Below are 47,730 nucleotides of genomic sequence, written 5' to 3'. Positions count from 1 at the left end.
GCGCCGAAAGCACCAGGCCACAGCCCGTCGCAGCCACTACCGACGACGATCCGCCGATGAACCCACGGGATAGATCACGAAACCGTACTGGAGTATTAGGAGCCCCTCATTCGGCGTTCACTTGTGTGCTGTGACCGAGAAGGTTCACCGATTTTTCCCGGCCGCCAGTAGCCTCCCGCCCATGGGAGAAGCCGAGGTCCGGGTCGTGGTCCGTAAGTTCGATGGCAGCCTGCACCGGCACCACTCGATGGTGTGGTTGGGCGAGGATGAGTTCGGGGTCTGGCTCGGTGCTCCGATCGGGACGATCTACAGCAAGGGCGGGGAGGGCGATGCCTACGCAACCGAAGAGCGACGAGTCATGCTCTTTCCTCGCGGCGCCTGGTGGACGGCCCTGTTCCAGGCAGCTCCAGCCCACCTGGACGTCTACTGCGACGTAACCACTCCCTCCGATTGGCCGCATAAGGGGGAAGTGACCACGGTTGACCTGGATCTGGATGTCTGCCGGATACGGCAAGACGGATCCGTCTTTGTGGACGACGAGGATGAGTTCGCCAGTCATCAGAGGCAGTACGGCTATCCGCAAGACATCATCACGCGCGCGCAGAGTGCCGCCGAGTGGCTGTCAGCCGCGCTGCGCGACGGTGCGGAACCTTTCGGAAGCCGCTACCGCACATGGCTGGACCAGGTCGGTTGAGCTTGGCTCTGGTGTTGGTCAGGCTGCGGTAGCGAAGGGGCGTCCGCCCCAGCGGATGCCCTTCTCGCAGCGGATACGAGCTCGTTCGCGGCGCTCGGCGGTCAGGACGTCCCGGTGGCGGGCGTTGGCGTTGCGCCGGCGCAGGTAGGCGTGCAGGGCCCGGGCTGCTCCGGGGTGGTTGGGGTGGTTCGAGTTGGCGATGGTGAACTGTCGCAGAGGCCCGAAGTGGGCCTCGATCGGGTTGGCCCAGGACGCGTACGTCGGGGTGAATCACAGCTCGACCCGATTCTTCTTCGCCCAGCGACGGATCTTCTCGCCCTTGTGGGCGGACAGGTTGTCCATGATCACGTAGATCGGGGCACCGTCGGGACTGGCGGCGCGGATCGGCTTCAGCGCGGCCAGGGTGTTCGCGGCACCCTTCCTGCGCCGGTTGACGCCCCACAAGGTGTCGTCGCCGATCGAGTAGCAGCCCGGTGGAAGTACCTCACGCCGTGGGTGCGGTGGTGGGTCGCGGGGTGCCGCTCGGGATGACCGGAGGCGGCCCAGCCCTGGGCCGATTCCTTTCTGATCGTTGGTCTGGTGTGTCGTTGACTGACGCCCAGTGGGCACGCATCGAGCCGTTGCTGCCGGACCGGACGCCGAAGCAGGGTGGACGCTGGCGTGATCACCGGCAGGTAATCGACGCGATCGCGTTCAAGTACCGCAAGGGGACGCCATGGATGGACCTGCCCGAGCACTTCGGGTCATGGAAAGGTGCCCACAACCGACTGCGGAAGTGGGCCGCCGACGGCACCTGGGAGAAGGTCTTCACCGCTCTGCTCGCCCGGGCCGATACCGAAGGCGATCTCGACTGGGTCGTTGCGGTCGACCCCACCGTCGTCCGCGCTCACCAGCACGCCGCCGGGCCCCGTCAAAAGGGACCCCGGCCGGCGAGCCGGACGACCATGCCCTCGGCCGGTCCCGCGGCGGGCCGACCACCAAGATCCACCTTGCCGCGAACAGCCGCTGCCGCCCACTGGCGTTCACCATCACGCCCGGCCAGGCCGGCGACGCACCAGCGTTCACCGAGGTCATGGCCCGCTCGCGGGTGCCCCGGCCCATCGGCCGGCCCAGGACCACACCGGACATGATCCTGGCCAACAAGGCCTACTCGTCCCGCGCGATCCGTTCCCATCTCCGTCGGCGCGGAATCCGGGCCGTGATCCCACAGCCCGCCGACCAGGCCGCCAACCGCAAACGCCTTGGCAGCCGCGGCGGCAAGCCACCGGTCTTCGACCGCGACGCCTACAAACAACGCAACACGGTCGAGCGCTGCATCAATAAACTCAAGCAGTGGCGCGGCCTGGCCACCCGCTACGACAAGACCGCCACCATCTACCTCGCCGGACTCCACCTCGCCTCCATATTCATCTGGTCAGCGAGATGATCCGAAAGAAGTGTCCTAGGCCTCAGGGTCGACAGAAGTGCGTTTGTAGTGACATGGGTAAGGATAGGGGTCCCCCCCGTCCGCGTGGACAGTCCCATCCATCTGCAGCTCTCCATGCTCCAGAAAGAAATGCAGAATCTGGATGTCGTTGTGATTCTTGAAACTAAGTACCAGATAGGGTGACAGGCCAGGGTCTTTGTTGACCCCATGCCATTTCCCGTCGGATGAACGACGTGTCACCTGCGCGTCCGGCACGGGGCCGTCCCACTCGACTGGAAAGTCTTTGCTGGAAAAAGTGTAATCGTCACGTAGTCGAACTGTCGGCGATCCGCATTTCCGCTCCCCGTCCCATCGGCCGACCAATTCGGAATGAGTTACGGCCTCTGGAGTGACGACGGGTTTGCCTGCCCCGCAAGAGGACGGGGCGATTGCCGTCACGGTGGCAGCTGCAAGGCTTACACTGATGCGAAGTATGTCGGATTTCATGCTATCTGCTTCCGGCCGTATTTTGGATGGCGCCCAGTATGCCGGTCGATGATCCGAAAGAGACGGCCTAGCCCCCGGTGGGCCGGATCCCAAGCGGGCCGAACTCGTCGAACGCGAAAATTCGGTCAGGGAAGCACTCAAGGACGTGCTCGACTCGGTCGAGCTTGGCGTCGCGCTCGGGGTCTGGGGACCGTTCGTCCTTGGTCTTCGCCAGGGCATCCCTCAACGCGGTGTTGTCCTCGGCCATGCGCTGGACGACCTGAGGGGTGGCAGAGCAGCTGCGACATCTGCCGCACTCTTCCCGTGCGGCAGACCGCACCGCCGGTCACTTCACACGCGTCGGCCCTGACGACATCGCCTGGAAGTGGATGCTTAAAGGATCCGTCATCGCCGTTTTGTTGATCTTCGCGGAGCCGGAAGACGAGTGACGTTTCCTGCATGTTCGAGGCTGTCCTGAGCAAGACCATTGAAGTCGAATCCGCGCAGACCGATGTTCCGCCACTGCTCCAGTGCAGCCCGCAACAGCCACTTCACCTGGCGCCGCCTCGAGCCTGCCGGCCGCAGCGGATCCCGGCGCTGCTGCGCGTAGTTCGGCCCTGGCCTCCAGCGAGCTTCGTCCGAGTCGTCCGCCTGGACGGTCGGCACCGGGTTGAACACTCCGTAGCGCGAACTCGCCCAGATATAGAAGGAGTTCAAGGCGGCGCGATCCGTATCGAACGAAGTCGGCCGGATTCGTTCATCATTGCGCAGGTCCGTGATTCGCCAGTCCTTGAACGCTTCGACATCGCGTACGCTCGCGCAGTCCCACGAACTGCTGATGGCATCCAGGAAGTCCAGCCACACGATCAGCGCGTACGGATACCGACGCCAGGTGCTTGCTTCGTGTGCCGCCATTCGCCCCGTACGGAAGAACAGGTTGATGCGTGGGTCCGGCCGGCCTGACGGAGAGATGATCACAGGAGTTCCGTGGCGTGCGCCGTTGCGGGCCGCTCTGGCGAGCAGATCGCCGAACCTCAGAATGTCGGATCGTCGGTGGGTGGGGGTGGGACGGTGAAGTCATAAAAGTCCACACTCCAGTTCTCCAGTACATTCACGAGCCCCTCCTGAGAGCGCCTGAACCGAAAACCCTGAGGAGCCCAGAGAATGGCCGGTCATGTGGAGAGGGAGAGCGTTCGCGCGTGCCTGGCCAGAGAGGCGTATGAGGAAGCCGGGGTCGTCATCGAGCCCGCAGACCTCACCCTGGTGCACACCGTGCACCTGCTCGACGATCACGAGAACGCCGAACCCCGGATTCAGCTGTTCTTCCGGGCGATTCAGTGGTCCGGAGAGCCGGAGGTCCGCGAGCCCGACAAGTGAACGGCCTGGCAGTGGTGGCCGCTGGACGGTCTGCCGGACCCGATGGTCGGCTACACCCGTGCCCCGATCGTGGGAATCCTCACCGGCACCGCGTACACCGAGCTCGGCTGGGCACCCCCAGTGCCTGCCACCGGTGGCGGGTGAACTGCGGTGAATGCCGAATCCGGCACGGCCGACTCGGTGACCGAGGGCCTCACCGACGTGGCATCGGCGCGTCTGGCGCTGGTCGAACGCCTGCAAGAAGATGGGGTGTTGACCCATCCACGCCTGCGGGATGCGCTGTCTCTCCTGGACCGCGAAACCCTGGACGGCTTCGACCGGCCGACCCTGCTGGATCTCGGTTCGGGCACCGGCCAGGTCCCGGCCGCCCTACTGCCCGCCGTTCCCAGGGTCACCCGCCTCGACCTCGTCGACCGGGACAGCGACATGCTCCGCACTGCCGCCGAGCAGCTCCGGCCACTGCACGGACAAGCGGCGGTGGCCTTCCACGCTGTCCCCGCGGAGGCGTCCTCCGCGCCGGTCGACGGATACAAAGCTGATCTGGTCACCTGTGCCCGTGCCTTCCACTGGCTGGACCGCCCCGCCGTCTTGAGGACGGTCGACCGGGTCACTGGCCCCACGGCCGCGGTGGCGGTCATGGGTGACGGAAGCCTCTGGACGTACGGGGCGCACTGGATCGCAGCCCTGAAGGCGCTGATCCAGTCCTACCTCGGTGACGGGCGGCGGGCCGGCACGACCGGGACATACACCGAACCGAGCAGCCACTACGAGGACGACCTCGCCGAGTCCGCTTTCAGCAAGGTCACCGAGTACCGCTTCCCTGTCCGCCGCACATGGACACCCGACCAGGTCGTCGGCTGCCTGCGCAGCACCAGCTTCGCCCACCCCGCCTCGTTCGATGAACCCGACACTCCACCCGAGCAGGCCGGCCGGCATGCCCGGTTCGAACGGGAAGCGCACGCACTCCTGGAGGAGTACGTACACGGCGAAGGGCTCGTCGAGGACGCCGTGTTCACCGTGCTGCTCGCCCGCCGCGGTGGTGCGGTGTGAGCGCGGGGCGGCACACCGAGCCGTTGGATGTCCACCTGATCCTGCGCCGTGATGGTAACGACGGGCCGGAGGTGCTGCTCTCCCGCCGGGCCGGTTCCGTCTACGCCTCTGGCCTGTGGCACCTCGTTTCCGGGCACCTGGACGGCCCGCACGAGGACGTCGTCGCGGCTCTGGTGCGGGAGGCCTGGGAGGAGACCGGTGTCGTCATCGACCCGGCGGATGTGCGGGCGGCCGTCACCGTGCATCACCGTGCACCGGCCGGATCCGCCCGTACCGGTTTCTTCTTCGAAGTCACGCGGTGGCGGGGGGAACCGCGGATTGCCGAGCCGGATGTCTGTGATGCCATGGAGTGGGTGCGCCTCGGCGCTCTGCCTGAGGGAATGGTGGCGTACTGCCGTGCCGGGCTGGACGCCTACGCGGCCGGTGCACGGCTCGCGGTCCATTTTCAGTTGCCCGGAGATGCGATCGCTTACGACGCCGGAGCTGACCGTCTGCGTCTCGTGCCGGAGATGGACAGTCCGGCGACCGCCGGCCGTCCCGACGCCGCCATCGTGGAGTTCGCACAGAGCGCGGTTGGGCAGCTTGCCGAGTGGGAGGACGTCTCCTGGGTACGCGAAGGCAGCCGTGTGTGGCGGGTCCGAGGCGCCGGGGGCGGCACCTGGTACGTGAAGATCCACCAGTCCGAGAAGTTCCACGCCCGGGAAGTGCGGGCGTACCGGACGTGGGCCCTGCCGCTGGGCGCGGCAGCGCCCCGGCTGGTGGCCTGCGACGAGCAGCTGAGGACGGTGGTCCTCACAGCGGTACGGGGTCGGGCGCTGCACGGTGCTGTCCTCTCCCGCAGGCAGGAGTGCGATGTCTTCCGCCGGATCGGCGCGCTGGCGCGCCGCATTCACCAAGCCGCTCCCGCGCGGGCCGCTCCCGTCGGCAGCGGCCTGGCCGTCCAGAAGGCCGAACGGCACCTAGCGGCTGCACGGCCGCATCTTGCCCCCGGTGATGAGGAGTTCGTCCGCGAACTCCTCCGGCAGGCCGAGACCCTGCCGGCGCTGGAGTGGGTCGAGACTCACGGGGACTTCCAGCTCCGCAACATTCTGCGCTCCGACGACGCCGATGATTCCTTGGCGGTGATCGACCTTGAGAGAAGCGAGCCCGGCCCCGCCATCCGGGACCTGGTGCGCCTGTCCGACGCCTGGGCCGGTCGCCCGGACCTGTGCCAGGCGTTCCTGACCGGGTACGGGCGGCACCTCACCGATGCCGAGAAAGCACACCTTGTCATCGATACGGCCCTCGATGCGGTGAGCGGAGTTGCCTTCGGCGTCGCGCATGGTGATCCCGAGCTGGCCGAGCGCGGCCGGCGGACCCTCGCCCGGCTGCGCACCGAACAGGTCACGCTGCTCGAGCTCCACGCCCGCGAGGAAGCAGCACCGCTCTACCGCGAGCCGGGGTTCGCGGGCAGTCCGGCACTGATGCGGATGACGGACACCGCTGCGCAGACGACCGTCCCGAGCAGACGGCCGAGCAGCGAGGCCTCCAAGTCGTCGCCGACGCATTATGCCGAAACAGTCCCCAAGGCAACCATGTGGGCATGTCTCTACTTCACCGACGAGGACGACCAGCCGCTCCAGGTTCACTCCGTCTACTCTCCCGCGTACCCGTGGCAGCTGGTGGGCGGCACGACGGACCCCGGCGAGGCTCCCTGGCAGACGGCCGTGCGGGAGTGCAGGGAGGAGACCGGGATCACGCCCGCCGGGCCGTCCCGGCTCCTGGCCACGGTATACAGCCCGCTCGGCGGCGGATGGCCCTACAGCACGATCGGCTGTGTCTTCGACGGCGGCCGGCTCACTGCCGCGCAGATCCGTGGCATCACCCTCGACCCGGAGGAGCACGACGAGGTCCGCGTCCTGCCGCTGACCGGGTGGAAAGGGCTGATGCCACCCGGCGACTTCGCCCGCCTGTGTGCTGTGGAGGAGGCGCGTCGTACCGGCGTGGCCGCGTACTTCGACACCTGGGGCTGGGGGCCCGAGTGACCGGCAGCATCGTGTTGATGTCCGGGACGACGGTGGCCGCGAGCCGGCGTGCCCTGGCAGCACGAGCACTATGCCGGCGGGAAGGGCTTCCGGCCGCTGGCTGACACCGAGCGGGCGCTGCTCGCTGAACACAGTCCCACCGGCCATGCACTGACCGGTGCGCTCGCGGTCGTCACCGACGGGGCCGGCCGGGTCCTGCTCGGCCGGTTGACCCGGGGCATGTGGGAGTTGCCGGGCGGCAAGACAGCATCGACAGGATCTCGGACGAGGCCCGGGCGACCGCTGACCCAGTTCGTGCCGCTGGCCGGCATCGCAGCGGTTCGTGACAGCGTCGGTGAGGCCGGGCAGTTCTACTCCTTGCCACCCTCGGCCGTTCGTACAGCGGGCATGGTGTGACGAGCGGCTCTCGGCGCCGCACCATACCGCCGGACAAGGCTGCCACGTCGCCTGCGTAGTGTCCTCAGCAAATACGACGGGCGTGCCGCGCGCGGTCGTGTACTCGCCCGTCACCGGTTCCGGTCCCGAGGACCGATAGCCCACTCACACGTTCCGTGCGGGGTCATCGCCATTCTGGGAGATGGTCAGGAGCACTGGTTCTGTCACGCCGACATCGCGTACTGCGGTGGCTGTGACCTCGGCCGCCCAGATTGCGCTGTCGAGCGACCAGGCCGGCAAGGAGCAATGGATCGACGCCACGTTCTGCATTCCCTCGGTCTGTACCTCACCTACGAGGGAGGGAGCCAGCCCCCCTGTGGGTGCAGAGGGTCTGCCGGGATGGATGGCCAGGCGACCATAGGAGCGTTCGAGAATCAGCACGTTCACGTCTTGCGCTCGGTTCGACAGACCGGCGGATTCCCGGGCCGCGATGGTGATGACACAGTCAGCCGCCGGTCCCGGCCCCGCAGTGGCCACCCAGTCCGCGGCCTGCGACAAGTAGACGAGACCGTCGTCCGTGGACAGCTGCAGGGGCACGACCGTGTGCAAGCCGGTGAGCGTGTACGTGCCCATGTGATGCAGTACATCGCTGAGGACGGTGGCCACCGGCAGAAGGGGCAGCCGTTGGCCGTGCAGCTGTTCCTCCACGGCGACCTGGAGCCAGGCCAGTTGGCGGACACGGTCGTCTTCGGTCCAGTCTTCACCGGCGTCGTTGTGTCCCCATCGGCAGCCGTCCAGCGGACCGCGGCCCAGGTGAGTGCTGCTCCAGCCGTAGGCTTCCGCCCTGGCCACGGCGAGACTGAACACGTCCTCGTCCTCCAGGTCGTTCTCGGCAAGGACGCGAGCGATCCACGGGTGCCGGTGGAAGACCCCGTGCAGGCCCATGATGAGGGTCGGATCGCTCACGTCCATGTCGCTGCACTCCTTCTACTTCTACGCTCCGCACGACAGGGTGACGGTCTTGGTGACCGCCTTCTCAGGGGAGTCCGCGATGCCGATCAGGTCGACATCGATGACGCTGCGCCACTGGGTCTTGTTCCGGTTCTCGCATGTCTTGCGGGCGTTGGCGCGGCGGGAGCTGGCGCCTTTGCCACCGGCCTTCACGTTCTTGGACCCCTCTGCGACAGTCTTCCAGGTGTGTCCATGCTTGATCTGAAGCCAGATGGTGACCTTTGCCTTCACGTTCTTGTGCTTGCCGAGCGGGTCCAGCCACCATCCATGTGCTGATAGCTGTTGCGGGCGGAGTGCTGGACACGTGGACGTGGTCTCCGTCGGTGACGAACCCGCCGACGTCTGAGGCCGTCATCCCGGAGGCGGCGTAGGCCGGTGGTGCGGCAAGGCTGACAGAGATCGCCGAAGCGAAGACCGCAGACAGAAGGGGTGTACGCACGGGACTCCCTGGAGCTGGAGAGGTAACTGGCAGCTGAAGTCCTGCTGATCATTTACAGCCGTCCAGGCAGTAACCCTTCCCATTCGGTCACATCACCCGATCGAATGGGAAGGCCTGGCCCGCTGACGCACTGCCGGGCCGGGTTGCTGCGCTTGCGAGTTGGGCCTGGGCCGGTCGACGGTGCGAGGAGTCGCCTCACCGCTGTTGGCCAACGTCTGTCTCTCCGTCCTGGACCGGTATTTCTCGCGGGTCTGGGGCACTGAGATGACCCCGGCCTGGCATCGGCAGAATCGGCGTCGAAAGGGGCTGCCGAACTTCCGGCTGGTGCGTTATGCCGATGACTTCGTGGTGCTTGTGCACGGCACGAGGGAAGAGGCTGAAGCACTGAAGGCGGAGATCGGTGGGCTGCTGGCCAGAAGGCCGAGGATGACTCTTTCGGACGAAAAGACCCACATCACACACATCGACGACGGGTTCGTCTTCCTGGGCTTCCACATCCAGCGCAGGCTCTGGGGCGGCGGTCGTCGTGTTGTGCTCACCATTCCTTCCAAGCAGGCTTTGGATTCGGTGATGCACAAGATCAAGAAGTTGACGGGGCGCGGCATGACCTCGCTCTCGTTGGAGGAGGTGCTGCGGGCGGTCAACCCGGTCCTTCGGGGCTGGGCGGCCTATTTCCGCTACGGCGTCTCGAAGAAGACGTTCTCGTACCTCGGCTGGACGCGTGGCGGAGGATGAATCTCTGGATTCGCCGCAAGCACCCCCGCATGACCTGGAAACAGATGCGGCGCCGATATTTCGCAGCGGACAGCATCGCAGAGGGCGGGATCGCCCTTTACAACCCGGCAAAGATGAAGGTCGAACGCTACCGCTTCCGCGGAGCGCAGATCAGCACGCCTTACAACATCGACGAGGTCGATCAACGCGGGGCCCGCTTCCGCCGGACCAGCCACGACGATGTGGCCTTCGTCGGACAGGTCAGTGAATACCTCGCCTGATCCATCGGATCGTGTGGAGAGCCGGATGCTCGGCCAACGGGCACGTCCTGACCGGCGCCCCGGCCGATGCCTGGGAGCGGATCTCCTGCGGGGATGGCGCGAAGGGGCCGCGGGTCTACGACTGGGCAGCAGCCAAGCTGTCCACCATCGACGGCGCGGATCCCACCCACAACCGCTGGGTGCTGGCCCGCCGCAGCCTGGCGCGTCCCGAGGAGGTCGCCTACTACCTCGCCTTCGCCCCGGCGCAAGCCACCGTCTCCGAGCTGGTGAGGGTGGCCGGTGCGCCGGCTCCACTGGTCCCACTGCCGCCGACGCCACCAGGCCGTCGCCCGCCACTGCCACTACCAGCGCCGCACCGACCCCGATCGGGTGAGTCACGAACCACCACCCTCCTGACGGAGTGTCAGCTCGATAGACTCCAAAAGGGCCCGGTGACCAGGACAAATGAAGAAGCACGACTGGAGTACTAGGAGCGGGTGGCGGTCGCGCAGCTGTTGCCCGCGGTTGTCGTGCCGTTGCTCGTGTCGATCGGCTTGCTGCGGTCGTACGGATCGACCTGGTGGGCCTCGCCGGCGGGCTGCTCGTCGGCCGCGCCGAAAGGTGGCACGAAGTAGCTAGTCGGGGCGGAGCAGCCGCCGTTGGTCATGTCGAGCGCGTACGAGATGAGGGACATCGTGCCCGGTTCGGTGATGACCTTGGCCGGGTCGTCCCAGCTCATCACCACCTGGCGCCGCACGATCGTACGGACGACCTCGGCGTCCCGCCCGCCGTCGCCCGCCGGGGTGACCGGGTACACGAAGGTGACGTCCGCCGTCACCTCGACCGCCCCCTGTTTCCCCTCCCGGTACGTGAGCCGACCGCGTGTCTTGACCACGTCACCGACCAGCCGGGACTGCTCCGGCCTGAAGCGGCTGAACAACAGCAGCGGGTCGGTCTTGTCAGTGGGCGCCGTCGACGACAGGGCGGTACGGAGATACTCCTGGATGTCCTTCTGGTACGGGTTCAGCAGCGCGATCGTCTTCGTGGGCCGCTCGCCGCGCAGCACGCGGGAGTTGAGCCCTGCGGCGACCAGGAAGTCCCGGCTCTGCCGCAGTGCCCGCTCGACCTGGGCTGCGTCCATCCAGCCGGTCGCCTTGGCCGGTGGCACCGTGATCCCTGCCGCTCCGTCGGCCCAGCGGGCGGCGGGCGAACCCCGGAAGGGTTCGGCGAGGGTAGGGGGCAGATCCCGCTCGGCGCCCGGAGCTTCCCGCGGGCTTTCCGACTCGGCAGCCAGCGGCGCCCCGTCCTGCCCGCCGTCGTTGCCACCGAACCAGCCGACGACCTGCTGCGGGAAGAGCCCCACGACCAGGAGGGCCACGACCGCCACCAGCCCGGTCACGTACCAGCCTGTCCTGCGCCGGGGCCGGCGCGGTGAGTACGTACGCCAGCCTTCCGGCTGCCCGGAGCGCTCCCGCAGCCGCCGCTCCACCTCACGGGCGCGCGCCGACGGCTCCACGGGGGCCCCGGCCGCACCCGTCACCGATTCACGGAGGAACCGCTCCCACCCCTCGTCGGACACGGACGCCCCGTCCTGCCCCCCAGCCCCGCTCACACCGCACTCCCGTTCTCGCTCGATTGCTCGATGCCCGATGGCTCGATCGCTCGACCGTCTGATCAGTTGACTGTGCACCGGTCCATCGAGAGCCGCCCCGTATGATCGCATGAGCAGGCCGCCAGCCTGCCGGGGCGGTGAGTGAAGTGTCAGGTCGCCACGCTGTCCGCTGGCACGGGCGTGACATTTGACGACAGAACCGAGTAGTACTTTGACCGCATAGGTTCGCCGGGTTGAGCGATCAAGGCCATGATGAGCAATCGCCCCCCATCAATTGCCTTGCTCACTACGGACCTTGGCGTGTTCGCATCGTCGGCACGGCACTGCAGTGAGACGGTGACCTCTCTGTCGGCAGACCCGCCGTCGCTGATCGGCGAAGACGACCGCGACACGGCCATGCAGACCTGCAGGAGGCGTACGCCGAAGGGCACATCTCGCACGAGGAGTTGGACGAACGCCTCCACCAGGTGCTCACCGCCAAGACACGCAGCGAGCTCGTGTCGGCATCGCCCGGTGACGACATGACCTCCCTCCTGATCGCCACCCGCGACGAGGAGGGCGACGGCAGTGCCGTCAGCGACGCCGAATTGCGCGGCACCCTCGTGCTGATGATCAGTGCCGGCTACGAGACGACCGTCAACGTCATCGACCAGGCGATCACATCCCTGCTGACCGACCGGGAGCAGCTGGCCCACGTCCGCGCCGGCCGGTGCGACTGGAATGACGTCGTCGAAAAGACGCTGCGCCACGAGCCGGCTCTCAAGCACCTGCCTCTGCGCTACGCGCTCGAGGACATCCCACTGCCCGGCGGGCAGACCATCCGGACCGGGGAGGCGATCCTCGCCCCCTACGCAGCCGCCAACCGCCACCCGGACCGGCACGGTGACAACGCCGACCTCTTCGACGCCACCCGAACCACCAAGGATCACCTGGCTTTCGGGCACGGCGTCCACTTCTGCCTCGGCGCCCCCTCGCCCGCCTCGAAGTCGCCGCCGCCCTGCGTCAGCTGTTCGCGCGCTTTCCGACGCCCGACTCGCTTCACCCGCCGGGGAACTGCAGCCTCTGCCGACCTTGATCAGCAACGGGCACGTGACCCTTCCCGTTCGCCTGCGGCCGGTCGCCCAGTAATGGCTCCACCGACGAGAAGGACGACCACGACCTCGCCTGCCCCGACTGCACTGCTCACTCCGCCGAGCGGCGCATCGCCCGGCACCTCGTACGCGGGCTCACGGCTCGCGAGATCGCCGCCGTCGCACCAGCTGTCGCTCAACGCGGCGTACGTCTGTCTCCACACCATGCGAGGGCTCACGGCGACGAGGAGCATCGCGGCCGTGATCCGGCCCTGGGCCCGTTTCACGTACGCGAGGGTCGGAATGACCACCTTCTCTCGGACGTACTCCGGTTCCTGCACGCCCTTCACCGGGTCATCCGCTATGGCTCCCTTGTCATAGGCGTCGCGCAGGATCGTCTTCAGGACGCGGAATATGTTGACCTGGTGACCCCGGCCGACCCGGTCGGCTTCCAACTCGTCCAGGAAACGCTCGACCACGAGCGGCGTGAATGTATTGAGCCCGGGTGCCCTGCCTCCTCCCCGCAGTCCTGGTTCTGCTGACCGCCCTTTCCCGGCGGGGTCGGCCGGGCGTTCCGGGGCGGCTGCTGCCGCTGCCCTGAGGCTGTGACCTGGAGAAACACACCGTATTCTTCCGTCGAGGGAGAACAGGGAGAGGTTGTGTCCGGAGAGAAGTCGTTCGGGGTTGTTCTGCGTGGTCTGCGGCAGCGGGGCCGTTTGACGATGGAGGAGTTGGCTGAGGCGTCGGGTGTGAGTGTCCGGGCGATCGGCGATATGGAGCGGGGGCGTAGTCGGGTTCCGCAGCGGCGTACGGTGGTGGCGCTGGCGGAGGGGCTGGGGCTTGCGGACGCGGAGCGGGAGGCGCTGCTGGCCGCGGCGCGGGCGGCGCGTCCGACGCGCGCGGTTGCGGTGGCGGGGACGGTTGTGCCGCCGCGATCGGTGGGGGACTTCACGGGGCGCGAACCGGAGCTGGCGCTACTGCGGGAGGCGGCGGAACGGGCCCGTGCCGGCGGGGAGGTGTCGGTGTGGGTCGTCTCGGGTCCTCCGGGGTGCGGGAAGACGACGCTGGCGCTGAAGGCGGCAGCGGATCTGGCGGAGGAGTTCCCCGACGGGCTTTTCGTGGTGGACCTGCACGGGGTGGATGACCCCGTGGACACGGGCGAGGCGCTGCTGAAGCTGCTGAAGGCCCTTGGCGTGTCGGACCGCCGGCTGGCGCAGGAGGATGCGGGGGGCCGCGCGGGGCTGCTGCGGGCACTGCTGCGCGAGCACCGGTGCCTGGTGGTGTTGGACAACGCCCGCGACGAGGGGCAGGTCCGTGCGCTGCTGCCTGCGGGCGGGCGGAGTCTGGTGCTGGTCACCAGTCGGCGGCCCTTGACCGGGCTGGAGGATGTCGACCGCCTGGCGCTGTCGGAGATGACGCAGGACGAGGCGGTCGATCTGCTGCGCCGGATCCTGGGCGAGGAGCGGGCGGACGCGGAAGCCGAGGCTGTGGCGCAAGTGGCGGAGCTGTGCGGGCGACTGCCGTTGGCCTTGCGGGTGGCGGGAAACTGGCTGACGGTCCGTTCTGGATGGACCGTTGACCACCTGGTCCGGCGCCTGGCCGACGAAGAACGCCGACTGGGCGCGCTCGCCGCCGGCGACGTGCGGGTGGAGGCGGCATTCGAACTGTCCTACCGTCAGCTGACCGGCCAAGCCGCGCGGATGCTGCGGCTGCTGAGTCTGGTTCCGGGGCCGGACATGACCGCCGCCTACGGCGCTGCTCTGACCGCGACCGGCGTCTTCGAGGCCGAGGACGTGATGGAGGAGCTGGTCGAGGCCGGGCTGCTGCAGGCCACCTTCACCGGCCGCTACCAGCTGCACGACCTGCTGCGGCTGTTCGCCCGCGCCCGGCTGTCCCGCGAGGAGGAACCCGGCGAGCAGGAAGCAGCCGACGACCGGCTGCGCACCTGGCTGCTGGAGACGGCTGTGGTCGCCGGACGCTGGTACAAGCCCAAGTACGGTGCGCCGCCGTCCTCCTGGCAGGGCCTGGTCCCGCTGGAGAGTGCCGAGCAGGCCCGTGCCTGGCTCCAGAGCGAAGCCCCCGCCTGGCTCGCCGCGCTGCGCAGCGCCGCTCACAGGGGTGAGCACACCCAGGTCGTGGAGACCACCTATGCCATGGAATGGTTCTGCGACCTGTGGGTCCACTGGGGACACTGGCCCGAAGCCTTCCGCTTGGCCGGCGAGGCCGCTACCGCACTTGACGACCCGTACATGCAGGCCTTCCACCTCAACATGTACTCCTGGGCCCTCTCCTGCGAATCCCGGTACCGGGAGGCCATCGAACGGGCCCACGAAGCGCTGGACTGCGCCCGCCGCGCCCAGGACGCTTCCCAGCAAGCCTCGGCGCTGGCACAGGCGGCATGGGCCCAGGCAGAGCTCGGCGAGGTCCAGGAGGCTGCCGACAAGTCGCTCGCCTCCATATGCCTCTACGAAGAGGCCGACGACCGCGAGGGCTGGCTGGGTGCCATGTTCACCTACGGATCCTCCCTGCGCATGCTCGGCCGTGCCGAGGAATCCCTGATCCAGCACAAGCGCATCATCACCTTCCTGGATGCGCCCGGCTGTCCGGTGAGCGGGCACCTCGCCGACATCTACCGTGCCAACACGACCCGCGCGCTTGGTCGTGGCTACGCCGTCCTGCGGCGATGGCGCGAGGCCGCCGACCACTATCGCGATGCTGTGGTCCAGTCCAACCGCATCGGCATTCCCCACATAGAGAGCAGCACGCTACTGCATCTGGGAGAGGCCCTGATCGAACTGGGAGAAGCCGAGGAAGCCCGCTCGTGCCTCCGTCAGGCCCTCGCCTTCGGCGACGCGGCCGACAGCAAAGACCTGAAGACCGCACAGAAGCTCCTGGACTCGCTCTCCGCCGAGTGAGTAGCGCCTGCCGCCGCGATGTGCCCTGGGCCCGCCATCCCGCGGGGCTGCCGTCGGCCCTGATGATCACGGCCCGACGTGCGGGTGCGCCAGTCCCGGGGCGGAGGGCTCAGCCGCGGTGCCGGTGCAGGGCGACGTGCACGGTGTCGAGGGCCTGGATGAGGGCGGCGCGGGCGGCGTCCGTGTCGCGCAGCGGATCGAGCACCATGAAGTCGTGGATCGTCCCGTGGTAGCGCATGGAGACCACCGCAACGCCGGCCGCACGGAGCTTCGCCGCGTAGGCCTCACCCTCGTCGCGTACCACGTCTGCCTCGCTGGTGACCACCAGTGCCGGGGGGAGTCCGGTGAGCTGTTCCAGGGATGCCCGCAGCGGTGATGCGGTGGCCTGGCTCCGCTGCCGCACGTCGGGCAGGTACTGGTCCCAGAACCAGCGCATGGTCTCGCGGCCGAGGAGGTAGCCGTTGGCGAACTCCTGGTACGAGGGAGTGTCGAAGCCGGCGTCGGTGACCGGGCAGAGCAGCACCTGCTGCAGCAGCCGTACCCCTCCGCGCTCCTTGGCGAGCAGGGTCAGTGCCGCCACCAGGTTGCCGCCCGCCGAGTCGCCCACGGCGGCCATCCGGCTTCCGTCCAGGCCGATTTCGCCGCCTCGCTCGCAGATCCACTTCGCGACCGCGTAGCACTGCTCGACGGCGATCGGATACTGCGCCTCGGGGGCGCGCTCGTACTCGACGAAGACCACGGCCGCGTCCGTGCCGAGGGCGAACGCGCGCACCAGGCGCTCATGGGTGCCGGCATCACCCAGGACCCAGCCCAGCCCGTGCAGGAACAGCACGACGGGGATCTTGCCGACGCTGTCGACGGGCCTGACCACCTGCACCCGTACGTGACCGGTCGGCCCGCCCGGCAGTGCGAACCACTGCGTGGAGGTGGCCTCCTCGTCGAGGGGGTCGTCCTCACCCTGCAGCCGGGCCAGACCCAGCCGGGCCTGTTCCGGGTCCGGGCCGTGCGTCGACCGTGGGCAGGTGTGCCTGTCCACGAAGGCTCGGGTGGTGTGGTCCAGGACCGGGTGCCGAACGGACGGAGGGGCGAAGTCGGTCACACGATCTCCTGCCGAGAGGGCCAAGGGGGCATGAAGCGAAAGGGTTGTTCGGTGCACCGGGTGCCTGGTCGAGAGGCGGAAAGCGATGCGGCGACTGCCGGGCCGGGGCACTGCAGCCGCGCGCACAGGGCAGCCCGCACGGCTCCGAGCGGGCACCCTACCCCCTGGATCGTGGGAGGTCGGCCCCCGGTCGGTCGGCCACCGTGGACGACGGCGCCGGCGCGCCCGCCGGAGACCGCCCGACGTCGCCCTGGGCGGTGCGCAGGTCGCGCCATTCACGGGGGGAGACGCCGTAGGTGGCGCGGAAGACCCGGCTGAAGTGGGCGGGGTTGACGAAGCCCCACCGCTGGCCCACGGCGGACACGGTGGGGGCTGTCCTGCCGCGGCTGGCCAGTTCCCGGCCGCACTCCTCCAGGCGCCGTTGCTGGATGAGCCGACCGACGGTGGTCCCCTCGCCTTCGAACAGCCGGTGCAGGTACCGGACGGAGATCCGGTGCGTCCGGGCGATGCTCTCCGGCGACAGGTCCGGGTCGCCCAGGTTCCGGTTGATGTGGTCGCGGACGCGCAGCAGCAGGTGGCTGCGGGCGGTGTCCGCGACCGTGCCGCCCGGGTGGGCCCGCTCGGCGATCAGGGTGGCGAACAGGTCGACGACGTTGCCGGCCAGCCGGTTCGCGACAGCCGGCGGGTAGCCGTCGACCGAGGAGGCCAGGGTGGCCAGGAAAGGGAGCAGCATCGCGCCGAAGCCGTCCCCGGTGCCGATGGCATTGCCCGTGACCTGCCGGATGTCGCTGTCCGGCACGCCCAGCGTGCGGCGGGGCAGTTGGAAGACGTGCGTGGCGAACCGCTGCGGATAGTCGAAGGAATACGGCCGGGTCGTGTCGTACACCACCAGGTCTCCCTCGCCCACCTCGGCCCGCCGGCCGTCCTGGATAAAGGTGGCCGTGCCAGATATCTGGACACCGACTGCCACCAGCGCCTCGGACGATCGGGCGATCAGTGCCGGGGTGCGGCTGACCCGCTCCGCGTCGGCCTCCATGGTGGAGACCTGGAGATACCCGAGGCGGTCGGTGGCGATCCGGCCGTCGAACGGGCCGTCGCCCCGCGGGGCGACCGTCATCGGCACCAGCGTCCTGCTCACCGCATCGTTCCAGTACGCGACCTTGTCCCGGTCCGGCACGGAGGCGGTCGTCAACACCAAGCTCAAGTTGCTCTCCGCTCAGGGGAAGTGACTTTGGGGCTGCAACGGACGGGAACAGACGGACAGCCGCACCTCCCCGGAAGGCGGCGGCCGGTGCCCGGCAGGGCCGGACGGCTCGTCGTACGGTCAGCGACCTCGCTGGAGCACAACCGGACCGCTTCGGCGAGGCCCGGGTTCCCGCCCGCAACGAACAGCCAAGCAGCAGACCATTTCTATCTCCAGGCAGAAACACTGGCAGAAATCGCGGGAGCGGACGAGCACGTCCGGTGCTGTGCTGCGCGCGGACTCCCAGTTCTACAACGCCGGATTGATCGCCGCCTGCCGCCGGGCCCGCGCCCACTTCTCCATCACCACCGGCATGAACCCCTCCATCAAACGGGCCATCACCACCCTCCCCCGACCAGGCTTGGCAGCAGATCGCCTACCCCCACGGCAGTGCCCGGCCCCGACACCGGCGAGCTCTTCTCGGGCGCCTGAGTCACCGAATCGAGGCTTTGATCGGGCCCGACCGGTCTGCGTCAGGCGGACGAGTCCGGCGAGGTCCTCTCTGTCGAGGCCGGCTGCGGTTGGCGTTCAACGGCCCAGTAGGCAAGAGCGGCCAGCGGGAGAGCGGCGCCCAAGCCGGTCAGGCCGGCCCAGCCGGCAGCGTGGTAGACGATCGCCCCGAGCTGGGAGCCGATCGCGCCGCCGACGAAGAACATGGCGATGAAGGCGCTGTTGAGGCGGGCGCGGGCGGTTGGGTCGAGCTGGTAAACGGTGTGCTGCCCCAGGATGAGTGTCGTCTGCACAGCCATGTCGATCAGGATCGCAGCCAGGGCGATCAGGACGATACTGCGCCCGCCCAGACCCGCGACAGCAAAGGCCAGCGCGGTCACAAGGAACGCAGCCCCGGTCATGGGACGTACGAGCCCTCGGTCGGCCCAGTGCCCGGCGAACGGAGCGATGGCTGCTCCGGCTGCGCCCACGAGGGCGAAGACGCCGACTCCGACCGGTGAGTAGTGGAAGCGGGGACCGGTCAGAACAAACGAGACAGTGGTCCAGAACGCACTGAACGCGCCGAACATCGCCGCCTGGTACAGCCCTCGGCGCAGCAGCGCGGGATGCGTGCGCACCAGCTGGACGGTGGAGCGCAGCACGTGGTGGTACGGGATGGATGTGGTGGGTGCGTGCTGTGGCAGGGCCGCGCGCAGGGCCACCGTGAGCACGGCCATCAGAGCGGCGGAGCCGAGGAAGACGACGCGCCAGCCTGCGATGTCGGAGACCAGGCTGCTCAGGGTTCGGGAGAGCAGAATGCCGGCGAGTAGACCGCTCATGACCCGTCCGACGATGCGGCCCCTGGCATGGTCCGGGGCCAGGTTCGCCGCGAAGGGCACCAGGATCTGAGCCACGACGGAGGTGGCACCGCTGATCAGCGACGCGATCAGCAGCATGGGGAAGCTCGTGGCGAGGCCGGCTGCCACGAGGGCGAGGGCCGTGATCATCAGGAGGACGGTGACCAGATTGCGCTTCTCCAGCCGGTCGCCGAGCGGCACCAGGAAGATCATGCCGAAGACGTAGCCGACCTGGGTGAGCGTGATCAGTATCCCGGCCGTGGCTGTGCTGATGTGGAAGACACCGCTCAGCGAGGACAGCAGAGGCTGGGCGTAGTAGAGGTTGGCGACCGTCGTCCCGGACGCGACGGCCAGGAGCGCGACCAGCCAGCCTGGCACGCCTTGTGAGGCCCCGATGGACCGGGCCGAAGTACGGAGGTTAGACCTTGTGGACATGTGCACCTTCTTTCGTCACGCAGGCACAACCACGGGAACGCCGCTTTCCCTTCCTCACCAGGAGCGATGATCAGGGATATCAGTCATCTCGATCAGAGATGACCGGCAGGGTCGCCCGGTACCTGTTGGGCATGCAATGGCGGAAACGATCAACGTGACAGCACGGCTGCCAGCCACTGCCGGACCTCAGGCGTCACGGGGTCGGTGATGTCGTCGAACTCGTCATGCTTTTTGAGGAACTTCGCGACGTAGGGGCAGACAGGCACGATGCGCCGCCCCGAGGCGCGGACGTCGGTCAGCGCCCGCTGCACGAGCTGTGAGGCCAGGCCCAGCCCGGCGTAGGAGTCGTCGATTTCGGTGTGGTAGAAGACGCGCTGGTCGGCGCTGTCGCGGTAGGCGGTGAAGCCGGCGACCTCGCCGTCCACCAGGATCTCGTAACGATGCTTGTCGGCCACTCGCTGAACGGTCGGAGCGTCGGCGGGTCGTGTCATTGCGTGCCTCTCAGGCGTATCGGGATTGTGCGTGGAGTGAGGTTTGCGTGGGGCAGAGCGTGCGACGCTGTCATGGCGGCGGTCGACTGTCTCCACCTGTGAAGGAGTCCGGACCGAGTGGAGGCGGGCCTCAATGGGCAGCCTCGAAGTACTGCTGGAAACGCCGCGCGAGGTGGCTGTTACCGGGTCACGTCGCCCCATGGCGAGCATCGTCAGCTGCTGAGCAGCGCGCTCAGGATGGCGTCCCAGTTGATCCGCGCATTTTCCTCGCCCGGAGGGACGGCCTCCCACGTGCGCACCAGCCATTCACGCAGGGGCTCGCTGGGTACGTCCAGGAGAGCCGAGCCGCTGGTTCCTCGCAGGAGCATCCGCACTTCGGGTCTGTTGCTGCAGCGACACGGCGGCCAGATGCGGACGTCGCCGTCCCCGGAGGGCTTGTTCAGGCCCGTCTGAAGAAGGTCTCGCGCAAAGCTCCACCGGGCGTTCTCCCGGTCGTCGTGGCTGGACACTTCAAGGAGCGCGGTGAAGGGACTTTGCGGGTCATAGACGAGGCGTGCCGACAACGGCACCGCCTCGGTGGAAGTAATCACCAAGTCGACCGCGAGATCCACGGTGATGACGCCGTTCGGTGGTCGTCCCCCTTCGTCGCGGAGCGGTTGTGTGCTCATGATGGTTCTGCCTTTCGACGTTCAACGGACGCTGGAAGCAGCCCATCAGGGCTGCCAATGAACCTCTGCCCCTTCCCCTTGGGCTGTGTGCCGGGCCGACGAATGACGTCGGTCCCGGAGCGGCGCTCGGCCTCGGTTCGTCCGCCCCAGACGCCGAAGTTCTGTTCGGATGTCATGGCGAAGAGGCCGCAGGGATCACTTACGGGGCACCGAGTGCAGATGGCGCGTGCCGCCTCCTCGCGTCGACGGCGCGTATGGCCCCGCTCGCCGGTCGGCGAGAAGAAGACTGAGCTGTCCATACCGCGGCATGCGGCGTCGGCCTGCCATTCCCATACCCGCAGGAGCGGCTTGGTCTGTTGCTTGGTCCGTGTCTTCATCGAATTCTCCTTCCATGTACCTGCGGAGCTGTTGAGGGAGGAACAGTTCCACGGCCTGACGGGGAAAGCGCTGGCCGGGTCCATGGCTTCAGCGCGGCGAGCTGCTCCTCGAAGGGCACCACGGCGGGGCTCTCGCCGGCCGCCTTCCTGACCGTGGACAATCCGGTCATCAGTGCCGCCAATTCGCCCGCGGCCCGTTCGATCCGGCCGTCGAGCCCTTCAGCGCCCCAGTCCTCGGAGGCGGCCTACACCCCGGGGGCGTCCGTCAGGGTGCGACGGGGGCGGTCCGTCAGCCTCTTCTGCCTGTGAGCCCGCTGATGGCGCGGTCGAGGTCCATGTGGAGGCTTTCCGCTCCTTCTGGCACCAGTGCGAAGGTCCACCGAAGGAATGCAGACACCTCCGAAACCGCCATTTCGACCAATGCTGTGCCGGCGAGATTCCTCAAGACGACACGCAGGGAGTGCGGATGGCAGCGATGCCGAGGAATGACCAGCACGTCACCGGAACCGGTCGGCCGGCGCAGCCCCTCAGTCACCAGCTTGCGAGCGAACACCCAGTCGACGGGGCTCTTCATCGGCGCGCCGAGGGAAAGGCGGATGGCATAGGGGTCCGCCATGTCGTAGTACAGCTCCGCGGACAACGGAACGGGCATGCCCTTCGGGACGCTGACGTGCGCCGTCACTGTGCACGTGACCGTGCTGAGACGCTGATCCATGGTTGCCCCAAAGAATGATTGCAGAAGCGGTTTTCTACGCCCGACCCTAAATTCGGGTGGCCGGCACAGGTTGTCGAAGAACGCACGGAGCATTGCCCGTGAAAGAACTATGTTCCGGCGAGCGTCTCCATGAATGCCGCCGCCCCAACGGCAGCCGTTCCGGCAACGACGCGGTGCCTTGTCGGTGGACATAGGGCCGGGGCTCGCCGCACAGGCCGCCTGTGGTCGGGGTAGGCCGTCGACCGGCGTCGCACCGAGCCCGATTCAACCGGCGGTTGTCCGGCGCCCAGGAGCAGGAAGCCGAGCGCGGCCGTGCTGCACTTGCGCCCCAGGACGTCGCCCAGGACCGGGAGGACGCCGACCAGCTCGTCGACTGCCCGGTGCTGACCCTGTGGGGCGAGGACTTCAGCGCCGTCGGACAGGCATACGACGTCCTGGACGTATGGAAGGGGATCGCCCGCGATGTCCGCGGCGTGCCCATCGCCCAGTGCGGACACCTCTGCCAGGAGGAACGCCCCGACGTCGTCAACCGGGAACTCCTCGACTTCCTCGCGGACTGGAACGGCTGAACGGGGCGCCGCATCCCGAATTCGGGGAACAGCGCAGCGGGACGTGGGCCGGGGCCGATTGCGGCCCCGGCCCACTTCCGTGCCGGGGCAACGCCGCCCCGCCGGCGCCGCCCGACAACGTGGGCACGCACAGTCCACAGCCAGGGCGCGGACAGACAAACACGCCGCTCGGCAGTTCCTAAAGTTACTCACGTGTCGGCGATTTCCCGCTCGACAAGACCCCTGCGCGGAGTCCGACGGGAACCCTCCGGCGGAGTCCACGGCCGCCCGGTCAGTGCACCGCACACCAACCGATCCCGAGGCCGGCCCGCGACATCTCACGGCAAAGGGGCCACCACGGCAGCCCCGACTCGGCCGACAGGCCGTGCGACAGCCACCACCCCTTGATGAGGGAGTTTCCCCATGCCCAGTTCCGACAAGCCGACCGTCGTCCTCGTGCACGGCGCCTTCGCCGACGCCTCCAGCTACGCGCAGGTCATCCCCCGGCTGATCGCCCGCGGCCTGGACGTGGTCGCCCCGGCCGTGCCCAACCGCAGCCTGATAGGGGACGCCGCCTACGTCGCCTCCATCGTCCGGCAGATACCCGGTCCGGTCGTCCTGGTGGGCCACTCCTACGGTGGCGCGGTCATCACCGTCGCCGGCACCGAGGACAACGTCAAGGCACTGGTCTACCTGGCCGGGTACGCCTTGGAGAAGGGCGAGAGCCTCGGCGAACTGCAGGGCCGCTTCCCGGACAGCGACCTCGCCGCCGCACTCGTCCACACCCCCTTCCCGATCGAGGGCTCGGCCACGCCCGGCACCGACGTGTCGGTCCGGACCGACAAGTTCCCGGCCATCTTCGCCGCCGACGTCGACCCGCGGCTCGCCGCCGTCCTCGCCGTATCCCAGCGCCCGCTGGCCGCGCAGGCCTTCGCCGACGCGGCCCCGGCCGCGGCCTGGAAGACCAAGCCGTCCTGGGGCCTGGTCGCCTCGTCCGACCACACCATCAACCCCGACGTGGAGCGCTACGGCTACCAGCGGGCCGGCATGACCACCGTCGAGGTCGACTCCTCCCACCTGGTGATGCTCGCCCACCCCGAGCGCGTCGTCGACCTGATCGAGGAAGCCGTACGGGCCACCTCCGACTGACCCCACGCGCACCAGCTCGCGCCCGTCCGACCAGCCGTCACACCACGACCGCCTCCACCCCTTCGCAGAGAGCGAACGATGAACCCACCGATCTCACGCCGCACCGTCACCGTGTCCCTCCTGGCCGGCGCAGCCGCCCTGGGGACCGCCGGTGTCGCGCAGGCCGCGCAGTCGGCGACGGCCGACCGTCCGGCCGAACGGCACGGGCGCCCGGCCGCACCCACCATCGTCCTGATCCACGGCGCGTTCGCCGACGCCTCCAGCTGGAGCGCGGTCGTCGAACGCCTGCAGCGACAGGGCCACCGTGTACTGGCACCGGCCCTGCCACTGCGCGGACTGGCGAGCGACTCCGCCTACATTCGCAGCGTTCTGGACAGCGTCACCGGACCGATCGTGCTGGTGGGGCACTCCTACGGCGGAGCGGTCATCAGCCATGCCGCGGCCGACGCCCCGCAGGTCAAGGCACTGGTCTACATAGCCGCCTTCGTTCCCGACATCGGGGAGAGCGCGCTCCAGCTCACCGACAAGTTCCCCGGCAGCACCCTGGGACAGGCCACCGCCACCCAGTACTACCCGTTGCCCGACGGCGGACAGGCGGAGGAACTGGTCATCAAGAAGGACCTGTTCCGCAAGCAGTTCGCGGCCGGTGTCCCCCGACCGACCGCCCAGGTCATGGCCGCGGGACAGCGTCCGATCACCCTGGCAGCTCTCCAGGAGCCGGCCACCGCGGCCGCGTGGAAGAGGATCCCCAGCTGGTACCTCGTGGCCACCGAGGACCGCAACATCCCGCCGGTCGCCGAGCGCTGGATGGCCGAGCGCGCCCGCGCGCACACGGTCACTGTCCGCGCCCCGCACGCAGCCGCCGTGAGCGATCCCGGCCCTGTCACCGGCCTGATCCTGCGGGCGGTCCGTTCCGTCCGCTCCGACCACTGACCAGACGCATTCCTCGCCCACGTCGGCGACCTTCCGCAAGAAAGACATGGTGCCGGGACCGTGGCCGTCCGGCCGCGGTCCCCCTCCTCGCTTCCTCATGGCCGGCCTCACCCGGCGAAGCGCCGCACGCGCTGCCGACCGAACACCTCGCAATGGAACGGAGAGCCGTATGGCACTGCTCGATCCGGAACCGGGAAGGCTGCGCCCGCGGCAGACCCAGGGCCCAGCTACCGACCGGGTGCCCGACGAACGGGTGTCGGGTACTCCCGATGCCCTGCGGGAGGGCCTGGTCCGCCTGCTGGGCTCCCGAAAAGTGCTGCACACCCTGTCGGACCTGGTGAAGTACGCCTCGGACGTCAGCCCCTACCTCTTCGTGCCCCAAGTGGTCGTGATCGCCGAGAACGTCGAGGACGTGGCCGCGGTACTGCGGTACGCCCACGAGCAGCAACGTGAGATCGTCTTCCGGGCGGCCGGGACCTCCCTGAACGGTCAGGCCCAGGGCAAGGACATCCTGGTCGACGTGCGCCGCCACTGGACCGGCGTCGAGGTGCTCGACGGCGGGAACGAGGCGAGGATCAGGCCCGGTACGACCGTGGGGCGCGCCAACATCACACTGTCCCGGTGCGGTCGGCTGATGGGCCCCGACCCGGCGAGTTCCAGCGCCTGCACCGTCGGCGGGGTGGTCGCCAACAACGCCTCGGGCATGACCGCCGGAGTCACCCGCAACTCCTACCGCCTGCTTTCGTCCCTCACCCCGGTCCTCCCGTCCGGCGCGATTGTCGACACCGCGGCTCCGGACGCCGACGCGCGGCAGCTGACGTCTCAAGCGCCCGGCGCACCGGAGGCCCCCGCGGCAAGGGCCCACTGCCCCCACCCCCTGCAATCAGAGAGAAAGAAGAAGAGATCCCACATGCCCAGATACCTGACAGGGACGCGCACCGGCCTCCTGGCCTCGGTCGTCGCGGCGGCCCTCGCCATGACCGCGGCCGGCCCCACGACCGCGGCCGGCCCCACGACCGCGGCCACCGCCGCCCCGAAGCCGGACGTGCGCTTCGTGGCACACCTGGACATCGCCGACGGACAGCGACCGGAGAACATCACTCTGGAGCCTGGCGGCAGCGCCGTCGTCACCTTCGCCTACAGCCGCCAGGTGGCTCGCATCCACCCCGACGGCCGGGTGCACGTCCTCGCCACCCTGCCCCAGCCCCCGGCCGGCGCCGACACCCCTGCCCTCTCCTCGCCCTTCCTCGGCGGAATCGTCCGTGATCACGACGGGACCCTGTACTTCCTGTACGCCACCGGCAGCAGCGACCTGACCGGCCTGTGGCGCCTGCGCCCCGGCGGCGCCCCTCAGCGCATCGCCGCGCTCCCGGCCGACGGCCTGCCCAACGGCCTGGCCCTCGACCGGCACGAAGGCCGGCTGTACGTGGCCGACTCGGTCCTCGGCACGGTCTGGCGGGTGCCCGTCACCGGGGGCACGCCCACCCGGTGGGCCACCGCCCCCGAACTCGCCGCCGCCGGATTCCTCGGAGCCAACGGCATCAAAATCCACAACGGGGCGGTCTGGGTGTCCAACCTGGACAAGGGCACCGTGCTGCGCATCCCGGTCACCCGGTACGGCACCGCCGGCCCCGTCGAGACCCGGGCCACCGGCCTGATCAACATCGACGACTTCGCGTTCACCGGCCGCGGCGACACCCTCCTGGCCGCGATCAACGCGGACAACGAGGTGGCCCTGGTCAGGCCGGGCGGCAGCCACACCGTCGTGCTGACCGGCTCCGACGGGCTGGAGAACCCGACCTCGCTCGCCGTACGCGGCAACACGGCCTACATCGCCAGCGGCGCCTACTTCACCAACAACGACCCCAACCTCCTGGCCACACGGATCACCCCCGCCCAATAAGCCGGCCCCGCGCCCGTGCCGCCGCACCTGCCCGATGCGGCGGCACGGGGCCCCTAGGTCATCAGATCCGCCGTACGACGAGAATGGGCACGCATTCACGGCCACTCGGCGCCGGTGGCGCACGGCCTGCAGGTGCTCGCCTTCACCGCGCCGGGCGCCACCCTGCTCCCCCACTTCATCGGAGAGGTGTTCATCAGCTTCCTCGAACTGTCCTGCACCTTCCTGGCCGAAGTGCACTCCGGAGACACCCTGTACACGGCGCTCACCATCACCGACCTGGAGCCGCAGCGCGACAACGGTGTCGTAGTCACCGCGGCCACCATCCACAACCAACGCGGCGAACTGGTGCTGTCCGGCCAGCACAAGTACCTCCTGCGGCGTCAGTGAATCCTGAGGAAGCAACGTGACGCACCGTAGAACCCTCCTTGCCGCGCTCGCCTGTTGTGCCGCGCTGACCGGGTGCACGAGCCACACACCGGACAACGGCAAGGGCATGCAGGCGGTGGCCGAAGCGGTCGACCTGAAGAGCGTCGACTGCGCATCCGCGCCGAACTGAACCGCGGCACCGACCGTGGTCCGGTCACCGGCCGTGGCTCAGCACATGAAGCGGTCCTGTCCCCGGCAGCGCGTCCGGCGGGACAGGACCGGGACTGCCGTCCCGGCGGTCCATGCCCATGCGGTGCTCCCGCCTTGATGTCACCGATCCCACTCCGCCTCCGAGCCGCCGGTCCGGACGTACCGGCGGCTCGGAGAAGGTGGCGGCGCGGGACGTCAGTGCTGCAGCACGGTGTCCAGCCACTTCAAAACCTCGGGGGTCACCGGGTCGGTGATGTCGGCGAACTCGTCATGCTTCTTGAGGAACTTCGCCACATAGGGGCAGACCGGCACGATGCGCTTCCCTGAGGTGCGTACGTCGTTCAGGGCCTGCTGTACGAGGATCGAGGCCAGGCCCTGTCCGGCGAAGGCGTCGTCGATTTCGGTGTGGTAGAAAACGCGCTGGTCGTCGCGGTCGCGGTATGCGGTGAGGCCTGCGGTTTTGCCGTCGACCAGGATTTCGTAACGGTGTTTGGGGTCCACTCGCTGGACAGTCGGAGCGGCGGCGGGCTGCGTCATCGTATGCCTTTCAGTGGCGCGTCGGGTTCTTGCGCGGTGCGATGGTGGCGTTCGGAAGGGCGGGCGCGGGGAGACGGTCGCCGTCGTAACCATCGACCTTGCCGAAGCGGTCGGATGCGTTCTGCCACGCTTCTCTGGCTTCGGCAATGTCTTCGTGGCTCCGGCCGATGAAATTCCACCACATGACGATCTGTTCCTCGAACGGCGTCCCGCCGAGCAGGACCACCCTCGCATCGGTATCCGTCTCGTTCGCCAGCGTCAGTGTGTCGCTTCCCGTGCCGAGGTAGCCCAACTCCGCCGGGTGCAGGCTTGTTCCAGCGATACAGACTTCCCCGTGGTCGACGAGAAGGCCGTGCTCGAAGCCGGTGTCGATGGCGAGTGTGGTCGTCGAGCGTGGCTCAAGGATGATTTCGGCACCGAGCAGGGGCGTGAAGGTCCGCACCGGAGAGGTGTCACCTGCCAGCGTCCCCAGGAACACTCTGACTTCGGCTCCGTCCATCCGGACCGGGCTCGGGACGTAGTGCTGGAAGTCACGGCCGGTCTGCCGGTGTTCTTCGGGAAGCGCAACCCACAGTTGGACGCCGTGGAGGATCGTGGTGCGGGTGGTGGAGACTTCCGAGTGGCTGATGCCGTACCCGCCCGTCATGAGGTTCAGCTCGCCGGGCCTCACGAGGGCGTGGCTGCCCATGCTGTCCCGGTGCTCGATCTCCCCGCTGAACAGCCAGCTCACCGTCTGCAGACCGGTGTGAGGATGGGGCGCGACGTCCATGCCGCCCGTGTCGGTGACGTCGTCGGGGCCGTAGTGGTCGACGAAGCACCAGGCCCCGATCAATGTCCGGGCCCGCTGCGGCAGCGTGCGCCGTACCGTCATAGCCCTCGGACCGCCCAACGGGACGTCCCGCGCGGAGAGGACGTCGACCTTCGGCGCATGCTGACCACGGTCCGAGGCCCCGCAGCGAAGTTCGGCGCGCTCCCTCTCGACGTCGCTCATCGCACGTCCCTCCCAGGGATGATTTCATGTTCAATGATCACGTCTGATGGTAAGCCGACGCCCCATCAAGCACACGACAAGACGAGCGGGCCCGAGCGTCCCATGAAGGAGTCCAGGTTGAGTGGCACTGTGGCAGGCCCCGTGAGCAGGCGGGTCTTCGTGGACAAGCAGAGTCCGAGTGCCTACCACGCACTGGTCGAGACCTCCGATGCGGTCCGCGCGGTCGCCGCGGACGCGGGGCTGGACCGCACGATCGTGGAGCTGATCAACCTCCGCGTGTCACAGATCAACAACTGCGCCTACTGCCTCGGCGTGCACACCCGGGCCGCGCTGCGTGCGGGCGAGACCACCCAGCGCCTGGGCGTGCTGGCCGCCTGGCGCGACACTGAACTGTTCACGACACAGGAACGGGCGGCGCTCGCCCTGGCGGAGGCGACCACCGAGCCCGCGAACGCTGTCGCACAGGAGAGCGCCTACGACGCAGCCCGCCAAGCCCTCACCGACGACGAGATCTCCGCAGTGATCTGGGTGGCGATCACCATCAACGCGTTCAACCGGGTCTCCATCATGAGCAAGCACCCCGTGCGCGGGACCCCCCAGCAGTGATCCGGTCTCTCCCCGGCCGGGCGCCGAGTCATCGGCCGTACGCAACGAATTCCACCAACCACGGAGGGTGACCAAGGCGGCCTGGAAGTCGAGGTGATGGCCTCGCGGTTGAACGACAAGCGCGTCGACGAGGCGACCGGTGAGCGCAAGTGGTTCTCCTCGTGGCAGGCCGACCACACGGCATGGGACGCGACCTGTCCACCACCGGCTCCGTCTATGTCCGGGCCACCGGCGGCCCGCGCACCTGGCCGTCGGAAACGGCACCCTCGACGCCGAGGAGACGGCCGTGGTACCGGCCCGGCAGGGGCACTCAACGCTGAGTCAGTCCGGCCGCGGAACGTGGCCGAGGGCATCGCGCAGTTGGACGCGGCCCGTAATGCCGAGCTTGGGGAAGATCTTGTGCAGGTGGAAGCCGATGGTGCGGGGAGACAGATAGAGCCGGGCACCGATGTCCCGGTTGGTCAGGCCCTCTGCGGCGAGTTGGGCGATCTGCAGTTCTTGCGGCGTCAGGTCGGCCACGGCTTCGGGCGCTGCCGAAGGCGCCACGGCCACGCCCGCCGCGCGGAGTTCGGCAGCGGTGCGCTCGATCCAGGGGCGTGCGTCCAGCCGTTCGAAGATCTCAAGGGCGGTGCCGAGCAGGGGGCGGGCCTCGGTGCTTCGCCGGCGGCGCCGCAGCCACTCGCCGAAGTCCAGGTGCGTGAGGGCGTGCTCGAAAGGCCATCGGGCACCGGCCAGGTCGACCGCCGTCCGGAAATGGGTCTCCGCGTCGTCAGGATCGCTCAGCAGGGCCGAGGCACGATGCACGATCGCCTCCAGGCGAGCGGAGCGGGACTCGCCAAGGGTCCCCTCGGCGGCGCGGAGCACGGTGCGCGCGTCATCCGTCTGTCCGGCTCGGACGGCGGCGGCGGCAAGATCGGCGAGGCAGTAGGGGGAGGCATGGTAGTGCACGGGTGCAGGGTGGAAGTCCCGGGTGAAGGCCTGCCGGAACTGCTCGTACGCCGCCGTGTGGTCACCCTCCGCGAGGGCCGCCATGCCGAGCGCGTGACGGTGACGCACGTACAGGCTCCTGGACTTGCGCAGGTCGCGTCCGCGGACGGCCGCGTCCGCCTGCGCCCGCGCGCCCGCGTGGTCCCCGCGGGCGGCGCGCAGCGTGGCCCGGAGGAGCGGTGATCCCACGGTGACATTGTCCGCGCCTGCTTCTGTCGCCATCCAGAAGGCGTCTTCGGCGGCGGACTGCGACGCGGTCCAGTCCCCGCTCTCGAACAGCGCGAGGGCGAGGGCTTGCGCGACGGTGCAGTTGGTACCGGCCGTCGCAGTCCGTCGCAGCTGGTCCATGGCCTGGCCGAACAGACGCACGGCCTCGTCGGTTTCGTCCAGTATCCAGGCCGAGGCACCGAGCGAGACGAGGGCGGTCAGAGAGCCGTCCGGCATGGCGTCCACTGCCTGGGGCAGGCTCTTCAGAACCCGCTCACGGTCCGTGAACGGGCGGCTGACCGCGTGTGGCCACACGCGGTCGGTCTCGTCCGGCTGCGGCGCTATGAGGTCGCTGATTCGGTGGATTTCGTGCCGGTAGCGGGCGTCGCCGGAGTTGTATGCCGGGGTCGCTGCCGTTCCCAGAGCGCTCAGCCCAAGGGCGGGTGCCTGTGTGGCCATGGACTCGGCCACGGGCAGCAGGAAGGCCAGGGAGTCGTCGTGCCGCAGGGTGACGGCCAGTGCCCACCCGGCGCGGAGGGACGCCTCGGCGAGGAGCTGCGGATCGTCCGTCAGGGCATCGACCTGGGCCGCGATCTCACCGACCCACTGCGGGTGCCCCGCGAACATGGCCGACTCGGCTGCGGCGAGCAGGCGGCAGGCCCGCAGTTCCGGCTCCGGGGTGAGTTCAGCGGCGCGTTCCAGTGCGGCTGCCGCTGCCGCGTGCCCGCCGCGGTGCCGGGAGCGTTCCGCGCTCTCCGCCAGAGCACCGGCGACCTGTTCGTCCGGGCCGAGTGCGGCTGCGGCGAGGTGCCAGGCGCGGCGATCGGGTTCATGTGCGAGAGCGGCGGCGAGCGCCAGATGGGCCTCGCGGCGTTCGGCGAAGGAGGCGGCCTGGTAGACGGCGGAGCGGACCAGTGGGTGGCGCAGACGGACTTGCCCGCCCTCGACGCGCACGAGCCCGGCCTGTTCGGCAGGTCGCCAGATCTGGGGCCCGTCCATGTCCGGGGCGGCGTGGAGAACGTCCGAGAGTTGCGTGGTGCCGACGGCCGCCGCCAGGAGCAGGACCCGTTGTGTCGCGTGCGGCAGGTTGGGCAGGTCGGCGGCGAAGATCTGCTCCAGCCGGGCGGTGAGGGGCAGCGAGCCGCTCGAGCCGGTGTCGCGGCCGCCTGGATCCTTGGCGAACGCTCGCGTGAGCTCGATGAGAGCCAGCGGGTTCCCAGCGGCCTGCTGGAGGATCTGGGACCGGACCCGGCCCCGCGGCGGATGCGGCTGTGCGTCCAGCAGGAGCCCGGCCGCGGCTCGGCTCAGGGGGCCGGCCGTCAGATGCGGGAAGTCGCGGTCGAAGCGCACCGGCACCGCTTCGTCACGTGCGGCAAGCAGCATGACGGCGGGTTCGTCTTCGAGGCGCCGGGCGACGAACGCGAGCACGTCCAGCGAACCGACGTCCAGCCACTGGGCGTCGTCGACGATGATCAGCAACGGTTGTTCCGTCGCCGTGTCCGAGAGCAACGTCAATACGCCGAGCCTGATCAGCAGCGGGTCCGGCACCTGCGGTCCGTCGGCCTGATCCAGGCCGAATACGCAGCGCAAGGCGTCGCGCTGCCGTGAGGGGAGCCGCTCGACACCGGTGAGTACCGGACTCAGCAGCTGGTGCACTCCCGCGAAACCAAGGTCCTTCTCGCCTTCGCAGCCTCGTACCCGGAGCACGCGTCGACCGTGGGCCACGGCCTGCACAGCGGCCCAGTCCACCAGAGTGCTCTTGCCTGCCCCCGGCTCGCCGGTCAGCACGAGCACCTTCGGGCCACTCCCGTCCGCGGCGTCGACCAGCTGACTGATCCGGGACTTTTCGTGATCCCTGCCCAGGATCTCCAGCTCGGTGCCGAAGTCCATGCTGTCCACTTTCCTCCAACCGTCCGCCCGGCGGAGCGGGCGCGCAGGCGACGAACGTGCTCATCACCCTGACTGCATCCTGCCAGGCCCACCGCATGGACCTGCCAGGAGTTCGTTCCCTCGGCAGGCGCGCGTGACTGGTCACATGACAGAAGCGTGCATTCCCGCATCCCTGACAGCATCCGCATCGGCATGCCGACAGCGATCTTGTCCGTGGTTTCGGCTGATCGGAATGCGGCGGGAGATTCGAGGGTGAGGAGGCGCAGTGGCCGCCGATGAGGGAGACGGCCCCGACCGCTCAGGGCTGAGTGGCACATTGCCTATCGGCCGAGAGACGGAGGTCGACCGGATTCTGCGGTCCATCGACGGACCCTGTGACCCGCCACACGCTCTGCTCATGTTGGGGGAGGCCGGCACCGGCAAGACCCAGTTGCTCCGTTTTGCCGAGGAGAAGGCCAGAGGACGCCGAACCCGGGTCTTGTCGGCGCAGGGCTGGGGATCGGAGGAACCTCTGTCATTCGCCTCCCTGCACCAGCTCCTCCTCCCGGTGCTCGGCAAGCTCGATGCACTGCCGGAGCACCAGCGGCTGGCACTTCGCACCGCCTTCGGGCCGGCTCCGGAGGCCCGGCCGCCGGAGCGAAAGGTGCTCCGCGCCGCGGTCCTGACACTGCTGAGTCACCTGGCGCTGGCAAGCCCGGTCCTGCTGACCGTGGACGACATCCAGGACTGTGACCGTGACTCCATGGAGATCCTCTACTTCGTGACACGACGCTTGACCGACCGGGCTGTGACAGTGCTGTTCACAGCACGCGGAGAGGCTCCCCCGGCCGGGGCTCCTGCGGATCTCGCCGTCTTGTGTCTCGGGCCGCTGTCACGGCGGGCGGCGGCCCGGCTTCTGGATGCGCAGCCCGGTGCACCCACCGGAAGGGCCAGGCTGGACCTGCTTCGGCAAGCGGAGGGCCATCCGCTGTCGGTCATCGAGCTCAGCCGGGCCGCGCGCGGCGGAACCGGGCCGTCACTGGCGGGCGGGGAACCGCAGCAGAGCTCGCGCATCCAGCAGATGTTCGCCACACGCCTGGGCACGCTGCCGGAAGGGACACAGCGCGCACTGCTCTACGCGGCGGCGGCGTCGCATCATGAGGAACTCACGACGGTCATGGCCGCTTTGGGCACGCATGACCTGAAGGTGTGGGTCCCAGCGGAGAAAGCCGGCCTGATCACGATCGCGGACGGCCGTCTCGCCTTCCGCGACCCCCTGATCCGCACTGCGGCCTTCCAACGTCAGTACGCGAAGCAGCGTCAGCAGGCCCACCGCGATCTTGCCGCCGTGCGCGGACAGAACCCGTCACACCGAGCCTGGCATCTGGCCGCAGCGGCCATCGGTCCCGACGAGTCCGCGGCCGCGGCCCTGGAGGACGTCGCCACCGCCGCTGAGCAGGAGGGAGAGTGCTTCGCTGCGGCAAAGGCGCTGGAACAGGCCGCGCGCCTCAGTCCCCTCGACCACGACCGGGCCCGCCGTCTCGCCGGAGCTCTGACCGCCGCGAGCAATTTCGGAGACCCGGCATGGGTGCGCGACCTGTACGCGCTACTCACCCGAGTGACCCGCGACCCGGACCTGATGAGCGGCGCAGCCTGTGCCCTGAGTGGAGCGCTGTCGCTGCTCTCGTTCCAGCAGGAGGCCTTCGACCTCCTGCTCAGCGTGTCGCAGCACACGCCGCCCGGCAGCGCCACAACTGCCTTCGCCCTGGCGGCACTCGCCACGGGGATCGCCTTCCAGTCCGGACTCCCCGAGCATCGGCAGCAGCTGCCACGACTGCTCGACCAGGCGGTACGGGCCGCACGAACGGAGAAGGACCGGTGCGGACAGGAGGACCGGTTCTTCCCCGAGCTCGCCGGGCCCGACGTCCTCTCGGCACTGGAGGCACTCGTGTCGACCGTAACCGAGCCGGCGGCCCACGCCGACAGCGCGTTGCGAAGGTTGACGATGCCGCGTCTCAGCACCCCCGACGGTCGGGGCCGGCTGATCCGGCTGATGGCGACCGCCTCGGTCGCCTACTACGCCGACGTGCCGGACCTGTGCGCGGAGCAGTTCCGGCAGGCAGACGGGCTGCTTCGCCGGCAAGAAGCCCTGGGCCCGCGCGCGTGGACCCTCGCGTTCCAGGTGGACACACTCTTGAGTATCGGGCGCTGGGCGGAAGCCGGGATACTGATCGAGGAGGGCCTCACTCACGCCGTCGTCCACCGGTGGACTCGCGTCGAGATGGACCTCGAAGCGCTGGGAACGACCCTGCGCGCACTTCTCGGCGAGAGCGTATCGGGCATGCAGTTCATCGGCCCGAACTGGCGCTCCGTCAGCCTGGACGAGAACCGGGCCACACATGCCCGGATGCTGCGGGCATGCGGTCTGACCGCAATGGCCCTCGGTGACGGGGACAGTGCCTTCCGGCACTTGCGCGCTCTGTTCGGGGACGACGGCTCGCCCCTTGATCCCTTTCTTTCTCCCCGCTGCATCAGCGAACTGGCCGCCGCCGCCCAGCGCGTCGGCCGGCAGCAGGAAGCGGCGCGCATCCTCATGGACGTACGAGAACGCCAGGGCCCCCGGCCGACGACACGGATGACACTGCTCATGCACCATGCGGCGGCCCTCGTCGATGACGATGCCGACCCCGAGCACCACTTCCGGCTGGCCCTGGTCAACCCTGAGGCGGACAAGTGGCCCCTGGAACGGGCCCAGGCTCGTTTGCACTATGCGATCTGGCTGCGCAGGCGCAGAAGGCCCCTGGAAGCGCGCACACAGCTGACCGCGGTTCTGGAAGTCGCTACCCGGCTGGGCGCCCGGCACCTTGCCGCCTCGGCCCGCAGCGAGCTGCGCGCGAGCGGGGTCACCCACGCTCCCGCGTCGGCGGACCGGTTGGCCGAGTTGACCGCCCAGCAACAGCAGATCGCGCGGCTGGCGGCGAACGGCCTGTCGAATCGGGAGATCGGCGAACGGCTGTTCCTCTCGCCGCGTACCGTGGGCTCGCACCTCTACAACGTCTATCCCAAGCTCGGCATCAGCAGCCGCCACCAGCTCCGCGACATTCTGCTGCACGACGGGTGACGTGCGCGAAGCAGCAGACGCAGCCTCGGGGGCCGACGGGCAGGTGCACAAGCATTCATTGTCCTTGGCCGCTGAACGACGAACCAGAGCCCAGAGGGCCGAGCGAAAGGTGTGCCGGATGGAGCGGGACTCCAGGGAGGACGGGGGCGGGAAGCGCCCGTCCTCCGTGGTTCTCGATCCGCTGGTGCAACGGCTCGTCGACGCGTCCTCGGCCCCGCCGTTTCTGCACGAGCTGGGTCCGGTCGACGGCCGGCAGGCGCTGAAGGAGTCCCAGGTCCACCGGGTCGAGGACTTCGAGGTGGACGCCACCTTCCAGGTGGCGCCCGTGGGACCGTCCGGGCTGGTGGGCTTCTGGATCTTCAGACCAGCCCGCGTAAGAGGACCGCTCCCTGTCATGCTCTACGCCCACGGGGGCCGGTGGATGCTGGGAGACGCGCAGACCCACGCTCGGCTCATCAGCGAGCTCGTGCTCAGCGCGGGCATGGCCGCTGTCGTCCCCGAGTACAGCCGCACTCCCGAGGCCCGCTATCCCGTGGCCGTCGAGGAGTGTTATGCCCTGATGAGCTGGGTGGTCCGGCATGCCTGCGAACTCGGTCTCGACGCGGACCGATTGGTGGCCGCCGGGGACTGCGCCGGCGCCACCATGGCCACGGCGCTCACCATGATGGCGAAGTCGCGCGGCGGCCCGAGGATTCGTGCCCAGTTGCTGTACTACCCGATCACCGACGCACATTGCGACAGCCCCTCCCAGCGGCAGTTCGCCAGTGGGTATCTGCTCACCCGGGAGGCCCTGCGCCGTTACTGGCAGCAGTACACCGACGATCCCCGGCAGCAGGATGAACCGACCGCGTCTCCGTTGCGCGCGAGCCTCGCGGAGCTTGTGGGGCTGCCGCCGGCGCTGGTGATCACGGCGGAGGCGGACGTGACGCGGGACGAAGGGGAACAGTACGCGGATCAGCTTCGTCGTGCCGGCGTGGAGGTGACCGCGGCCCGTTTTCTGGGCACGGTCCACGACTTCGTTTCCCTGACGGCATTGCGCGACAGCCCGCCGGCGCGGGCGGCCGTACGGCAGGGCGGTGCTTTCCTGCGCAGGCTGCTGAACTGAGAGGCGGTCAGGCCCGCCACGCGAAAGAGCGCAGACCAGTCGGCCGACTGATGCGTCTTCCCCCTGCACAAAGGCACGCTTGCAGGCATGTCAGCAATCTTTGGTTCCTTCACGGAGAACGGCGGCCCCGGCCTCGACTCCACCGCGAGGCGACGCGGTGGGGTGCTGTCCACGAGTTCTGCGCCGATGTCACGCGCAGCGCAGAGGACGGCGCCGCCAAGGCCCGCGCCCCGTGGGGAAACCGGCCGCCGGAGTACCGGACCGCACGGGCATCGTCGAAAAGTGACCGGCACGGACGGTCTCGGCTCTCTGCGGACCACCGTCCTGTGTTCCGACGACGAACGCGCCCCCGTCCTGCCCTGGCTGTCGGACACGGGCGATGAGGAAGTCCTGTACGTCGCCCTGCACGTCCACGGTTCGGTCGCGGTCCGCCACGGCGGAAGCGAGGTCTTCCTGGAACCGGGCGACATCGTCTTCTGCGATGCGGGTCTAGGTGACTCGCCGCGCTTCAGCGACCAGTTCCGGATGACAGTCTTCCGTGTGCCGCGACGCCGCCTGGAGAGCACCGAGCCCGACCTGCGCCGGGTCATGGGGGTGCCCCTGCGCTGCAGAGAGGGTGTGGGGGCACTGGTGTCGAACTTCCTGTCCACGCTCGCCTCCGAGACGGCGCTCCACCAGTCGCACATCGGCGACCGGCTCGCCCGCAACGCCGTGGATCTCCTCGCCGCACTCGTCACGGGGTTCATCGAGGGGCAGCAGGTCGACGCCTCAGGCGTCGGTGCGCAGACGCTTTCACGCATCCGGACCTTCATCGAACTGCATCTGACTGATCCGGATCTGTCGCCGGAGTCGATCGCACTCGCCCACCACATCTCCGTCCGCTATCTGCACAAGCTCTTCCAGAGCGAGGGCACGACAGTGAGTCAGTTGATACGGCTGCGTCGGCTCGCGGCCTGCCGGCACGAACTCGGCCGGGCACCGGATCGCAGGCTCGCCGTGGCCGCCGTGGCGCACCGTTGGGGTTTCGCCAGCGCGTCACACTTCAGCCGGGTCTTCCGGGCCGCCTACGGTATGTCGCCCAGTGAGTGGCAGGCTTCGGCATGGGCTGACTCGGACGTGCCCGCTCCTGGCCGTTCTCCCGGAGGGCATCGACGCCCCGGGGCCGTCATCGCGTCGCCCGTCTCGGGCACCACGGGTCCCGCGGCGGCGTCGAATGCATGGGTCACCTCCGGCGCGGTGCCCTCGACAAGCAGTCGGCGGGCCCTCTCCTCGTGACGGCGGTCGGTGGCCGTGAGCCGGCTGTGGTGCTGGGCGAGATGCTCCGACCAGGACGCGACCAGGTAGTTCTCGACGAACCGGCCCGGATCGCTGCCGTCCTGGTAGAGGCCCCAGGTGAGGGCCCCTGTGCGCCGGCGTGAACGGGCCACATGGCCCATGCAGTCGATGAAGGCAGCCCTGTTCGCGGCCGCGATCCGGTATACGACGGAGACCAGCACGGGGCCGTCGGCCGCTCCAGGCTCGAACACCAGGGGCGGAACGGGCCAGTGGTCGGACGGGGACGGGTCAATGCCGTCCGTGCCGTACAGCGGCCAGCGGCGCACACTCGCCGCGCCGAGCAGCAGCAGACCGCTGCCGGCCAGAAGGGAGACGGTCAGCCCCAGCCTGTCGGCCAGCGCACCCCACAGGGGTGCCGCCAGCGCCTGCCCGCCCTGGAAGACCAGGAGATAGACGGCGAGTCCCCGGGCCCTGACCCAGCCGGGCAGCCGTGCCTGGACGGCCGCATTGAGGGTGGACAGCACGCCGATCCAGGCCAGACCGGCGGGCAGCAGCACGACCGCCGCGAGCCATGGGACCCGGACCGTGGCAAGTACCGCCAGGACTCCGGCGAAGACGAAGGCCCCTGCGGCGAGAGTGCCGTTGGCGCCCAGAGCGCGGCGGATCGCGGGCAGCGCGAAGGCCCCGCTCACAGCACCGGCTCCGACCGCACCGAGCAGCACCCCGTACCCGCCCGAGCCCAGGCCGAGGGAGCGGCTCGCGACCAGTGGGAGCAGCGACCACAGCGCGGCCCCGCCGGGGACGAACAGCACCGTGCGCAGCAGGACTCGGCGGACGCCGGGCGCGTTCCACACGTAGCGGCGGCCGGCGTGCAGAGCCGTCAGGAGCTTCTCGCCCTGAGCAGTCGGCGGTTCCGCCCCGGGCCGTCTCCACAGTGCGAGAACGGCCGCGGTGCCGAGGTAGGAGGCGGCGTTGAAGGCGAAGACCCAGCCCGCACCTGCTGCCGCGACCACCGCTCCCCCGAGTGCCGGGCCGAGGGCGCGAGCGAGGTTCATGTTCACGGCGCCGAGCGCGGCCGCCTGTCCCAACTGGCGGCGTTCCACGAGTTCCGGCTGGATGGCCTGCCAGGCCGGGCCCATCAGAGCTGTGCCGCATCCCAGCAGGAAGGTGAGACCGAGCAGCAGAGCCGGAGTGAGCGCGTCCGCGAACGCCAGCACCGACAGCGTGGTGGAGGCGGCGAGCATGGCGAACTGAGCGGTCAGCAACACCGTGCGACGGTCGAAACGGTCGGCCAGCACGCCAGAAGGCAGAGCCAGCAGCACGACGGGGAGACTGGACGCGGTCTGCACGAGCGTCACCAGGGCGGCGTCGTGGCCGATCAGTAGCCACTGGGCGCCCACGGTCTGCATCCAACTGCCGATGTTGGAAACCAGTTGTGCGATCCACAGCGCCCGGAAGACACGCGCCGCGAGCGGGGCCCAGGCCGAACCGGCCTCCGGGAAGTCCTTCGTTGACAGTGCAGTGTTCACGTCGGTCCCTACCGTTATGGGGGCACGGACACCTGGCTTCCGGCGGTGTCCCGGGTGCCGTGCGGGCATGGCCGAGGGTGGCCGCAGACGGTCGCGGGTGCCGTCGACTGGGAGTGCAACGTCTGTGGTCCCGCGGCTCACTGACGAGAGCGCCGGCCCCTCCTGCGGGGCCGGCGCCGAGTTCACGCCTGCGGCTTGACCCAGGGGGCGTCGGAGGCCGAGAGGCGGTGGGCAGCCGCGGACGTCACCACGAGCAGCACCAACGTCAGGACCAGGACCAGGACGAGTCCTGTGTGTGCCAGAAGCACGGCGCCGGCGAGGGCTCCGAGGAATATGGCCAGTACGGACAGGATCCGCCGGCCGGGCCGGGGTGCGGCCCCGCCAGCCGGGGTGGAGTCCGCGGCCAGTCCGGTCAGGGTCAGGGTCAATACGGTCGTGGTCAGGTCCGGGACCCCGAGGCGTCTGGCGACCGCGTTCTGCAGCCCCATGGCAAGGCCGAGGAGCACGATCAGGGCGTAACGGACCTCGGTGGTCACGCTGCCGTGCGAGACCACGGCCGTGATGACCGCCCCGGCGACGAGCAACGCTTGAAGCGCCGTGGCGAAGGTCAGCAGCCGTCCGCGGTGCTCCGCGAACCGGGTGCCGAACCGGCCTCCCGCCAGTGCGCCGACGAGGAACGCGGCCATCGACACGATGGAGGCGAGCACGGACAGGCCGTCGGCACCTGCCAGGGCGAACCCGAGGAAGACCACGTTGCCGGTCATGTTGGCGACGAAGACGTGCCCGAGCCCCAGATAGCTGACGGCGTCGACCAGGCCGGTCGCCACCGTCAGCATCAGCATGAGCGGCGGCAACGGGCCGTGCCTGTCCCCCTTGGGCGGAGCCAGCGTGCGGGCCGCGTCAGTCAGCAGCTTGCGCATACCGAGTTGTTCCTTCCTTGGCTGAGGGACGATGCAGCAGCACACGGGTGAGCAGTCCGTTCACCGGGCCGACCACGATGGCTGCGACCGAGACCCACAGGGGCCAGGGGGTCAGTCCGAGGGCGTGGTCGGCCGACCAGCGGCCGGGACCGGTGAGGGCCAGGACCGCGGAGGCCACGACGAGGACCATGGGGTACTCGTAGCCGTCGTTCTGGACCCAGAGCCCGTTGTGCCATTTGACGGTGCCGGCGACCGTCATCACTCCCATGGCGGCCATCGCCCCCGCGGGAGTGAGAAGACCGGCCGCCAGGAACAGGCCGGCGCCGATCTGGCTGCCGCCCGCGGCAAGCGCGGTGAGCCTGCCACCGCGGAAGCCGTCGTGGCGGAACTCCTCGGTTCCGCCCGCCAAGCCGTTGCCGCCTAGGCGGAAACTGACCTTCTGCACTCCGTGCCCGGCGATGAGGAGCCCCGCCACGAGTCGGAGGACCAACAGTCCGGTGTCCATTCGTTCCTGCCTGTTCCTGACGTTCCGTCGATGCTCAGGTGAAGAGTCAGCCGGCCGCGTGGGCGCCGATGACGGCCTGCGCATAGACCAGGCCCAGGCCGTAGGCCCCGCCGTGCTCCTTCACCACCTCCGTGACGGGGACGTACGTCTCCGTCCGCGCCCAGTCGCGCTGGAGCTCAAGGAGCACCTGCACCCAGGTCACCGGAATCGCGCCACCCTGGACCATGCGCTGGATGGCGTGCTCGTGCGCCTGCGGGCTGACGCCGCCGGACGCGTCCGTGACGACGTAAACCTCGTAGCCCTGGGAGATGGCGGACAGCGTGGGCAGTACGACGCAGACCTCGGTCCACAGCCCGGCAATGACGAGCTTCTTGCGGCCCGTCGCCTTGACGGCTTCGACGAAGTTGCTGTCCTCCCAGGCGTTCATCGTGGTGCGGTCGATGATCTTCTGGTCGGGGAAGACATCAGCCAGCTGCGGCATGATCGGACCCGAGAAGGACTCGGCGGCCACGGTGCTCAGGACCACCGGAACATCGAACACCTTGGCTGCCTTGGCCAGGCCCACGGTCGAATTGATGATGGCGGTGCGGTCGCCGCTGCCGGTGCCGAAGAACATCTGAGGCTGGTGGTCCACAAACAGCACGGCGCAGTTGTCGGGGGTCAGCAGGTCGGGACCGGGGGCGGCGGTGACTTCGGAGATGTTGACCACGAGAGGGCCTTTCCATGAGTGATGTGATCGCGGACGGGCGTCCGCTGCTGAGCAAAGCCGTCCGTTCGACGGCGAGAGGTGGGGGGTGGTGCCCCGGGAGGGGCGGCTCGTGACCGGGCCTCTTCCGGGAGATCAGAGCGAGAAGCAGGGGTCGAAGACCGTGCTCTCGGTATCCGGGGCCAGACCTCGTCGGGCGCGCCACTGTCGGTGCTGCTCCGACTCCGCGACGGCCAGGCCGAGCAACTCGGCCTGGCGGGCGCCCGACGAGCCGGTACCGGGCGTGGCCTGGTAGCCGCCGAAGTGCGCGACCGGGCTCCACTCGGGGCTGACCGGCGGCAGTTCCTCGTCGAGGCCCTCGTACTCGGCGGCGGCGTAGACGATGCGGCCGCCGACCACCGTCAGCAGGGACTCGATGTGCACGATGTCCGGCTCGGGCACGGCAAAGTAGTCCTCGGACAGGACCGCGAGGTCGCCGAGGGAGCCCGGGCGCAGGACGCCCTTGACGTCCTCCTCGCCGGTCAGCCGAGCCCCTGCTTCGGTGAACATCGACAGCGCCGTCTGCCGGTCGACGCGGTTGTGCGGCGGGCGCATGACCAGATCGCCGACGGTGCGGCCGGTGATCAGCCAGTGCAGGGCGATCCACGGGTTGTAGGTCGAGACGCGGGTGGCGTCGGTGCCGGCGCCGACGGTCAGACCGCGCTCCAGCATGGCCCGGATCGGAGGGGCGTCCGCTGCGGCGCCGGGGCCGTAGCGGCGTACGAACGCCTCGCCCTGGAAGGACAGGCGATTCTGCACGGACATGGCGCCGCCGAGGGCGGCGATGCGGTCGAGGCTGTCCGCAGAGACTGTCTCCGCATGGTCGAACAGCCACCGGTTGCCGGCCGGGAAGAGTCCTTCCGCGGCCAACTTTTCGAATATCGCGAGATCGCGTCGGATGGTGTCGTCGTAGGTGGCGTGCAGCCGGAATCCCCAGCCGTTCTCCATGAGCAGACGTACGGCCTTCTCGAATTCTGTCTCATAGCCGGGAGCGAGTTCCGGGCGCGGCTGGGCAAAGTTCTCGAAATCTGCTGCCGCCCAGGTGAGATTCTCTCCTGCGCCGTTGAGGCGGAGCCATTCGTCCCCGTCCTCGGGGCGGGCCATTTCGATCCAGCGGGCGAGGTCGTCGATTTCCTGACCGGCGGTCTGCGGGAAAAGATGGTAGGCGATGCGCAGCGAAAGCTGGCCGGCCTTGGCCAGTTCGACGACCGTGCTGTAGTTGTCGGGGAAATTCTGGAATCCCCCCGCCGCGTCGATCGCCGACGTGAGCCCGAACCTGTTCAGTTCCCGCAGGAAGTGGCGGGTGGAGGTCTTCTTGTCCTCGCCCTCCAGCACCGGGGCCTTGGCCAGAGTCGAGTAGAGGATCAGAGCACTCGGGGCGGCCAGCAGCATGCCCGTGGGCTCACCGTCCCGGCCCCGTACGATCTGGCCGCCCTTCGGATCGGGGGTGTCCCTGGTGTATCCGGCGGCCTTGAGCGCAGCCCGGTTGAGCACCGCCGACTGGTACAGGTGCAGAACGAACACCGGTGTGTCCGGCGCGGCGGCATTCAACTCGGCGACGGTCGGCAGCCGCCGTTCGGCGAACTGCTCGGCCGACCATCCCCCCACCACCCGGACCCACTGGCCCTTCGGCGTGCGGGCCGCCTGTTCACGCAGCATCGCCAGGCCCTGGCGCAGCGTGCGGACGCCGTCCCAGCGCAGCTCCAGCACGTAGTTGAGCCCACCCCGGATGACGTGCAGGTGGGAGTCGTTGAGTCCGGGGATCACCCGGCGGCCGAGAGCGTCGACCACCTTCGTGGCCGGGCCGACATGGAGGGCCACGTCCTTGTCGTCGCCGACGACCGTGATGACGCCGTCCCGTATGGCGATCGCCTCGGCCTGCGGGCGCCCCGGGTCTCCTGTATGGATCTTCGCGTTGCGGACGATGAGGTCCGCGGGGTTGTCGGTGGTGCTGGGAACCAGCCCACCGACCGGCATCGTGGACACCTTTGGACAACCTCCTGCGGCATGAACAGCGTCGATTTTCATCTGCATCGACTTCCAACTGCGGTGACAGCGGCGGGCAAAGAGAACCGGGAGAACACGCAATCAATGCGCCCACGCTCAACCGAAATGAATTCCGGGTAGGCCTTCTGTGCGATGCACAGCACCAACCTCCGGCAGCCCGCAACTGCTTCGCCACCAGGCTATTTCGAGCCGAAGCATCCGTGTGTCCCGACAGTGCACAGCATTCGTCCCGACAGTGCACTGCGTCCCGTTTCCATGCGTTGCGAGGTCAAATCCGGTGCACTGATGGTCAATCTCCGCCGCCTTCAGGGGTTTAGCGTATGGATCGACGGCCCCGCAGATCTCCATGTCTGGCCCGGAGGGGCTGGCACATCACATGAAAATCAGGAGACTCACATGTCCGACGTTGTAGAGCCGGTGCAGCCGGTGCTGGAGCCGGCGGCAGCTGCTTTCGCCGAAGCGACCGCCAATCCGCCCTATCTGTTCGACCTGCCGCCCGCCGAGGGCCGGAAGGCGGTGGACGAGGTGCAGTCCGGCGAGACCGACAAGCCGCAGATCGACGAGGAATGGATCAACGTCTCGGGCGGTCCGACGGGCAGCGTCCGCGCACGCATCGTGCGCCCCGCCGGCGTGGAAGGGACCCTGCCGGTGATCCTCTACATCCACGGCGCGGGCTGGGTGTTCGGCAACGCCCACACCCACGACCGCCTCGTACGCGAACTCGCCGTCGGCGCGAACGCCGCCGTGGTCTTCCCCGAATACGACCTCTCCCCCGAGGCCCGCTACCCGGTCGCCATCGAGCAGAACTACGCGGTCGCGAAGTGGGTCGTCCAGCAGGGCGCGTCCAAGAACCTGGACGGCTCGCGGCTGGCCGTCGCCGGCGACTCCGTCGGCGGCAACATGACCGCCGCCCTGACCCTGATGGCCAAGGACCGCGGCGACATCCCGCTCCTGCAGCAGGTGCTGTTCTACCCGGTCACCGACGCAAACTTCGACACCGGCTCCTACCACCAGTTCGCGGAGGGCTACTTCCTGCGCCGCGACGGCATGCAGTGGTTCTGGGACCAGTACACGACCGACGAGACCGACCGCGCCCAGATCACCGCCTCCCCGCTACGGGCCACCACCGAACAGCTCACCGGCCTGCCCCCCGCCCTCGTCATCACCGGCGAGGCCGACGTCCTGCGCGACGAAGGCGAGGCCTACGCCAACAAACTGCGCGAAGCCGGTGTCCCCGTCACCGCCGTCCGCTTCCAGGGCATCATCCACGACTTCGTCATGCTCAACGCCCTCCGCGAGACCCACGCCGCCCAGGCCGCCATCACGCTGGCCGCCGACACCCTGCGCACCGCGCTCCACACCGGCTGATACCGCGCTCCACGCCGACCTCCGAAAGCCCCCGACAACAGGGAGAACAACCCGAACATGACCACGAACCCCACCCCCACAGCTGTTCTCGTGCACGGAGCCTTCGCGGACGCCGCCAGTTGGACCGGGGTCATCGCGGAACTGCAGAACCACGGCATCCCCGTGGTCGCGCCACCGAACCCGCTGCGCGGCCTGGCGTCCGACGCCGCGTACATCGCGTCCGTGGCTGCTCAGATCGACGGTCCGGTGGTGCTCGTCGGCCACTCCTACGGCGGTGCGATCATCTCCGTGGCAGGCGCTGCGGAGAACGTCGTCGGGCTGGTCTACGTAGCGGCCTACGTCACCGAAGAGGGCGAGAGCCTGGGCGAATTGCAGGGCCGCTTCCCCCTCTCGCCGCTCGTCAGCAACCTGAAGGAGGCGACGTACCCCGTGGAGGGATCGGAGCCTGCCGTCGAAGTCACCATCAAGGCCGAGGCGTTCCCGGACATCTTCGCCGCCGACGTCCCGGCCGCCGCCACCAAGGTCCTTGCGGTGGCGCAGCGTCCACTGGCCGCCTCGGCATTCACGGAGACGGCCCCGGCCGCCGCGTGGAAGACCAAGCCTTCCTGGGCGCTCGTGGCCGGCGCGGACCAGGCGATCAACCCCGAGGTCGAGCGCTTCGGAGCCAAGCGGGCCGGGGCGACGATCGTCGAGATCGAGGGCGCCTCGCACGCCGTGGCCGTGTCCCGGCCCAAGGAGGTCGCCGAACTGATCCGCGATGCGGTACGCGCGACGAGCTGACGAGGCGCGGGCGGTAGGGCGGCCGCGCGGCGGCACTCACCACACGGTGAGTGCCGCCGCGCGGCCTTCGGTCCCGGCACAGGGTGAGATCTCGCCGCGAGCTTCTTCATCGGCGCTCCACCGTGACCACCACGGCGAGGACCGCCAGCAGCGCACCGGCGGCGAGGGCAGGTGCCGGGAAGAAAGCGGCCAGCAGGACGCCGCCGGCCGCGACGGGATACGGAATCCACTCGGCCACGGTTCTTTGATGGGGCCGGAGGTGTACGGCCCAGACGGTGATCAGGAAGATGGCCGCGGGGACGGTGACCGCCGCGCCCGCGGCCAACGGCGAGGCGTCCGTGCGACGCGTGACGTGATCGGCGTACGCGGCCAGGCCGGCTCCCTCGGCGGTCGCCGAAGCGAAGATCAGGTAGTGGCCGTAGGCCCAGGTGAATCTCCTGCGGTGGGCCTGGTGCGTCGTGGCAAGCAGGGTGTGCGCGGATCTGGCGAAGTACAGCCACCACATGGCGTAGGCCATGAACAGGCCACCGGCCGCCACCGCGTACAGCGAGCCGGTTCCCTGGTGCCGGTCGAAGGCGCCCCGGACGGCAACGGTGGCCGCCGCGACGGACTCTCCGAGGACGATGAGGGTGAAGAGTTCGTAGCGCTCGGCAATGTGGCGCGGATGCCATGGGGTCATCCCGGCGGACTGCGCCCACACCGGGACGGAGACCTCGGCGATGATCAGCACCACAATGCCCGGCAGCCGCGCCGATGCCGGGAGACCGAGCAACCCGACCCACCCGATCTGACATACCGTCACCCCAACGGCGAAGCGCAGGGTGGTCGGCCGCCGAGCGGGGTCGGACCACGCGGCGCGCAGCCACAGGGCGGCCAGCGCCGTGCGCAGCACGACGTATCCGATGGTGATGACCCGCAGGTCACCCTCCTCGAACGCGCGCGGAACGCCTGCGGCGAGCACGAGCGACCCCGTGATCTGGACCAACACCGCCAACCGGTACAGGACGTCGTCCGGGTCGTAGGCGGAAGCGAACCAGGTGAAGTTCATCCACGCCCACCAGATGGTGAAGAAGACCAGCGCGAAGCGCAGGACACCGGTGGCGTAGTCCCCGTCGGTCAGCGCCTGGTGCAGACTCCCGGACGCCTGCGCCACCGCGATGACGAAGCACAGGTCGAAGAGAAGCTCCAGCGAGGTGGCGGCCCTGTGCGGCTCGCCGGGGTCGCGGCCCGGCATGGTGCGCCATCGCCTGGGCGCCGGGGCCGCGTGGGCGATCCGGGGGCGGCTCAGCGGAGGGCTCCGAGCGCGGCCTCGACCGTCCGGTGGAAGGTGGGATACGTGTAAATCATGTGCTGGAGCCGGTCGACGGGTATCTCGGCGTGGACGGCCACGTTCAGTCCGTAGAGCACCTCGCCTCCCGCCGGCCCCGCCGACGTCGCACCGATCAGCACACCCCGGTCCGCGTCCTCCACAAGCTTGATGAGCCCATCGTTGCCCGGCCCGTGGATCCAGCCTCGCGTGGAGAAGGCGATGGGCAGCACACTGGTGCGTACCCGCAGCCCCCGCTCACGCGCCTGCCGCTCCGTCAACCCGACGGCCCCGATCTCCGGATCGGTGAAGGTGACACGGGGCAGCGCCCGGTAGTCGGCGTCGGGACCGGGCTGTCCGAGGATGTCCCGGACGGCAATCTGCGCCTGGTACATCGACACATGGGTGAAGGCGCCTCGGCCTGTGATGTCGCCGACCGCCCACAGCCCCTCCCCCGCCCGCATCTGCCCGTCCGTGTTCACGGCTCCCGCCGTTGGATCCAGCCCCACCGTGTCGACCGCCAGCGCGGCCAGGTCGGTGTGGCGCCCGGTGGCGACCAGAAGCCGTTCGGCACGCAGCGGCTCCCCGTCACCCTCAAGGCGGACGGTGAACTCGGTGCCGTCATGGCTGACCTGCCGTGCCCGAGCACCCGTGAGTACGGTGACTCCGTCCGCCCGCAGCGCCTCCGCGGCCAGCTCCCCGGCTTCCGGTTCCTCCTGCGCCAGCAGCCGGTCCTGCCCCTCGATCACCGTGACCGCGCACTTGAAGCGGGCGAAGACCTGGGCGAGTTCGACGCCGATGGCGCCCCCGCCGAGCACGACCATCGACTCCGGCAGCTCCTTGGCCGCCATGGCATCCCTGTTGGTCCAGTACGGCGTTCCCTCGAGGCCCGGCACCGGGGGGATCCGGGGCCGCGTGCCGGTGGCCAGCACGACACCGCGCCGGGCTTCGAACGTGCGGTCGCCGACCGCCACCCGGCGCGGCCCGGAGAGACGGCCCGTCCCCCGGACGAGCCGG

The 47,730-nt window shown here is 69.1% G+C and carries 42 protein-coding genes and 7 pseudogenes; 24 read left to right on the top strand and 25 right to left on the bottom strand.

Annotated features, from left to right (window positions below; all coding sequences use genetic code 11):
• The first annotated feature begins 181 nt into the window (after positions 1-181).
• Entirely contained in the window at positions 182-694 is a 513-nt protein-coding gene (locus ABZY11_RS17730; RefSeq protein WP_356479994.1) for a DUF402 domain-containing protein, read from the top strand.
• Between the two features lie 18 nt (positions 695-712).
• Here ABZY11_RS17730 and ABZY11_RS17725 read toward each other — a convergent pair.
• Positions 713-1,242: pseudogene (locus ABZY11_RS17725) on the bottom strand (transposase); the annotation flags it as partial.
• Between ABZY11_RS17725 and ABZY11_RS17720 the strand changes: the two are divergent.
• A pseudogene (locus ABZY11_RS17720) lies at positions 1,222-2,120 on the top strand (IS5 family transposase). The pseudogenes ABZY11_RS17725 and ABZY11_RS17720 sit on opposite strands and share 21 nt — an antisense overlap.
• A gap of 556 nt (positions 2,121-2,676) precedes the next feature.
• Here ABZY11_RS17720 and ABZY11_RS17715 read toward each other — a convergent pair.
• Both ABZY11_RS17715 and ABZY11_RS17710 read right to left on the bottom strand, forming a co-directional pair.
• Positions 2,677-2,814, bottom strand: a pseudogene (locus tag ABZY11_RS17715) (IS630 family transposase); the annotation flags it as partial.
• Positions 2,815-2,990: 176 nt separating this feature from the next.
• Positions 2,991-3,563: a hypothetical protein gene (locus ABZY11_RS17710; protein ID WP_356479993.1), complete on the bottom strand. Its 573-nt coding sequence runs from the start codon at positions 3,561-3,563 to the stop codon at positions 2,991-2,993.
• 186 nt (positions 3,564-3,749) lie between these two features.
• On the opposite strand from ABZY11_RS17710, the gene ABZY11_RS17705 reads away from it, so the two are divergent.
• From ABZY11_RS17705 to ABZY11_RS17690, 4 genes are all read left to right on the top strand, one after another.
• Positions 3,750-3,962: an NUDIX domain-containing protein gene (locus ABZY11_RS17705; RefSeq protein WP_356479992.1), complete on the top strand. Its 213-nt coding sequence runs from the start codon at positions 3,750-3,752 to the stop codon at positions 3,960-3,962.
• A 150-nt stretch (positions 3,963-4,112) separates the two neighbouring features.
• Positions 4,113-5,012 carry a class I SAM-dependent methyltransferase gene (locus ABZY11_RS17700; protein ID WP_356479991.1) on the top strand — a complete coding sequence of 300 codons (900 nt, stop codon included), beginning with the start codon at positions 4,113-4,115 and terminating at the stop codon, positions 5,010-5,012.
• Complete coding sequence (locus ABZY11_RS17695; RefSeq protein WP_356479990.1) at positions 5,009-7,036, top strand: NUDIX domain-containing protein; 2,028 nt, start codon at positions 5,009-5,011, stop codon at positions 7,034-7,036. Before ABZY11_RS17700 ends, ABZY11_RS17695 begins: the two co-directional genes overlap by 4 nt.
• 48 nt (positions 7,037-7,084) lie before the next feature.
• Entirely contained in the window at positions 7,085-7,432 is a 348-nt protein-coding gene (locus tag ABZY11_RS17690; protein WP_356479989.1) for a hypothetical protein, read from the top strand.
• Between the two features lie 144 nt (positions 7,433-7,576).
• On the opposite strand, the gene ABZY11_RS17685 is transcribed toward ABZY11_RS17690, so the two are convergent.
• Positions 7,577-8,383, bottom strand: coding sequence for a hypothetical protein (locus ABZY11_RS17685; RefSeq protein ID WP_356479988.1), 807 nt, complete (start codon positions 8,381-8,383; stop codon positions 7,577-7,579).
• 21 nt (positions 8,384-8,404) lie between these two features.
• Entirely contained in the window at positions 8,405-8,653 is a 249-nt protein-coding gene (locus tag ABZY11_RS17680) for a hypothetical protein (RefSeq protein ID WP_356479987.1), read from the bottom strand.
• Positions 8,654-9,041: 388 nt separating this feature from the next.
• Here ABZY11_RS17680 and ABZY11_RS17675 point away from each other — a divergent pair, with 388 nt between their 5' ends.
• From ABZY11_RS17675 to ABZY11_RS17665, 3 genes are read left to right on the top strand one after another with little or no spacing between them, the layout of a single operon-like run.
• Positions 9,042-9,596 carry a group II intron maturase-specific domain-containing protein gene (locus ABZY11_RS17675; protein ID WP_356479998.1) on the top strand — a complete coding sequence of 185 codons (555 nt, stop codon included), beginning with the start codon at positions 9,042-9,044 and terminating at the stop codon, positions 9,594-9,596.
• A gap of 29 nt (positions 9,597-9,625) precedes the next feature.
• On the top strand, positions 9,626-9,856 hold the full coding sequence (locus tag ABZY11_RS17670; RefSeq protein ID WP_356479986.1) for a hypothetical protein: 231 nt from the start codon (positions 9,626-9,628) through the stop codon (positions 9,854-9,856).
• An 11-nt stretch (positions 9,857-9,867) separates the two neighbouring features.
• Positions 9,868-10,326 carry a hypothetical protein gene (locus ABZY11_RS17665; protein WP_356479985.1) on the top strand — a complete coding sequence of 153 codons (459 nt, stop codon included), beginning with the start codon at positions 9,868-9,870 and terminating at the stop codon, positions 10,324-10,326.
• On the opposite strand, the gene ABZY11_RS17660 is transcribed toward ABZY11_RS17665, so the two are convergent.
• Positions 10,323-11,414 (bottom strand): hypothetical protein, encoded by a 1,092-nt coding sequence (locus ABZY11_RS17660; protein WP_356479984.1) that lies wholly within the window; start codon positions 11,412-11,414, stop codon positions 10,323-10,325. The two genes, ABZY11_RS17665 and ABZY11_RS17660, sit on opposite strands and share 4 nt — an antisense overlap.
• Positions 11,415-11,956: 542 nt before the next feature.
• Here ABZY11_RS17660 and ABZY11_RS17655 point away from each other — a divergent pair.
• Positions 11,957-12,575 (top strand): annotated as a pseudogene (locus ABZY11_RS17655) (cytochrome P450); the annotation flags it as partial.
• Here the strand turns inward: ABZY11_RS17655 and ABZY11_RS17650 are convergent.
• Positions 12,523-12,996, bottom strand: coding sequence for a hypothetical protein (locus tag ABZY11_RS17650; RefSeq protein ID WP_356479983.1), 474 nt, complete (start codon positions 12,994-12,996; stop codon positions 12,523-12,525). The pseudogene ABZY11_RS17655 and the gene ABZY11_RS17650 overlap by 53 nt on opposite strands.
• Before the next feature lie 126 nt (positions 12,997-13,122).
• Here ABZY11_RS17650 and ABZY11_RS17645 point away from each other — a divergent pair, with 126 nt between their 5' ends.
• Positions 13,123-15,432 (top strand): NB-ARC domain-containing protein, encoded by a 2,310-nt coding sequence (locus ABZY11_RS17645; RefSeq protein ID WP_356479982.1) that lies wholly within the window; start codon positions 13,123-13,125, stop codon positions 15,430-15,432.
• Between the two features lie 109 nt (positions 15,433-15,541).
• Here ABZY11_RS17645 and ABZY11_RS17640 read toward each other — a convergent pair whose 3' ends face one another.
• The 8 genes and pseudogenes from ABZY11_RS17640 to ABZY11_RS17605 form a co-directional block, all read right to left on the bottom strand.
• Positions 15,542-16,531 carry an alpha/beta hydrolase gene (locus ABZY11_RS17640; RefSeq protein ID WP_356479981.1) on the bottom strand — a complete coding sequence of 330 codons (990 nt, stop codon included), beginning with the start codon at positions 16,529-16,531 and terminating at the stop codon, positions 15,542-15,544.
• Positions 16,532-16,688: 157 nt separating this feature from the next.
• Positions 16,689-17,726 carry a helix-turn-helix domain-containing protein gene (locus ABZY11_RS17635; protein ID WP_356479997.1) on the bottom strand — a complete coding sequence of 346 codons (1,038 nt, stop codon included), beginning with the start codon at positions 17,724-17,726 and terminating at the stop codon, positions 16,689-16,691.
• Between the two features lie 521 nt (positions 17,727-18,247).
• Entirely contained in the window at positions 18,248-19,495 is a 1,248-nt protein-coding gene (locus ABZY11_RS17630) for an MFS transporter (RefSeq protein WP_356479980.1), read from the bottom strand.
• Between the two features lie 149 nt (positions 19,496-19,644).
• Positions 19,645-19,986, bottom strand: coding sequence for a GNAT family N-acetyltransferase (locus tag ABZY11_RS17625; RefSeq protein WP_356479979.1), 342 nt, complete (start codon positions 19,984-19,986; stop codon positions 19,645-19,647).
• Between the two features lie 212 nt (positions 19,987-20,198).
• A complete protein-coding gene (locus ABZY11_RS17620) occupies positions 20,199-20,654 on the bottom strand; it encodes an SsgA family sporulation/cell division regulator (protein WP_356479978.1) in 456 nt (151 codons plus the stop codon).
• Positions 20,651-21,031: a WhiB family transcriptional regulator gene (locus tag ABZY11_RS17615; RefSeq protein ID WP_356479977.1), complete on the bottom strand. Its 381-nt coding sequence runs from the start codon at positions 21,029-21,031 to the stop codon at positions 20,651-20,653. The genes ABZY11_RS17620 and ABZY11_RS17615 overlap by 4 nt, the downstream gene beginning before the upstream one ends.
• Positions 21,028-21,285, bottom strand: a pseudogene (locus ABZY11_RS17610) (hypothetical protein); the annotation flags it as partial. The gene ABZY11_RS17615 and the pseudogene ABZY11_RS17610, both read right to left, overlap by 4 nt.
• 35 nt (positions 21,286-21,320) lie before the next feature.
• Positions 21,321-21,746 carry an SsgA family sporulation/cell division regulator gene (locus tag ABZY11_RS17605; RefSeq protein ID WP_356479976.1) on the bottom strand — a complete coding sequence of 142 codons (426 nt, stop codon included), beginning with the start codon at positions 21,744-21,746 and terminating at the stop codon, positions 21,321-21,323.
• Between the two features lie 275 nt (positions 21,747-22,021).
• Here ABZY11_RS17605 and ABZY11_RS17600 point away from each other — a divergent pair, with 275 nt between their 5' ends.
• The 7 genes and pseudogenes from ABZY11_RS17600 (at position 22,022) to ABZY11_RS17570 (ending at position 26,835) form a co-directional block, all read left to right on the top strand.
• On the top strand, positions 22,022-22,315 hold the full coding sequence (locus tag ABZY11_RS17600) for an alpha/beta hydrolase (RefSeq protein ID WP_356479975.1): 294 nt from the start codon (positions 22,022-22,024) through the stop codon (positions 22,313-22,315).
• A gap of 402 nt (positions 22,316-22,717) precedes the next feature.
• Positions 22,718-23,443 carry an alpha/beta hydrolase gene (locus ABZY11_RS17595; RefSeq protein ID WP_356479974.1) on the top strand — a complete coding sequence of 242 codons (726 nt, stop codon included), beginning with the start codon at positions 22,718-22,720 and terminating at the stop codon, positions 23,441-23,443.
• Between the two features lie 78 nt (positions 23,444-23,521).
• Entirely contained in the window at positions 23,522-24,376 is an 855-nt protein-coding gene (locus ABZY11_RS17590) for an alpha/beta hydrolase (RefSeq protein WP_356479973.1), read from the top strand.
• Positions 24,377-24,545: 169 nt separating this feature from the next.
• Positions 24,546-25,181 (top strand): annotated as a pseudogene (locus ABZY11_RS17585) (FAD-binding oxidoreductase); the annotation flags it as partial.
• A 105-nt stretch (positions 25,182-25,286) separates the two neighbouring features.
• Positions 25,287-26,279 (top strand): hypothetical protein, encoded by a 993-nt coding sequence (locus ABZY11_RS17580; protein WP_356479996.1) that lies wholly within the window; start codon positions 25,287-25,289, stop codon positions 26,277-26,279.
• A 114-nt stretch (positions 26,280-26,393) separates the two neighbouring features.
• On the top strand, positions 26,394-26,666 hold the full coding sequence (locus ABZY11_RS17575; protein WP_356479972.1) for a MaoC family dehydratase: 273 nt from the start codon (positions 26,394-26,396) through the stop codon (positions 26,664-26,666).
• A 16-nt stretch (positions 26,667-26,682) separates the two neighbouring features.
• Positions 26,683-26,835, top strand: coding sequence for a hypothetical protein (locus ABZY11_RS17570; protein WP_356479971.1), 153 nt, complete (start codon positions 26,683-26,685; stop codon positions 26,833-26,835).
• A 215-nt stretch (positions 26,836-27,050) separates the two neighbouring features.
• Here the strand turns inward: ABZY11_RS17570 and ABZY11_RS17565 are convergent, their stop codons facing one another.
• Together ABZY11_RS17565 and ABZY11_RS17560 are read right to left on the bottom strand one after the other, a co-directional pair.
• Positions 27,051-27,392, bottom strand: a complete 342-nt coding sequence (locus ABZY11_RS17565; protein WP_326769420.1) for a GNAT family N-acetyltransferase — start codon at positions 27,390-27,392, stop codon at positions 27,051-27,053.
• A 10-nt stretch (positions 27,393-27,402) separates the two neighbouring features.
• On the bottom strand, positions 27,403-28,383 hold the full coding sequence (locus ABZY11_RS17560; protein ID WP_356479970.1) for a pirin family protein: 981 nt from the start codon (positions 28,381-28,383) through the stop codon (positions 27,403-27,405).
• Positions 28,384-28,500: 117 nt separating this feature from the next.
• On the opposite strand from ABZY11_RS17560, the gene ABZY11_RS17555 reads away from it, so the two are divergent.
• Positions 28,501-28,989: a carboxymuconolactone decarboxylase family protein gene (locus tag ABZY11_RS17555; protein WP_356479969.1), complete on the top strand. Its 489-nt coding sequence runs from the start codon at positions 28,501-28,503 to the stop codon at positions 28,987-28,989.
• A gap of 321 nt (positions 28,990-29,310) precedes the next feature.
• Here the strand turns inward: ABZY11_RS17555 and ABZY11_RS17550 are convergent, their stop codons facing one another.
• Entirely contained in the window at positions 29,311-32,073 is a 2,763-nt protein-coding gene (locus ABZY11_RS17550) for an AAA family ATPase (protein ID WP_356479968.1), read from the bottom strand.
• 265 nt (positions 32,074-32,338) lie between these two features.
• Here ABZY11_RS17550 and ABZY11_RS17545 point away from each other — a divergent pair, with 265 nt between their 5' ends.
• From ABZY11_RS17545 to ABZY11_RS17535, 3 genes and pseudogenes are all read left to right on the top strand, one after another.
• The gene (locus tag ABZY11_RS17545) at positions 32,339-35,173 is read left to right on the top strand and encodes an AAA family ATPase (protein ID WP_356479967.1); all 2,835 of its coding nucleotides are present in this window, start codon (positions 32,339-32,341) and stop codon (positions 35,171-35,173) included.
• A gap of 118 nt (positions 35,174-35,291) precedes the next feature.
• Positions 35,292-36,278, top strand: coding sequence for an alpha/beta hydrolase (locus tag ABZY11_RS17540; protein WP_356479966.1), 987 nt, complete (start codon positions 35,292-35,294; stop codon positions 36,276-36,278).
• An 87-nt stretch (positions 36,279-36,365) separates the two neighbouring features.
• A pseudogene (locus ABZY11_RS17535) lies at positions 36,366-37,322 on the top strand (helix-turn-helix domain-containing protein); the annotation flags it as partial.
• 20 nt (positions 37,323-37,342) lie between these two features.
• On the opposite strand, the gene ABZY11_RS17530 reads toward ABZY11_RS17535, so the two are convergent.
• The 5 genes from ABZY11_RS17530 to ABZY11_RS17510 all read right to left on the bottom strand — a co-directional run bounded on the left by ABZY11_RS17530 (position 37,343) and on the right by ABZY11_RS17510 (position 43,229).
• Positions 37,343-39,082, bottom strand: a complete 1,740-nt coding sequence (locus ABZY11_RS17530) for an MFS transporter (protein WP_356479965.1) — start codon at positions 39,080-39,082, stop codon at positions 37,343-37,345.
• 182 nt (positions 39,083-39,264) lie between these two features.
• The gene (locus ABZY11_RS17525; RefSeq protein ID WP_329837046.1) at positions 39,265-40,002 is read right to left on the bottom strand and encodes a YoaK family protein; all 738 of its coding nucleotides are present in this window, start codon (positions 40,000-40,002) and stop codon (positions 39,265-39,267) included.
• Positions 39,983-40,507: a DoxX family protein gene (locus ABZY11_RS17520; RefSeq protein ID WP_356479964.1), complete on the bottom strand. Its 525-nt coding sequence runs from the start codon at positions 40,505-40,507 to the stop codon at positions 39,983-39,985. The genes ABZY11_RS17525 and ABZY11_RS17520 overlap by 20 nt, the downstream gene beginning before the upstream one ends.
• Before the next feature lie 46 nt (positions 40,508-40,553).
• Positions 40,554-41,216, bottom strand: a complete 663-nt coding sequence (locus ABZY11_RS17515) for a hydrolase (RefSeq protein ID WP_356479963.1) — start codon at positions 41,214-41,216, stop codon at positions 40,554-40,556.
• A 132-nt stretch (positions 41,217-41,348) separates the two neighbouring features.
• On the bottom strand, positions 41,349-43,229 hold the full coding sequence (locus ABZY11_RS17510) for an amidohydrolase (RefSeq protein ID WP_356479995.1): 1,881 nt from the start codon (positions 43,227-43,229) through the stop codon (positions 41,349-41,351).
• A gap of 426 nt (positions 43,230-43,655) precedes the next feature.
• On the opposite strand from ABZY11_RS17510, the gene ABZY11_RS17505 reads away from it, so the two are divergent.
• Together ABZY11_RS17505 and ABZY11_RS17500 are read left to right on the top strand one after the other, a co-directional pair.
• Positions 43,656-44,627 (top strand): alpha/beta hydrolase, encoded by a 972-nt coding sequence (locus ABZY11_RS17505; protein WP_356479962.1) that lies wholly within the window; start codon positions 43,656-43,658, stop codon positions 44,625-44,627.
• Between the two features lie 57 nt (positions 44,628-44,684).
• Positions 44,685-45,407: an alpha/beta hydrolase gene (locus ABZY11_RS17500; protein ID WP_356479961.1), complete on the top strand. Its 723-nt coding sequence runs from the start codon at positions 44,685-44,687 to the stop codon at positions 45,405-45,407.
• A gap of 106 nt (positions 45,408-45,513) precedes the next feature.
• Here ABZY11_RS17500 and ABZY11_RS17495 read toward each other — a convergent pair whose 3' ends face one another.
• Positions 45,514-46,641 (bottom strand): low temperature requirement protein A, encoded by a 1,128-nt coding sequence (locus tag ABZY11_RS17495; RefSeq protein ID WP_356479960.1) that lies wholly within the window; start codon positions 46,639-46,641, stop codon positions 45,514-45,516.
• 50 nt (positions 46,642-46,691) lie between these two features.
• On the bottom strand, positions 46,692-47,730 hold a 1,039-nt coding region (locus tag ABZY11_RS17490), incomplete at its 5' end, for an NAD(P)/FAD-dependent oxidoreductase (RefSeq protein WP_356479959.1).

The sequence above is a fragment of the Streptomyces sp. NPDC006510 genome, assembly GCF_040611955.1.
GTDB lineage: Bacteria > Actinomycetota > Actinomycetes > Streptomycetales > Streptomycetaceae > Streptomyces.
The sequence above is the reverse complement of the archived record's forward strand: the minus strand, read 5'-3'. Positions and strand labels throughout refer to the sequence as shown.

Excerpts from the sequence above, each read along its gene's own strand:
- ABZY11_RS17565 (WP_326769420.1), bottom strand. The coding sequence starts at position 27,392 with ATGACGCAGCCCGCCGCCGCTCCGACTGTCCAGCGAGTGGACCCCAAA.
- ABZY11_RS17510 (WP_356479995.1), bottom strand. The coding sequence starts at position 43,229 with ATGCCGGTCGGTGGGCTGGTTCCCAGCACCACCGACAACCCCGCGGAC.
- ABZY11_RS17705 (WP_356479992.1), top strand. The coding sequence starts at position 3,750 with ATGGCCGGTCATGTGGAGAGGGAGAGCGTTCGCGCGTGCCTGGCCAGA.
- ABZY11_RS17520 (WP_356479964.1), bottom strand. The coding sequence starts at position 40,507 with ATGGACACCGGACTGTTGGTCCTCCGACTCGTGGCGGGGCTCCTCATC.
- ABZY11_RS17625 (WP_356479979.1), bottom strand. The coding sequence starts at position 19,986 with ATGACACGACCCGCCGACGCTCCGACCGTTCAGCGAGTGGCCGACAAG.
- ABZY11_RS17560 (WP_356479970.1), bottom strand. The coding sequence starts at position 28,383 with ATGAGCGACGTCGAGAGGGAGCGCGCCGAACTTCGCTGCGGGGCCTCG.
- ABZY11_RS17615 (WP_356479977.1), bottom strand. The coding sequence starts at position 21,031 with ATGAAGACACGGACCAAGCAACAGACCAAGCCGCTCCTGCGGGTATGG.
- ABZY11_RS17500 (WP_356479961.1), top strand. The coding sequence starts at position 44,685 with ATGACCACGAACCCCACCCCCACAGCTGTTCTCGTGCACGGAGCCTTC.
- ABZY11_RS17630 (WP_356479980.1), bottom strand. The coding sequence starts at position 19,495 with ATGTCCACAAGGTCTAACCTCCGTACTTCGGCCCGGTCCATCGGGGCC.
- ABZY11_RS17540 (WP_356479966.1), top strand. The coding sequence starts at position 35,292 with ATGGAGCGGGACTCCAGGGAGGACGGGGGCGGGAAGCGCCCGTCCTCC.
- ABZY11_RS17590 (WP_356479973.1), top strand. The coding sequence starts at position 23,522 with ATGAACCCACCGATCTCACGCCGCACCGTCACCGTGTCCCTCCTGGCC.
- ABZY11_RS17550 (WP_356479968.1), bottom strand. The coding sequence starts at position 32,073 with ATGGACTTCGGCACCGAGCTGGAGATCCTGGGCAGGGATCACGAAAAG.
- ABZY11_RS17620 (WP_356479978.1), bottom strand. The coding sequence starts at position 20,654 with ATGAGCACACAACCGCTCCGCGACGAAGGGGGACGACCACCGAACGGC.
- ABZY11_RS17525 (WP_329837046.1), bottom strand. The coding sequence starts at position 40,002 with ATGCGCAAGCTGCTGACTGACGCGGCCCGCACGCTGGCTCCGCCCAAG.
- ABZY11_RS17730 (WP_356479994.1), top strand. The coding sequence starts at position 182 with ATGGGAGAAGCCGAGGTCCGGGTCGTGGTCCGTAAGTTCGATGGCAGC.
- ABZY11_RS17595 (WP_356479974.1), top strand. The coding sequence starts at position 22,718 with ATGCCCAGTTCCGACAAGCCGACCGTCGTCCTCGTGCACGGCGCCTTC.
- ABZY11_RS17670 (WP_356479986.1), top strand. The coding sequence starts at position 9,626 with ATGACCTGGAAACAGATGCGGCGCCGATATTTCGCAGCGGACAGCATC.
- ABZY11_RS17605 (WP_356479976.1), bottom strand. The coding sequence starts at position 21,746 with ATGGATCAGCGTCTCAGCACGGTCACGTGCACAGTGACGGCGCACGTC.
- ABZY11_RS17495 (WP_356479960.1), bottom strand. The coding sequence starts at position 46,641 with ATGCCGGGCCGCGACCCCGGCGAGCCGCACAGGGCCGCCACCTCGCTG.
- ABZY11_RS17685 (WP_356479988.1), bottom strand. The coding sequence starts at position 8,383 with ATGGACGTGAGCGATCCGACCCTCATCATGGGCCTGCACGGGGTCTTC.
- ABZY11_RS17505 (WP_356479962.1), top strand. The coding sequence starts at position 43,656 with ATGTCCGACGTTGTAGAGCCGGTGCAGCCGGTGCTGGAGCCGGCGGCA.
- ABZY11_RS17580 (WP_356479996.1), top strand. The coding sequence starts at position 25,287 with ATGCCCAGATACCTGACAGGGACGCGCACCGGCCTCCTGGCCTCGGTC.